Annotated in this window: 44 protein-coding genes; 32 read left to right on the forward strand and 12 right to left on the reverse strand. The window is 53.4% G+C overall.

Features of this window, described 5'->3' with window-relative positions:
• Positions 1-140: 140 nt before the first annotated feature.
• From AC16KF_RS17495 to AC16KF_RS17510, 4 genes are all read left to right on the forward strand, one after another.
• Complete coding sequence (locus tag AC16KF_RS17495; RefSeq protein WP_484038645.1) at positions 141-785, forward strand: transposase; 645 nt, start codon at positions 141-143, stop codon at positions 783-785.
• Positions 786-849: 64 nt separating this feature from the next.
• Positions 850-1782: a 2-phospho-L-lactate transferase gene (gene cofD / locus AC16KF_RS17500; protein WP_484038646.1), complete on the forward strand. Its 933-nt coding sequence runs from the start codon at positions 850-852 to the stop codon at positions 1780-1782.
• Positions 1779-2390 carry a 2-phospho-L-lactate guanylyltransferase gene (gene cofC, locus AC16KF_RS17505; protein WP_484038647.1) on the forward strand — a complete coding sequence of 204 codons (612 nt, stop codon included), beginning with the start codon at positions 1779-1781 and terminating at the stop codon, positions 2388-2390. The genes cofD and cofC overlap by 4 nt, the downstream gene beginning before the upstream one ends.
• Before the next feature lie 16 nt (positions 2391-2406).
• Complete coding sequence (locus AC16KF_RS17510) at positions 2407-3405, forward strand: LLM class flavin-dependent oxidoreductase (protein ID WP_484038648.1); 999 nt, start codon at positions 2407-2409, stop codon at positions 3403-3405.
• A gap of 18 nt (positions 3406-3423) precedes the next feature.
• Here AC16KF_RS17510 and AC16KF_RS17515 read toward each other — a convergent pair whose 3' ends face one another.
• The gene (locus AC16KF_RS17515) at positions 3424-3909 is read right to left on the reverse strand and encodes a CinA family protein (RefSeq protein WP_484038649.1); all 486 of its coding nucleotides are present in this window, start codon (positions 3907-3909) and stop codon (positions 3424-3426) included.
• 74 nt (positions 3910-3983) lie between these two features.
• On the opposite strand from AC16KF_RS17515, the gene AC16KF_RS17520 reads away from it, so the two are divergent.
• Positions 3984-6068 (forward strand): serine/threonine-protein kinase, encoded by a 2085-nt coding sequence (locus AC16KF_RS17520; protein ID WP_484038650.1) that lies wholly within the window; start codon positions 3984-3986, stop codon positions 6066-6068.
• Positions 6069-6246: 178 nt separating this feature from the next.
• On the opposite strand, the gene AC16KF_RS17525 is transcribed toward AC16KF_RS17520, so the two are convergent.
• On the reverse strand, positions 6247-6549 hold the full coding sequence (locus AC16KF_RS17525) for a DUF4190 domain-containing protein (RefSeq protein WP_484038651.1): 303 nt from the start codon (positions 6547-6549) through the stop codon (positions 6247-6249).
• Positions 6550-6658: 109 nt separating this feature from the next.
• Between AC16KF_RS17525 and uvrC the strand changes: the two genes are divergently transcribed.
• The 7 genes from uvrC (at position 6659) to AC16KF_RS17560 (ending at position 12759) form a co-directional block, all read left to right on the forward strand.
• Positions 6659-8521 carry an excinuclease ABC subunit UvrC gene (gene uvrC, locus AC16KF_RS17530; RefSeq protein ID WP_484038652.1) on the forward strand — a complete coding sequence of 621 codons (1863 nt, stop codon included), beginning with the start codon at positions 6659-6661 and terminating at the stop codon, positions 8519-8521.
• Positions 8518-8913, forward strand: a complete 396-nt coding sequence (locus tag AC16KF_RS17535) for a response regulator (RefSeq protein ID WP_484038653.1) — start codon at positions 8518-8520, stop codon at positions 8911-8913. The genes uvrC and AC16KF_RS17535 overlap by 4 nt, the downstream gene beginning before the upstream one ends.
• Positions 8906-9031 (forward strand): hypothetical protein, encoded by a 126-nt coding sequence (locus tag AC16KF_RS17540; RefSeq protein ID WP_484038654.1) that lies wholly within the window; start codon positions 8906-8908, stop codon positions 9029-9031. Before AC16KF_RS17535 ends, AC16KF_RS17540 begins: the two co-directional genes overlap by 8 nt.
• Positions 9032-9130: 99 nt before the next feature.
• Positions 9131-10207 (forward strand): peptide chain release factor 1, encoded by a 1077-nt coding sequence (prfA, locus tag AC16KF_RS17545; RefSeq protein WP_484038655.1) that lies wholly within the window; start codon positions 9131-9133, stop codon positions 10205-10207.
• A gap of 52 nt (positions 10208-10259) precedes the next feature.
• Positions 10260-11198, forward strand: coding sequence for an agmatinase (gene speB, locus AC16KF_RS17550; RefSeq protein ID WP_484038656.1), 939 nt, complete (start codon positions 10260-10262; stop codon positions 11196-11198).
• Positions 11199-11266: 68 nt separating this feature from the next.
• A complete protein-coding gene (gene prmC / locus AC16KF_RS17555; RefSeq protein ID WP_484038657.1) occupies positions 11267-12136 on the forward strand; it encodes a peptide chain release factor N(5)-glutamine methyltransferase in 870 nt (289 codons plus the stop codon).
• Positions 12133-12759 carry an L-threonylcarbamoyladenylate synthase gene (locus tag AC16KF_RS17560; RefSeq protein ID WP_484038658.1) on the forward strand — a complete coding sequence of 209 codons (627 nt, stop codon included), beginning with the start codon at positions 12133-12135 and terminating at the stop codon, positions 12757-12759. Before prmC ends, AC16KF_RS17560 begins: the two co-directional genes overlap by 4 nt.
• Positions 12760-12916: 157 nt before the next feature.
• On the opposite strand, the gene tsaD is transcribed toward AC16KF_RS17560, so the two are convergent.
• From tsaD to AC16KF_RS17595, 7 genes are all read right to left on the reverse strand, one after another.
• Entirely contained in the window at positions 12917-13945 is a 1029-nt protein-coding gene (tsaD, locus tag AC16KF_RS17565; RefSeq protein WP_484038659.1) for a tRNA (adenosine(37)-N6)-threonylcarbamoyltransferase complex transferase subunit TsaD, read from the reverse strand.
• Positions 13946-14008: 63 nt separating this feature from the next.
• Entirely contained in the window at positions 14009-14815 is an 807-nt protein-coding gene (locus AC16KF_RS17570) for an AAA family ATPase (protein WP_484038660.1), read from the reverse strand.
• A 51-nt stretch (positions 14816-14866) separates the two neighbouring features.
• A complete protein-coding gene (locus AC16KF_RS17575) occupies positions 14867-16117 on the reverse strand; it encodes a M24 family metallopeptidase (RefSeq protein ID WP_484038661.1) in 1251 nt (416 codons plus the stop codon).
• Between the two features lie 78 nt (positions 16118-16195).
• Positions 16196-16771 carry a hypothetical protein gene (locus AC16KF_RS17580; protein ID WP_484038662.1) on the reverse strand — a complete coding sequence of 192 codons (576 nt, stop codon included), beginning with the start codon at positions 16769-16771 and terminating at the stop codon, positions 16196-16198.
• The gene (gene selA / locus AC16KF_RS17585; protein ID WP_484038663.1) at positions 16758-18173 is read right to left on the reverse strand and encodes an L-seryl-tRNA(Sec) selenium transferase; all 1416 of its coding nucleotides are present in this window, start codon (positions 18171-18173) and stop codon (positions 16758-16760) included. Before selA ends, AC16KF_RS17580 begins: the two co-directional genes overlap by 14 nt.
• On the reverse strand, positions 18094-18504 hold the full coding sequence (locus tag AC16KF_RS17590; protein ID WP_484038664.1) for a hypothetical protein: 411 nt from the start codon (positions 18502-18504) through the stop codon (positions 18094-18096). The genes selA and AC16KF_RS17590 overlap by 80 nt, the downstream gene beginning before the upstream one ends.
• 24 nt (positions 18505-18528) lie before the next feature.
• Positions 18529-19308, reverse strand: coding sequence for a hypothetical protein (locus tag AC16KF_RS17595; RefSeq protein WP_484038665.1), 780 nt, complete (start codon positions 19306-19308; stop codon positions 18529-18531).
• 72 nt (positions 19309-19380) lie between these two features.
• On the opposite strand from AC16KF_RS17595, the gene AC16KF_RS17600 reads away from it, so the two are divergent.
• The 16 genes from AC16KF_RS17600 (at position 19381) to AC16KF_RS17675 (ending at position 35315) form a co-directional block, all read left to right on the forward strand.
• A complete protein-coding gene (locus tag AC16KF_RS17600; protein WP_484038666.1) occupies positions 19381-19893 on the forward strand; it encodes a nitroreductase family protein in 513 nt (170 codons plus the stop codon).
• A 31-nt stretch (positions 19894-19924) separates the two neighbouring features.
• Complete coding sequence (locus AC16KF_RS17605; protein WP_484038667.1) at positions 19925-20128, forward strand: type II toxin-antitoxin system HicB family antitoxin; 204 nt, start codon at positions 19925-19927, stop codon at positions 20126-20128.
• Entirely contained in the window at positions 20125-20352 is a 228-nt protein-coding gene (locus AC16KF_RS17610) for a type II toxin-antitoxin system HicA family toxin (protein WP_484038668.1), read from the forward strand. The genes AC16KF_RS17605 and AC16KF_RS17610 overlap by 4 nt, the downstream gene beginning before the upstream one ends.
• 55 nt (positions 20353-20407) lie before the next feature.
• Positions 20408-20620, forward strand: a complete 213-nt coding sequence (locus AC16KF_RS17615) for a dodecin family protein (protein ID WP_484038669.1) — start codon at positions 20408-20410, stop codon at positions 20618-20620.
• 154 nt (positions 20621-20774) lie between these two features.
• Positions 20775-21596 carry a serine hydrolase gene (locus AC16KF_RS17620; protein ID WP_484038670.1) on the forward strand — a complete coding sequence of 274 codons (822 nt, stop codon included), beginning with the start codon at positions 20775-20777 and terminating at the stop codon, positions 21594-21596.
• 71 nt (positions 21597-21667) lie between these two features.
• Positions 21668-22480: an MOSC domain-containing protein gene (locus AC16KF_RS17625; RefSeq protein ID WP_484038671.1), complete on the forward strand. Its 813-nt coding sequence runs from the start codon at positions 21668-21670 to the stop codon at positions 22478-22480.
• A 6-nt stretch (positions 22481-22486) separates the two neighbouring features.
• Positions 22487-24898: a tetratricopeptide repeat protein gene (locus tag AC16KF_RS17630; RefSeq protein WP_484038672.1), complete on the forward strand. Its 2412-nt coding sequence runs from the start codon at positions 22487-22489 to the stop codon at positions 24896-24898.
• Positions 24899-25021: 123 nt separating this feature from the next.
• On the forward strand, positions 25022-26191 hold the full coding sequence (locus tag AC16KF_RS17635) for an acyl-CoA dehydrogenase (protein ID WP_484038673.1): 1170 nt from the start codon (positions 25022-25024) through the stop codon (positions 26189-26191).
• A 136-nt stretch (positions 26192-26327) separates the two neighbouring features.
• A complete protein-coding gene (locus AC16KF_RS17640; RefSeq protein WP_484038674.1) occupies positions 26328-27377 on the forward strand; it encodes a zinc-binding dehydrogenase in 1050 nt (349 codons plus the stop codon).
• Positions 27378-27447: 70 nt separating this feature from the next.
• The gene (locus tag AC16KF_RS17645) at positions 27448-29496 is read left to right on the forward strand and encodes a hypothetical protein (RefSeq protein WP_484038675.1); all 2049 of its coding nucleotides are present in this window, start codon (positions 27448-27450) and stop codon (positions 29494-29496) included.
• A 52-nt stretch (positions 29497-29548) separates the two neighbouring features.
• Positions 29549-29989: a hypothetical protein gene (locus AC16KF_RS17650; RefSeq protein WP_484038676.1), complete on the forward strand. Its 441-nt coding sequence runs from the start codon at positions 29549-29551 to the stop codon at positions 29987-29989.
• Positions 29955-31502 carry an acyl-CoA carboxylase subunit beta gene (locus AC16KF_RS17655; RefSeq protein ID WP_484038677.1) on the forward strand — a complete coding sequence of 516 codons (1548 nt, stop codon included), beginning with the start codon at positions 29955-29957 and terminating at the stop codon, positions 31500-31502. The genes AC16KF_RS17650 and AC16KF_RS17655 overlap by 35 nt, the downstream gene beginning before the upstream one ends.
• Before the next feature lie 66 nt (positions 31503-31568).
• On the forward strand, positions 31569-33077 hold the full coding sequence (gene accC, locus AC16KF_RS17660) for an acetyl-CoA carboxylase biotin carboxylase subunit (RefSeq protein ID WP_484038678.1): 1509 nt from the start codon (positions 31569-31571) through the stop codon (positions 33075-33077).
• A gap of 3 nt (positions 33078-33080) precedes the next feature.
• Complete coding sequence (locus AC16KF_RS17665) at positions 33081-33578, forward strand: acyl-CoA carboxylase biotin carboxyl carrier protein subunit (protein ID WP_484038679.1); 498 nt, start codon at positions 33081-33083, stop codon at positions 33576-33578.
• Between the two features lie 186 nt (positions 33579-33764).
• The gene (locus tag AC16KF_RS17670; RefSeq protein WP_484038680.1) at positions 33765-34904 is read left to right on the forward strand and encodes a M4 family metallopeptidase; all 1140 of its coding nucleotides are present in this window, start codon (positions 33765-33767) and stop codon (positions 34902-34904) included.
• Between the two features lie 90 nt (positions 34905-34994).
• Positions 34995-35315, forward strand: coding sequence for a protealysin inhibitor emfourin (locus AC16KF_RS17675; protein ID WP_484038681.1), 321 nt, complete (start codon positions 34995-34997; stop codon positions 35313-35315).
• On the opposite strand, the gene AC16KF_RS17680 is transcribed toward AC16KF_RS17675, so the two are convergent.
• Complete coding sequence (locus AC16KF_RS17680; protein ID WP_484038682.1) at positions 35312-35434, reverse strand: hypothetical protein; 123 nt, start codon at positions 35432-35434, stop codon at positions 35312-35314. The two genes, AC16KF_RS17675 and AC16KF_RS17680, sit on opposite strands and share 4 nt — an antisense overlap.
• A gap of 348 nt (positions 35435-35782) precedes the next feature.
• On the reverse strand, positions 35783-35995 hold the full coding sequence (locus tag AC16KF_RS17685) for a hypothetical protein (protein ID WP_484038683.1): 213 nt from the start codon (positions 35993-35995) through the stop codon (positions 35783-35785).
• A 278-nt stretch (positions 35996-36273) separates the two neighbouring features.
• Here AC16KF_RS17685 and AC16KF_RS17690 point away from each other — a divergent pair, with 278 nt between their 5' ends.
• The 3 genes from AC16KF_RS17690 to AC16KF_RS17700 all read left to right on the forward strand — a co-directional run bounded on the left by AC16KF_RS17690 (position 36274) and on the right by AC16KF_RS17700 (position 39112).
• A complete protein-coding gene (locus AC16KF_RS17690) occupies positions 36274-37272 on the forward strand; it encodes a hypothetical protein (RefSeq protein ID WP_484038684.1) in 999 nt (332 codons plus the stop codon).
• A 170-nt stretch (positions 37273-37442) separates the two neighbouring features.
• Positions 37443-37859, forward strand: a complete 417-nt coding sequence (locus AC16KF_RS17695) for a VOC family protein (protein ID WP_484038685.1) — start codon at positions 37443-37445, stop codon at positions 37857-37859.
• 188 nt (positions 37860-38047) lie between these two features.
• Positions 38048-39112, forward strand: a complete 1065-nt coding sequence (locus AC16KF_RS17700; protein WP_484038686.1) for a radical SAM/SPASM domain-containing protein — start codon at positions 38048-38050, stop codon at positions 39110-39112.
• Positions 39113-39205: 93 nt separating this feature from the next.
• On the opposite strand, the gene AC16KF_RS17705 is transcribed toward AC16KF_RS17700, so the two are convergent.
• On the reverse strand, positions 39206-39499 hold the full coding sequence (locus tag AC16KF_RS17705; RefSeq protein ID WP_484038687.1) for a hypothetical protein: 294 nt from the start codon (positions 39497-39499) through the stop codon (positions 39206-39208).
• On the opposite strand from AC16KF_RS17705, the gene AC16KF_RS17710 reads away from it, so the two are divergent.
• Positions 39498-40715: a glycosyltransferase family 4 protein gene (locus AC16KF_RS17710; RefSeq protein ID WP_484038688.1), complete on the forward strand. Its 1218-nt coding sequence runs from the start codon at positions 39498-39500 to the stop codon at positions 40713-40715. The two genes, AC16KF_RS17705 and AC16KF_RS17710, sit on opposite strands and share 2 nt — an antisense overlap.
• Positions 40716-40853: the final 138 nt, after the last annotated feature.

Consider the following 40853-nt stretch of genomic DNA (forward strand, 5'->3'; position numbering starts at 1 on the left):
AGCCAGCGGTTCAGACTGGCTCGCTCCGCCTCTGTGATTTGGAGATGATACTTTTTCATGTCCGCCGCCTCCCGTTTCGGCATGCTTAGTATATGTCAGAATAAATTGTTAATGTTCAATATGTCGCCCGTAGGATTTTCATGCCCGACATTCGTTACAAGCGCAACCTGCCGCACATCCATCCCGAAGGCTATCCGTTATTCGTCACAATCCGCCTTGCCGATTCTCTTCCGCTTGAAGTCCTTGCCGAACTCAAAGAACAACGTGAACGCGAATTGAATTCAAGACCAAACATATCTGCATCAGATCGCTACGACATCGAGAAAAGATATTTTGGTCGCTTTGATAAATACCTTGATCGTTGTGAACATGGTCCGCGATGGCTCGAACGGGAAGAAATTGCCAGAATTGTTATGGACAAAATCCTAGACTTGGACAAGAGCCGTTACGATCTTTATACCTGTTCCATCATGCCGAATCATGCACACTTGCTTTTTGATTCTCTCGTAGCGGATCAAAGTAAGCATAAAGGCATGAGCGCAAAATATCCCGTCACTGAAACCCTGCGCTTATTGAAAGGAAGTACTGCAAGATCTTGTAATCTAAGCCTGAAGCGCAATGGTCGGTTTTGGCACCACGAAAGTTACGACCGTTTTGTCAGGGACGAGCAGGAATTGGAACGGATCATCAAGTACATATTGAACAATCCAGTGAAAGCAGGTTTGGTAAAGAAATGGACAGATTGGAAATTTACCTACATCAATCCCGAACTTGGGTCGTGGTAAAACGCGACATAAATGTCGCGTTACGCGTACCGCAACATTTATGTCGCTCGTGCCGAGGGCTGGCATGAAAATCGTTGCTCTCGCGGGCGGAGTCGGTGGCGCGAAATTGGCGCATGGACTCGCCCAGATACTCAAACCTGAAGACCTCACGATCATCGTCAACACAGGCGATGACTTTGAGCATTACGGTTTGTACATTTGTCCCGATTTGGATACGGTCTGCTACACGCTGGCGGGATTGGCAAATCCTGAAACGGGATGGGGGCGCGTGGATGAAACGTGGAATGCGATTGCGAACGCATCCAAACTTGGAGGGTTGGATTGGTTCAAACTTGGCGACCGCGATTTGGGCACGCACCTCGAACGAACGCGGCGATTGAAAGCGGGCGAATCGCTCAGCCAGATCACGCGAGATTTTTGCAAGGCATGGGGTATTGAACACACCGTCCTGCCGATGTGCGACCAGCCAGTGCGGACGATGGTGAACACAGAAGAAGGCGAACTCGCTTTCCAGGAGTACTTCGTTCATCGCAGATGTGAGCCGAAGGTCAAAGGCTTCAGGTTCGAGGGGGCTGACGAGGCTGAACCAGCCGAAAGGGCGAGAGAGGCGGTTGAGTCGGCTGACGCGATCGTTATCTGCCCGTCGAATCCGTGGGTGAGCGTGGATCCGATTCTTGCGACCCTCACCCCGTCCCTCTCCCTAAAAGGGAGAGGGGGCATTGTAGCCGTCTCCCCCATCATCGGAGGGGAAACGGTGAAGGGACCTGCGGCGAAGATGTATCGCGAGTTGGGGATCGAGCCATCGGCGCTGGCGGTGGCAAATCATTACCAAGGAGTGGCAACACATTTCGTCATGGATACCGTCGATTCGCAACTAACAGAAAGCGTAAGGGGTTTGAATATGCGGACTCTTGTAACGAATACGCTGATGAAAAGTCATGAAGATAGAAGGCAATTAGCGCAAGCCATACTCCAGTTTACCGGAAGTGACTCATGACCCTTTGGGCAATCGTCCCTGTAAAGCCTTTACGGCGCGGCAAATCACGTTTAGCGGGCACATTGAATGAAAATGAGCGAACGGAATTAAATCGGGCTTTGTTACAACACTCACTTGAGACGTTGTCCGGTGTTTCCGGCGTGGCTGAGGTGCTGGTGGTCAGCCGCGACCCTAACGCGCTGGCTATTGCCCGCGAACACGGCGCCCGCACGGTGCAGGAAGACGGCGCTCCGCACTTGAACACTGCTTTAAAGAGGGCGACGGTTGTGGCGCAGGTTTATGCCACGCAAGGCGTGCTGATCTTGCCAGCCGACCTGCCGTTAGTGACCCGCGAAGATATCCAGACCTTGCTCGACCGCGCTGTGAAACCCCCGGTGGTGGTGATCGCGCCGGACCGTCACGGCAAGGGAACCAACGCTCTCGTGATTGCTCCGGCGGGACTCATCGAGTATGATTTCGGTGAGAATTCCTTCCAGCGGCATTGCGAACAAGCCAAACAGGCTGGCGCGCGCCTCGAGGTAGTGGAACTTCCTTCGCTGGGGCTCGATCTGGATGAGCCTGAGGATTTTGAACTGGTTAAAAATCTCGAAAGTTCGATCACTTTCTAATTCTGAGGAGACTGCCATGGCTGAACGGGTTGCATTGTATTTGCAGGATTCGCACGATTTGCGCGATGGGTTGGATTACGTCCGCTACGCGGAGGAGAAGGGATTTGAAGCCGTCTGGCAGGCAGAATCCCGGCTGGTGCGCGACGCGATCGTGCCAATGGCGGCGTATGCCGCGGTGACGAACAAACTCAAAGTTGGTTCCGGCGTCATCAACAACTGGACGCGCAACATCGGTCTGCTCGCCGCCACCTTGCTCACCCTTGACGATCTGGCGCCGAACCGGATCATTTGCGGCATCGGCGCGTGGTGGGATCCGTTGGCGAAGAACGTGGGTATCGAGCGCAAGAAACCCCTCCTTGCCATGCGCGAGACCGTGGAGGTGCTCCGCCGCCTGCTCAACATGGAGCGGGTCACCTTTCATGGGGAATTCCATCATGTGGATGGGATCGAGCTGGATGTGGTGCATGGCCGCCGCGAGCCGCGTAACATTCCAATCATGATCGGCGCGACGGGCGATGTAATGATGGAGTTGACCGGCGAAATCGCCGACGGAGCCGTATTGAATTATTGCGTGCCGCCGGAATATAACGATAAAGCAATGGAGCAATTGGAAAAGGGTTTGAAGAAATCGGGGCGAAAAATGGAAGAGTTTGACCGCCCGCAACTTGTCGTTTGCTCGGTGGATGAAGACCACGATAAAGCCATCGATTACACCAAGGAACTACTTTGCCAATATCTCGCCCAACAGCCGCATATCGCAAAGGCGTCGCAAGTTTCGCAGGATGTGATCGCCAATATCCAGTCTATTTTGGGGTGGCCCGCCACCAAGGAACAGATCAACAAAGCCAAGCATCTTGTGCCCGACGAACTTGTGCGCCGCATCACCGCCTCCGGCACGCCGGCGGAGGCAAAAGCCAAGGTGGAGGAATACAAAAAGCGCGGGTGCACCTGCCCGATCCTTTACCCCGTTGGCGGAAATTTCAAATTGTTGATCGATACGTTCGCGCAAGCGTAAGACCAGATCAATCTTGTCCTACATGTTCCCCATCAAATAATCCAGCACAAATTGCAAAGCCGCGTCAGCCGATGCGGCTTTGATTTGTTTTCGGTCTCCAGAAAAACGCCGAGAGCGCGTCCACTCGCCCTGTGGAGCGGCAAGCGCCAGCCACACTGCGCCCACAGGCTTGGATTCTGTCCCACCGCCTGGACCCGCTATCCCTGAGATCGACACGGCGATATCCGCGTCGAGAACCGACCGCGCGCCGCGCGCCATCTCCAGCACTGTTTGTTCGCTGACCGCGCCGAATCGGTTGAGCGTATCCCATGAAACATGCAGGATGGATACCTTCGCTTCGTAGGCATACACAACCACCCCGCCGCGAAAGTACTCCGACGAGCCGGGGATGTTCGTGATGCGGTCGCTGACCAAGCCGCCCGTGCACGATTCTGCGAGAGCGAGAGTTAGCCCGCGTTCACGCAGGAGTATGCCTATTCGATCTTCGGGAAGGGTTTGAATCATAAGACACCGCGCCAAGATGATAAAGTCGTGCCATTATACAGGAGGCGCGCTCGTTCTAGGTTATAATTTTGCGCATGGCTGATTGGGCTGGCAAAACGCTCGGTAGTGTCCATATTGAAAATCTCGTAGCCCGCGGGGGAATGGCGGAAGTATACAAAGGCACGCACAAATCTTATGGGGTGGTAGCCATCAAGGTGATGCGAGGCTTGTTGGAACGAGATTCAGAGCAACTCAGTCGCTTTCAGCGCGAAGCCGAGGTGATTGGGGAATTAAAGCACCCCAATATCGTTCAACTGCTGGATTACAAGGTGGAGGATGAAACCCCGTGCATTGTCATGGAGTATGTGCCGGGCCCGTCTCTCGCCGCGTACATGAAAGCCCTGCATGAACAAAAAAAACGCATCCCCATCGGCATTGTTGCCAAAATCCTGAAGGCGGTCGCTTCGGCTCTCGATTATGCTCACGCAAAAGGAATTATCCATCGCGATATCAAGCCCGCCAACGTCCTGCTCCGTTCGCAAGAAAATTCAGTCGAGCTCAACGACACCCTGCCGATCGACGTGGAACCGGTTCTCACCGATTTCGGACTGGTCCGCCTCCTCGACTCGACCACACACACGACCACCGGCTCCGTTTCAGGCACGCCCGCGTACATGAGCCCGGAGCAATCGCGCGGCGATAAAGTGGACAAGCGCACCGATATCTACTCGCTTGGCGTCATGCTGTATGAAATGCTGGCAGGCGCGGTGCCGTTCCAGTCCGATACCACATTTGGCATGTTGATGAAACACATCAATGAGCCGCCCCCGGTGATCGAGGGTATCTCTTCCGATTTGCAAACTATCCTCGATCGAGCGCTGGCAAAAGACCCATCCATGCGGTATGAAAGCGCGGGCGAATTTGCTCAAGAATTTCTGGCTGTGTTCAACGGGCAAACAATCTCCCCGGGGACGATCCATATGGCGCAAATGGCGCGTCAAATCGCGGCGGAGGCAAAAAAGAAAAAGCAGGCTCCGGCAGAGCGACCGCTCATCCGCTGGCTTCGCATTGGCGCCGAGATCGTCATAGCGGCTGGGTTGGCTTTTGCCCTGTTCCAGTTCATCAATCCACCTACTGTGCCTGCCACCCCCACTCCGGAGCCTGTAGATCTGAATATCCCTGTTGGTCGGATGCGTTTCACCGATTTCAACGGCGTGATGGATCGAGTGACGCTTGTATTTAATAGCGCAGAGCCGCCTGCCGCTGGAACCCGGTACGAGGCATGGCTTAGAAACAACGCGAACGGGAGAGTGCGAAATCTCGGGTCAATCCGTTTTAATACATCAAACATCGGCCAACTCGAATTTACCGATCCCAACAGGCAAAACTTACTGGAGTTGTATGATGAAATATTGGTGACGATCGAGCAGAACAATGGCGTTGCATTAAAACCCTCGACGAACGTTGCGTATTCATCGATATTCCCGGCCGAGGCGCTCGACGCCGCGCGCAACCTGCTGGCTTCCCATTCCAATACCCCCAATCAATACGCCCCCATGCAAGGGCTATATTATTACAGCGGAAGTTATATCACCGGCGCGATCAATGGAGACCCGATCACCCCCGATTTTGTCGGCTTGGTTGAAGCATATCAAAACGGAGACGAAGCAACCGCGCGTTTACGCGCGGAGGATGTGATCAATCTGATCGTGGGCGATGAGAGCGAGCAATATCAGGATTACAACAAGAACGGCATTCTCAACAATAACGATGGCGACGGGTTCGGAAGTTTGCCAAACGGCAACCATCCCGGCTACCTTCAACTTGCCGCGCTGGGGGCGAAAGACGTTGGAGACGCAAGCGATTCCACGCCGAACATGAGGATTTATAGCGATAATATTCAAGTCTGCATCCAAAACATGGAAGGGTGGACCAATCAGTTGCTGCCGCTTGCCCTTCAATTAACAACCACGACGTTCGGACCGGAGATGGAACCCATCATCAACGAAATGTCGTCCTTGGGCAATTATTTATTGCAGGGATTCGATGCCAATCAAAATGGGCTGGTTGAGCCGGTGGAGGGAGAATGCGGCGTAACTCTGGCGTACGAATACGGCTGGAATCTCGTGGAAATGCCGATCTTCATCGGTCCCAATCGCGTTCCCCCAAGCGGAAAGTAAAAAGCCTCCCAAGCGCGGGAGGCTTTTTACTTATTCCTGATGGTGTACGCAGTCGGAGTCAATTCGGCTTTCGTAATGCGATATTTATGTCGCTCTTGCGCAAGAACAGCCTAAACCGCGAGACGCTTGGCAGTCTCACGTTACGACCTTTGCTGTGTAAGGCGAGTTATATCGATCTTTACAGCCCTTGTAAAAGTCGTTTAATTTCGAGAGTATGATTCATTGCGAAGGTGGCGCAGGTAAGCAGGATACTAATGGTCGACAAAGCCATGCCCACGGTCGCCAGATTCTCCTGTGAGGCATCGTTCATAGCCAAATATCCGAGCACAGCGCCTGCAACACACAAAGGCACGCTACAGATCGGTAAAAACCAGCCGCAAAGGCTCATCACGCCAAGAATCAACGACGCGATCGCCAATATGCGCCCGCCACTCCCTCCAGCGGGCGGGAGGAAGATAGGCGCATTCGATTGTTCGTCCATGCGTACTCCACAGAATAAGATTTTGTCGATTATTGCATAGAATTAGCTTGCTTACAACCGCCAAAACTCCCATTCAATGAACCGGCAGTTGATGAAGTAAAATACATCGATGGATATTTCAGAAAAACTACAGGGTATTCTCGATACTCTGCCTGCAAAGCCCGGCTGTTACCTGATGAAAAACGCGGACGGGGCGATTATTTACGTTGGCAAGGCGATCAGTCTCAAGAACCGCGTGCGCTCATACTTTCACGCGGACGCGAGTCATGACGCAAAGACGCGACGGCTGGCGCGCGATATCGTCGACATTGAATGGATTGTCGTCGGATCCGAACTTGAGGCGCTCATCCTCGAGATGAACCTCATCAAGAAACACCGCCCGCGTTACAACATTCGCCTCAAGGACGATAAACGTTACCCGTATATCAAAGTACGCTGGGCGGAGCCATATCCCAAGGTCACTGTGACGCGGCAGATGGTGGAGGATGGTTCGCGCTATTTCGGTCCGTATACCTCGGCGTGGGCTGTGTACCAAACGCTGGATATCCTGCGGAAAATCTTCCCATACCTGACATGCGACCGCGAGATTACCGGGCAGGATAAACGGGCGTGTCTATACTACGACATCAAACTGTGCATCGCCCCGTGTATCGGCGCGGCGTCCCAGGCTTCGTACCGCCAAATGATCTCCGATCTGATGGATTTTCTGAGCGGACACAGCGAGGATATCGTCGCGCGCTTGCAAACAGAAATGGAAAAAGCGGCGACCGAGATGCGCTATGAAAAAGCGGCGGCAATCCGCAACCAACTCAAGGCGATCCAGTCCATCATCGAACGACAGAAGATCGTCTTTGCAACCGATTATAAAGATTCGGATGTGCTCGCCATGGCGCGCAGTGACGGAGAAGCCTGCGTGCAGGTTTTCTTCATCCGCAGCGGCAAGTTGATCGGGCGCGAATACTTTATCCTCGAGGGCACGGAAGATTCCGCCGACGCGCAGATCATGGAGCAATTCGTCACCCAGTTCTATACCGAAGCCGCCAATATCCCACAGCAGGTGATGTTGCCGCAAGAGATCGAAGAGGCGAAGATCATCGGAGAATGGTTGAGGTCAAAACGAGGCGGCGGAAAAGTTGAATTCATCGTCCCGAAAGATGGGCAGCCGAGCGAGCTGGTGAAGATGGCGGCGGAAAACGCCACCGAAACTTTAACCGCCTTGCGCGCGCAATGGCAGGCAGACGCGCACAAACAGGAACAGGCTCTGGCAGAATTACAACAGGCGTTGAATTTGAAAGAGCCGCCCAACCGCATTGAATGCTATGACATTTCCAACACGCAAGGGACGGCGATCATCGGGGCGATGGTTGTATTTACCCAGGGCGTGGCGGACAAAAAGTTGTACCGCAAGTTCAATATCGAGAGTGTCGTCGGCGCGCCGGATGATTTCGCCTCGATGGAGGAAATGTTGACGCGGCGCTTCCGAAGGTGGCGGTCGGCTGAAGAGTCGGCGAGTCAGGTTGGGGCGAAGAAAGACGCGTCGTTTTCCTTCCTGCCGGACCTTGTCATCATCGATGGCGGCAAGGGCCAGCTTGGGCGCGCGGTGGAAGTCCTCGAGAAGTACGAGCTGATGGAGAAAATCCCGATCGTGGGGTTGGCGAAGCAACAAGAGGAAATATTCTTCCCGCACAAATCTGACTCGTTGATGTTGCCGCGTCATTCTCAAGCGTTATATTTGGTGCAACGGATTCGAGACGAGGCGCATCGGTACGGGATCACCGCGCACCGCAAGAAGCGACAAAAAATCGGCATGGCTTCGATCCTGGACGCAATCCCCGAGATTGGACCTGCGCGACGCAAGTCCCTCTTGAAACATTTCGGTTCTGTGGATAAGATTAGAGCCGCCTCGTTGGAGGAACTCTGTAGTATCGTGCCAGAAAGCGCGGCACAATCGATAAAGGCGCATTTGGAATGAGAGAAATATGGGTTGTGGACGACGACGATGAGATGAGTCGCGCGATCGGGCTGATGCTCGAGGTGCTCGATTGCAAGGTGACCGTGTTTAACAACGCGCGCGGCGCGGCGCAGTTGATCGTTTCGGGGAAAAAACCCGACTTGATCATCCTCGATGTGAACATGCCAGAGGTCTCCGGTTTGGACATGCTCGAATTTTTACGACGACGCGCCGATACGGTAAAACTGCCCATCGTGATGCTTTCCTCCGAAGCGGACGACACCGTTGTGGACCACGCGCTTTCGCTTGGTGCTGATGCCTTTGCGTTGAAACCAGTAACTCTCGAAGAACTTGAGAAGGCAATGGCGCGTTCGTTTTATAAAAATCTAGATTTGCGAGTTAATGATGGCTGAAAAGAAACCTAATCGCAGGCAGGAAAAATCGCGCAAGGCGTTGCAAATCGTCTTTGCAGTCTTTACGATCGTTTTGATTCTTTCCATGTTGCTCTCCGCATTTATCGCGCCTCGGTAACATCGTTTTTATGTTGGAAAAGTTCTATGGTCGCGGCAGGATTTGCCGCGAATTATTTTGATTACGGAGCGCGTATGGTTTGCTCCACTCAAGGATGATATGCTCGATAAACTCAAAGGCATCGAAGACCGATACGCGCAAATTGGAAACGAACTGCTCGAAGTCGGCACAAATTATCAACGCGCCGCGGAACTGAACAAAGAGCGCGTGGATTTGGAACCCATCGTCGAAAAGGCGCGCGAGTACCGCCAGGCGGCGAAAAGTTTGGAGGAGGCGAAGGCGATCCTCGAGTCTGAAAAAGACGCGGAGTTGGTCGCGTTGGCAGAGTCTGACATTGCGGAGTTAACTCCGAAAATCGAAATCCTTGAAAAAGAGATCAAGGCGATGCTCGTGCCGAAAGATCCGCGCGACGACAAGAACGTGATCGTCGAAATTCGCGCGGGCGCGGGCGGCGATGAAGCCGCCATCTTCGCGGCAGACTTGTTCCGCATGTACACGCGCTATGCGGACGGCAAACGTTGGAAGAACGAGATCATGTCGGAGAACGCGATCGGCGTGGGCGGATTCAAAGAGGTGATCTTCGAGATCAAGGGCAAGGGCGCGTACTCGAAATTGAAATATGAGTCGGGTGTGCATCGCGTACAGCGCGTGCCAGCGACCGAGGCACAGGGACGCATCCACACATCCACTGCGACCGTCGCGGTGATGGCGGAAGTGGACGAAGTTGAAATTGAGATTCCCGAATCGGATATCGAAATCGAAGTGTATCGTTCCTCGGGCGCGGGCGGACAAAACGTACAGAAGAACTCAACCGCTGTGCGCTTGACACACAAACCGACGGGAATCGTCGTTACGTGTCAGGACGAACGCTCGCAGTTGCAAAATAAATTACGCGCGTTGAGCATCCTTCGCGCGCGGTTGTACGAACTGGCAGAAGAGAAACGCCGCGCCGAAATTGAGTCAGATCGCCGCTCGCAGGTGGGAAGCGGTGACCGCTCGGAGAAAATCCGCACGTACAATTATCCGCAGAACCGCGTCACGGATCATCGCATTGGATTCTCGAACTACAACTTGCCCGCCGTGATGGATGGCGCGATTGATCAGTTCATCGAGGAGTTGTCCACGCGGGATGAAGCGGATCGGTTGGCGGCTTCGGGCGTGGATGAGGATGAATAATTTTCTTACCACGAAGGACACGAAGTACACGAAGGAAAGTGGAAAGTAGATCATGAACAATAACCCCGCGTTCGGCGCAGGCTTGCAACCCTTCATGGGCATTCCATCTTTTATGCGCCTGCCTGTGACGCGCGAGTTGAAAGATGTGGATGTGGCGGTGATGGGCGTGCCGTTCGACAGCGGGACTTCGTATCGCACAGGGACACGATTCGGTCCGCGCAAAATCCGCGAGGCATCGTTGATGATCTGGGGGCATAACTCGACTCTCAATGTCAGTCCGTTGAAAAAATTAAACGTGGTGGATTATGGCGATGTGTCAGTCGTGCCGACTTCCATCGAACACACCATGACCGCCATCACGAACACCGCCAGCGACATCATCAACACAGGCACAACGCTCATCACGCTCGGCGGCGACCATTCGATCGCGCTCCCCCTCTTGCGCGCTCACGCGAAGAAACACGGTCCCGTCTCGCTCGTCCACATCGACGCGCACATTGACACATGGGAATCCGAATTCGAAGAAGTGAAATACAGTCACGGCACGCCGTTTCGCTACGCGCTTCAAGAGGGATTGATCCGCGCAGGCGAATATATGCAGATCGGGATTCGCGGCCCGCTCAGCGGCGAGAACGATTATGCCGACGCGAAGAAACTCGGCGCGCGCACGGTCACGATCCACGAGGTGATGGAAAAAGGCATCCCTGAAATCCTCAAAGAAGTTCACCAGCGGATGAAGGGACCGGTCTACGTCACCGTGGATATTGATTCGGCTGACCCAGCCTTCGCCCCCGGGACAGGGACTCCCGAAGTCGGCGGGCTGACCAGTTATCAACTCCTCCAACTCGTGCGCGGACTGCACGGCTTGAACCTCATTGGCTTCGACCTGGTTGAAGTCTCGCCGCCGTTCGATCACGGCGACATCACGGCGATACTCGCGTCGAATGTTGTGTTTGAGTATTTGTCGTTGATGGCGATAAAGAGCAGGTGATACAACTTTCTTTCTTCTTTCATCTTTCCTCGTTTGAATGAAAGAAGAAAGAGGAAAGATTTCACGGCATGATGGATTCCCCTTCGCTTCTCTCCGACATTTCAGCCCGTCTCGCCTCACTCAGCGACACGCCCACCCTCGACGCGTCTGTTCTGCTGGCTCGCATCGTCGAGCATCCGCGCTCGTGGATTTTGGCTCATCCTGAATTGACTCTCACAAACGAACAACAAAAAGGACTTGATACTTCGCTCTCGCGATTGCAAAATGGCGAACCTTTTCCGTACGTGTTAGGTCGCTGGGAATTTCTTGGATTGGAGTTTGACGTCACGCCTGATGTTTTGATTCCACGACCAGAGACCGAACTGCTCGTTGAGGAAGCCATCGCGTGGTTGCAAAAGAATCCAACAAAACCAAAGGTTGCCGATGTCGGCACAGGCTCAGGCGCGATCGCGGTTTCGATTGCGGTGAATGTTCCAAAGGCAAACATCCTTGCAACCGATATTTCAGCGAACGCATTGCTGGTTGCAAAACGGAACGCGGAAAAACACGGGGTGAACGGGAGGATTGAGTTTGCGGAGTGCGATCTACTTCCCGAGTCGAAAGTCGAAAGTCGAAAGTCCGACCTGCGACCTTTGACCTTTGACTTGATCTGCTCCAATCTGCCTTACATTCCGACAAACACGCTCAAGCATCTTCCTGTTTATCAGCGCGAACCGACTCTCGCGCTGGATGGCGGCGAAGATGGACTTGATAGTTTTCGCAAACTGCTGAACATCGTCCCTGATTGGCTCACGCCGAACGCGTTGATGTTGCTGGAGATCGAGTCCACGCTTGGCGAGCAAACGACGCAACTCGCTCGCCAATATTTTCCAAACGCGCACATCAAACTTCATCAAGACCTCACAGGTCGTGATCGTCTGCTCGAAATTCAATTATGAAAACGAAAATCGTCTCAGCGAATTCACCCGATGCAATTAATCTGGCGCTCGATATTTTGAAGGACGGCGGCTTGGTCGCCTTCCCCACCGACACGGTCTACGGCGTTGGCGCACTCGTCTTTGATGGAAAAGCAATTGAGTCAATTTATACGGCGAAGAATCGTCCCATTGAAAAAGCGATTCCCGTTTTGATCGCGGACGCAGACGACATGGACAAAGTTGGAATGGACATTCCTGACATCGCGCGACGAATTGCCGCCCGCTTCTTCCCCGGACCTTTGACCTGCATCATCCCCAAACAGCCGACTCTCCCCTCAGCCGTCTCTGCCACCGCCACCGTCGGCGTGCGCGCGCCAGACCATGAAGTGGCGCGGTCATTGCTCCGCGCGGCGGGACCGATGGCGGTGACTTCGGCAAATATTTCGGGACAACCGAGTCCCTCCACAGCGGAGGAAGTGTTCGCGCAACTCAACGGACGGATTCCATTGATCATTGATGGGGGAAAAACCCCGGGCGGAGTTCCGTCCACTGTTGTAGATTGCGCAAGCGATGAAATTAAAATTTTACGCGAGGGACCGATTTCTCTCGAAGAGATCAAATCAAAACTCTCATCCTCCATTTAATTCATGTTCAGGTTACGTTAAACTCGCGGACTATAATGATGATTGCATTCTCCTTAACAAACCGTCCGCGGCTCGGGCAAGCCAAGGGCGGTTTGGGTTTAACCCCCACCCTACCCTCCCCCAAATTCAAAGAGCATGAATTTGGGGGAGGAATTATTTATGACAGCGTCCACGTCGGCTGGACGTCCATGTCCATCTCCGAAACCTGACCAGACGCATAACGATAATATCCCGCGGCGGCGATCATGGCGGCGTTATCGGTGCATAACGAAAAGGCGGGGATGTTCACTTTGAATTCAGTTTGTGATTGAAAGGCGGTCCGCAATGCTTTGTTGGCAGAGACTCCGCCCGCGACCAAAATTTCTTTTGCCTTGAAATCGCGCGCGGCTTGCATGGTCTTGTTGAAGAGAATATCAACGGCGGTCGCTTGGAAGGACGCGGCAAGATCAGCGACGGGAAGTTCTTCATTCGTTTTCTTCAACTCGTTGACTTGATACAACACAGCAGTTTTGAGTCCGCTGAACGAGAAGGCGTAGGGATTGTCTAGTTTCGGGTGTGTGAATTTGAAGCGCGTTGGGTCGCCATTCTCCGCGGCTTTCTGAATGGCGGGTCCGCCGGGGAACGGGATGCCCAAGAGGCGACCCACTTTATCGAAAGCCTCACCAGCCGCATCGTCGAGGGTTGAACCGAGGCGTTTGTACGTCAAATGATCGGTCATCAGATTCAGTTCGGTATGTCCGCCTGAGACGAGAAGCGCCATCAATGGGAATTGCGGCTCGGGAGGAATCGATTCGCCAGCGGGATGAATCCACGCCGAGTACACGTGCCCTTCAAGATGATTGACGCCGACGAGCGGAAGACCGAGCGCGAGGGCAAGCCCTTTTGCCATGTTCATGCCGACGACTAGCGAACCGGCAAGACCGGGTCCGCGCGTGACCGCGATGGCGTCCATGTCGTTGAGCGAGAGATTCGATTTGGCGAGCGCCTGCTGAACAACGGGGATGATGCTCAGCACATGCTGGCGCGAGGCGACCTCGGGGAACACGCCGCCATATCGCGCGTGGATGTCCATTTGCGAGGCGACAGTGGAGGCGAGAAGCGCGCGTCCGTTTTCGATGACGGCGCAGGCGGTTTCATCGCACGAGGATTCGATGGCGAGGATTAGGGTGGAAGAGAGGATAGTCATCAGTGATCAGTGAGGAGTTATCAGTTATCAGTGGGTAGTAATTGGTAATTGGTAATTGGTAATTTATAGGTGACGTAAAAACGAATCGGGGTTGTTCAGGAAATCTTTTGTGAGTTGCACGTGTTCGAGTTCGTTGTATTGTACTCTGCGAATCACGCCGTTGGAAAATTGGAGGATCTGCGCATCGGGGAACGCAAGCAGGATCGGCGAATGGGTGGCGATGATGAACTGCGAATTTTCCCGCATCATCTGTTTGAGCGCGGCGATGAACGTCAACTGGCGCATGGGCGAGAGCGCGGCTTCGGGTTCGTCGAGCAGATATAACCCGTCGGGGACGAAGCGGGATTGGAAGAGGGTCAGGAACGATTCGCCATGCGAGCGCGAATCGAGTCCATCGCCATATCTGCGCTGCATCTCCGCCAGTTGACCTTGATAGGGCATGCTCGCCAACACTTCGGCGTATTTTGATCGTCCCTTGTATTCCTCTTTGACGTTTTGCAATTCCTGCTGAAATTCTTCCTTCGTCTGCCGCATGGACTTGGCGTACCCGAAGAAATCCTCCGCGCGCAGGAAGAATCCTTTGCGTGTGCGCTTCGTCCACGCGAGGCGGAAGTATTGAGCAAGTTTGCGAAGCGGCGCGAGGGATTTATCGGTCCGCACGCTCTCGCTCCCGACTGTGATCGACTCCGCCGCGCAAGCGATCGTTTCAAGGACGGTTGATTTCCCCGATCCGTTCTCGCCGACGAAGAACGTGACAGCCGAAGTAAACTGAATCTCGCGCAGAGATTTGACGATTTCCAACGTGAACGGAAATGAGTCTGTATCGCGCGAACCGAACTCGCGCACGGAAATTGACTTCAGGTGCGGCATGACACACACAATATGGGTTTCATCCGCAGTTAAACTGCGGATGAAACGATGTTACTTCTTCCACTTCTTCATCGGCAAAACGAAATCATACGGATACTCCGCCAATTTCTCGATCTGCCCGTCAGGGCGGACCCACAACGTATCCTCAATACGGACGCCCATGCCCTTTTCGGGATAATACAGCCCGGGCTCGGAAGTAATGACCACCCCGGGCGCAAGCCGTTCGTCATCGCCGGAGGTCAAACCGCTGAAAGGTCGTTCGTGGATATTGAGACCCACGCCATGCCCAAGGCTGTGAACATATCCTTCGATCGGAGATTTTGTGTTGAGCGGGGTTTTATGTCCCTTCGATTCGTAATATTCACACGTCATACGATGGTATTCTTTGAACGGCGCATTCAAGTCAAAATTATCTGCCAATTTGTTGAAGATCTCAAACACTTGATCGTATAACTCCTGCGCTTCGGGCGTGGCATAGCCGAGACTCCATGTGCGCGTGAAGTCGTAATAATAACCGCCGCCTCTTTCCGCAGGATAGATATCGAACACGATGGTTTGACCCAGGCGCATCAAATCTTCCGGGGTTCCCCCGGAGTGAGGCACGCCTGCGTCGCGTCCGATGGCAAAAATAAACCCGGAGGGCAACTCTCCGCCCTTTTCCGCCACCCACAAACGAATCTTCGCATGGATATCGCCAACCGTGAGCGGCGACCCATCCTCTTTCAACAATACCTCATCGTCTCGCACCTCGCAAGCCGTGAGATAGTCGCGCGTTTGGGCAACCACTTCGGTGGTCAATTTCCCCATCTTGCGGATGCGATTCACCTCGGCATCGTCTTTGGTTTCCATGGCGCGGACGATGAGGGAATTCCCAGTCGCTTCGCCCACAATTTCGATGGTCGGCAGCAATTTTTGAAGGTGGGCTAGCACTCCATACGACCAACCCAGGTCATAGGTTCCATACACGCCGACACGCCCGGCAGTCACACCCAATTCACGAAGCATTAACTCGCAGCGCATGGCGGTCGCCAACAACGTATCTTTTCCCGCCTTTTCGAACAAAACATCATAGTCGTATTTGCTGAACGGAACACATTTCAATCCGCTTTTGGCGGCTTCATCGCGCTCCATATCGCCGTGGAACAGAACGGGTTCTGCGCCGCGCTTTTTGATCAGCGTAGCGTGCATGATGTGCCCGCCGCCAGTGAAATAATACATTGGCGGGTTGTGTTCACCATGCCCAAAGATGATGAGGGCATCGAGGTTGCGGGCTTGCATGAGGGTGTCGAGGTCTGATTTCATGGGGCTCCTGGGGTGTAATTGGTAATTGGTAAATGATTATTAGAGAATTGGAGAATTGGAGAATTGGGAGATTGGAGATTAGAGATTGAGCTGTTTGAATTCTTTTCCAATATCATCATTCTCAAAAGTTAACTTCAATGATTTTTTCTTGTCTGTAAATCTTGCCGAGAGACCGATCACATTTTCCGAGTCGTTGAAGAAACTGAGGATGGTCAGCGGGCGTTTCAGGAGCAGTTGCCCATACACTGGAGCAAGTAATAATTTCAAAACGAATTCAACAACCGTTCCGCCGATGGCGCCGACCACCATACCGACGAGTCCGCCGAAGACAAACGGGAAACCAAGAGTTTGCTGCGACGTCCCTTCGGGGGCGATCAACATCGCGGGGATGAATGCGATCACGCCCACGATGAGACCCGCAATTAAAAACGGCACGAGCGTGATATACGTTATGCGTTGCTCTCTTTTCTCGCACTCGGTGCACAACGGCACGGGAAAATCCATCAGCACGCCTTGCCCGCGTTTTTCAACTCCCATGTTCAACTGCAACGGCATCACCGTGTGCTTCGGCTTCCCACAATTCACACAACGATCGGGAAAATTTATCTTCGGCGGATTCTTCGCGTCTTTGATCGGAATTTCAACGGTATGCACGCAACGCCTCCCTCAACACGCGCAACAACGCCTCGTCGTCCAACACCGTTCGCGGATCGAGCAACACGTTGTCGTTTTCCGTCCGCGCGATGACGGGCGGATTCCCCTCGCGCAACTTCGCTAAAAATTTGTCGGGGCTTTTCACTTTCAACGACAAAACAAACGTCGGCATGGATTCTTCTGGCAGACTCCCGCCGCCCACTGTGGATTCGGATTGAATCACCTCCCCCACTCCCAATACACCTCGCCACGCCTCAGCGCGGACTTCGACCTGCTCCGCCGTAAGCGACATCATCCGCACGACGGGGATTTCGCGCTCCGCTTCGTCTTTGAGGTAATGCAACAGAGTCGCGGTGATGCCAGCCAACGAAATTTTGTCTGCCCGCACCGCGCGCGCCAGCGGATGTTTTTTGATCCGGTCAATCAACTCTTTCTTGCCGACGATAATTCCCGCTTGCGGACCGCCGAGCAATTTGTCACCTGAGAAACAAATAATATCAACTCCAGCCGCGAGGGACTCTTGCACGGTCGGTTCGTGGGCGAGACCGTATTTCGCGGTGTCAATTAATGCGCCTGAGCCGAGGTCGTCAATCACTGGCACGCCTGCTTTGTGAGCAGTATCAACAATCTTGGCGAGTTCGGGTTCTTCGGTGAAGCCGACGATCTTGAAGTTACTGCGATGCGCGCGCATGACCAGCGCGGTCGGTTCTTCGAGCGCGTCTTTGTAATCGGCGATGCGGACTTTGTTCGTTGTGCCGATCTCAACCAATTTCGCGCCCGATTGTTTCATCACATCTGGCACGCGGAAGCCTCCGCCGATTTCCACGAGTTGCGAGCGCGGAATGACCACGCGCTTCTTATTCGCCAATGCAGACAGCACAAGCAAAACCGCAGAGGCATTGTTATTGACCACCAACGCAGATTCAACGCCAAGTAATTTTTGCAAAACCGATTCGGCGTGGATGAGACGCGAGCCGCGCTTGCCTGTGTCCATATCAAACTCGAGGTTGGAATAATTCGCGGCGACGGCGTTCATCGCTTGAATAGTGGATGCGGATAACGGCGCGCGTCCGAGATTGGTGTGGAGGATGACTCCCGTCGCGTTGATGACGGGCGCAAGCGAGGGAGTTGTCCATGCGGCGAGGTGGGAGGCGGCTGAGGCGAGAATCGAGTCGAAGGAAGGCGAGGCAGATTCCCCGTCGAGTTTGAGGCGCGCGCGGGTTTCGTCGAGAGTCAAACGAAGCGCGTCCAGAGTCAAGGGGCGGCCAAACCTGATGAGGAGGTCATCCGCATGATGAAGAAGTTGGTCGACCGAGGGGAGGTTACGAAGGCTGGTCATCGTCGATGACGGGCGGACTCCAGCGGGCGCGTTCGCGCAGGCGGAGGAAATATTCAATGGCATACAATCCGCCGGCGAGACCGAGGATCACATATACCGTGACAAGGCGCCCAAGTTGCAACCACGCCAGGGTTGCGCCGTACACGCCAAACCATGCCGCTTGACGAACGATCACATTCGATTCGGCAGGAGGGTTGGCGGGAAAGCGCCGATGAAAAAAATAGACGATGGGCAGGAGCGTGCCGGTGAGCGCAACGATGATGAGCGCGAAGAATAAAAAGCGAAACCCTACGAGCGGTAAGGAATAGTGCACCAGCGCGAACAAGCCACCCCACCCAACCAGCATGAGGATGAGCGCAGAAATTGCGTGCGAGCGAAAATTCTGTGAAGACACGAATCTGTATTTCCTACACGTACGTTAAAATCTGACGCAGGCAGGAACGATGTATGGAGGCGAGAATACACAACCAAACCGAAACCCGTTTTTGAATTTGACAATGAGGAACGGTTCTTGCGCGCCATACTCTACCATGGGGCGTTGCACGGGGAGAACGTCGGGGTTCGAGCCGATCTCGTACGCGTAATCGCCTTTCGCGTTTTGGAGAAATCCTTCCACTTTTTGCAGGGGCGCTGGCAATTCATCGCGCGAGGTTGCTTGCGCGCTCTCGCGCATGAGTTTCTCCATGCGCGTTAGGGAAAGGCGCGTCTCTTCGCCATGGAGCGCAAATAAACCAAGTCCGGAAACGACCGCGAAGCCCATCAAGACCGAAGCCCAGCGCCAAACCGGGGCGGCGGCTCGATGGGGATGCGGGCTGAGACGATCCATCAACCAGCGCACCAGCCAGCCATACGGGATGTAAAAGAACATGCGCGGCAGAAAAACCAGCGCAAGCAGGGCGAACACGCCGCCCAGGTTCGAGGTGGCGGTCATAAAAATCCAGATGGATGTCAGGAATGAGCCCGCCACACCGGTGAGCAGGATGCCGGGGATCGATTCGTCTGGCCATGCGGCGAGCAAACCCAAAAAGCCGAATACGGCTGTTGTCAGGACGATCACGCCCAAACGACCGGGCCAGGGCGTGAACAAGGGGATGCCCGGCATCACCCATTCATTGACGTAGTTTGATGTGACCGCATACCCCAGACCAAAGATCAATCCAATCATTAGCCCGAGCATGCGCTGTGACGATACCTGCATGAGTTCTCCTGTTGTCGGCAAATTATATCAGGGCATCGGGAAGGTATAATCCGAAAGCGCATGGAGGTTCCTATGAATGTGTTAGACGCAATCCGTTTGAAGCGAGCGGTACGAAAATTCCAAGAGACTCCCTTACCGGTAGATGTGATCGACGCGATTCTCAACGCGGGACGGAGATCGCAATCGTCGAAGAACGAGCAGGGCTGGCAGTTCATTGTGATCCGCAACAAGGCGACATTGAAAGCATTATCCGAGTGCGGCGAGTGGGCGAAACATCTCGCGGGCGCGGCGATCGGCGTGGCGATCCTCACCGCCGAACCGACCGCGAAATTTCAGACGATGTTCGACGCCGGTCAAGCCGCCGCGTATATGCAACTCGCCGCATGGGAGTTGGGAGTCGGCTCCGTGCCCGCTTCGATCTACAACGCCGAGTTGGCTCGCCAAATTTTGGGTTTTCCGCCTGAGTGGCATTTGCGCATCGCGCTGTCGTTTGGGTATCCGTTGGAGGAGGCGAAACTCACGTCCGCGCCGAAGAAGGGCGGGCGGAGGTCGTTGGAGGAAATCGTTCATTGGGAGAAGTGGTGAGTGTATAATTGCTTTAGCGAAGGAGCATCGTATGCGATTCAAAATTATCCTCGAAGAAAGCGATGAAGGCGGCTACACGGCTTATGTGCCTTCACTGCCGGGATGTATCAGCGAGGGAAATACACAGGAAGAGGCTTTGAAAAATATTCAAGAAGCCATTGAGTTGTATTTGGAGCCAGTTGAAGATGATTGGATTCTGGACGAAAAGGATCTGGTGCAGGAAATTGAAGTATGAGTAAAGTCCCCAGCCTGTCGTATACGGAAATCATCAGGGCATTACAACGCGATGGCTGGACAGTGATTCGCCAGCGGGGAAGTCATATTCGATTACAAAAAAGAACCGGAGATGAACTACTCAAAATTACCGTTCCTGCTCATCGCCCTGTCAAACGCTCAACCCTTTCACATATCTTGAAGCAGGCGCGCTTGGATGTAGACAGATTCCTTGAATTGGTTTGAACCTGTTTCCATGATGTACAGGTAGATTTCATTCTTGCACCAAAAGGAGCATCCCATGTCAGACAGCGTATACAAGATCATCGAGTTGGTCGGCACGAGTTCGGAATCGTGGGAGAAAGCGGCGTCTGTGGCTGTGGAGCGCGCGGCGAAATCCCTGCGCGACTTACGCATCGCCGAAGTCAGCCAGTTGGATATGGTGCTGGAGGACGGCAAGATCACCGCGTACCGCGCCAAAGTCAAGGTTTCGTTCAAGTACGAAGGCGGATAGAAAATATCTCTCACCACAAAGGCTTGCGCTGAGCTTGTCGAAGTGACACGAAGGACACAAAGTTTTAAAACCTTAGTGCACTTTGTGTCCTTCGTGGTAAAAAAGATTGGGGAAATTAAATTCTGACAGACGCAATGAAGTACAATTGCGGCTTATGTTTCCTGTTGAACAATACATAGCGCAATTCAGCGGCAAGGATATTTCCCTGTCTGTTCATGATCTAGAATCTGGTAGGGAGATCAACCTCCGCGCGGACGAGTCGTATCACCCTGCCAGCACGGTCAAGACACATCTGATGATGGAAGCCTTCAGGCAGGCGCATGCGGGACAACTTTCGCTGGACGATCCGCTCACCATTTTCAACTCCTTCCCCAGCATCGCGGATGGAAGTCCGTATTCATTGAACGCAACGGACGATTCCGAAACCACGTTGTACGAGCGGATCGGTGAGACCGAATCCATCCGAGAACTGACGCGGCTGATGATCGTGCGGAGCAGTAACCTCGCCACGAATATCCTGTTTCAAAGGATCGGCGCAAAACGGATCAACGAGTTCATTGCGGAACTTGGGATTCAAGGCGTCTCTTTCATCCGCGGGATGTACGATCTACCCGCGCTCAAAAATGGAATGAACAACCGCGGCACTGCACGCGGACTCACGCAAACGATGCGGTTGATCGCGGAGGGCAAAATTATTTCTAAAGAAGTGTCGGATGAAATGATCGAAATCCTGCTTGGGCAGGAATTCATTGAAAGCATCCCGCACCTGCTTCCAACAGGAACACGTGTTGCCCACAAAACAGGCTGGAGCGACGATTTTTATCACGACACAGGCATCGTCTTCCCTGCGAATCGAAAGCCGTATGCGATCTCGATCATGACGCGCGGTTTCCCGGAAGACAACGGAGACAAAGCGCACGATTGCATGGCGAACATTTCAAAACTGGTTTATGAACAAATAACAGGAGCAATTTAATTTTGCCACAGAGAGATTTTGAGTTTTTCTCAATGGGCTCAGTGTTCTCTGTGGCTTAATCGCCAAACACTATGATCACACTCTCCTCCCTCATCTACTACCCTGTCAAAGCCTGCCGCGGACATGAAGTGGAAGCATGGAACGTCGAACGCATGGGGCTTGCCTTAGACCGTCGCTTGATGGTCGTCACACCCGAAGGTGAATTTCTCACGCAACGACAGATCGCCAAACTGGCATTGATCACACCGGTGCGGAAAGACGGCGTCCTCACCCTCTCCGCGCCAAACATGGATTCGATCCAAATCGGAATCCGCACATCGGGACATTCATGGCCCGTCAATATTTGGAAGAGCCAAGGAGTCCAAGCCATTGACCAAGGCGAAGAAGCGGTGGAATGGTTATCTGATTTTCTTGGTATCTCCGTGCGGCTGGTTCACATCGCCGATGGCTTCAAAAGATTGGTCAGCCAGGAATACGCGGTCAACGAAGACGACCACACTGGCTTTGCAGATGGGTATCCGATCCTGATCATCTCCGAAGAATCACTGCAAGACCTAAACACAAGGCTCGACACTCCGCTCCCCATGAATCGCTTTCGCCCAAACATTGTCGTCAGGGGATGCGAACCATTCGCCGAAGATACGTGGAACCAAATCCAGATCGGCGACGTTAAGTTTGCCATCGTCAAGCCGTGCGCGCGGTGTGAAGTGACGACAATAGACAAAGAAACGCTCGAACGGAAGAAAGAGCCGCTCAAGACTCTTGGAAAGTATCGCAAGCACGCGCTCGGCGCGATTTTTGGGCAGAACGTCATTCCCCTCAACGAAGGCAGGCTCGAATTGGGAATGAGCGTGGAGATCGTCGCCACCTCTACCAACCAATAAACATTCATGAAATCCAGATTGAGAATCGTTTTTCTCTGCGCCATCGTCTTCACGCTGGCATGTCAAATATCGACCACCCCCATCATCGTAGCCACAGAGACACCCACCATCACGCCCGGTGGTCCAACGCTCACGCCCAGCCCAACGATCACATCAACGTCCTACCCCACGCCCGTCCCCGTTGTGCGGATCGACGCCGGCGACAAAGCCCTTTTTTACGGAGATTTTGACGCGGCGCGACAACATTACCTCAGCGCGTATAACGATACATCCGACAAAGATATCAAAGCCGCCGCGCTGTGGGGGCTGGGTCGCGTCGAACTCACCGACGGACGCTTTGAACCCGCCATCGAAAAACTCACAACGCTGACCACCGAATACCCCGAATCGACCTATTCCGCCCGGGCATATTTTCTGATGGGACAAGCCTACTACGGACTTGGACGATTTCAGGAATCTGCCAACGCCTACAACATGTATTCGACGCGCGTCCCCGGCGTGCTGGATGCGTACGCGCAGGAATACCGCGGCGACGCGCTCATCGAAATCAAGGATTACACCGGCGCCATCAACGCGTACACCTCCGCGCTAAACGCTTCGCGCCTCGATGGAGGCTTGACTCTCCAACTCAAAATTGCGCAAGCCCGCGCAGACTTCGGCGATTACGCCGGCGCCCTCGCCTTATACGACCAGATCGCCAATTCGACCACAAACGATTTTGTCAAAGCCCAAATCGATCATCTGGCTGGCAACGCCCACCTCGCCCTCGGTCAAACCGACGCGGCATACACTCGCTATCTCCACACGGTTGAAAATTACCCCCTCTCGATCTACTCATACCTGTCGCTGGTCAAACTTGTAGACGCAAACGTCCCCGTAAACGATCTCGATCGCGGCTTGGTGGACTATTTCGCCGGGGCATACGATGTGGCGCTGGTCGCCTTCGACCGGTATATCAAAGCCAACCCAACTCACGACGGCACCGCCTCCTATTACCGCGCCCTCACCTTGCGAGACCTGCAACGGAACCAGGAAGCCATCGACGCGCTGGACGCGTTCATCAAATCCTACCCATCGCACCCTCGCTGGACCGAAGCCTGGGAAGATAAATCCTTTTTGGAATGGGCGGCGCAAGGAGACTATCAGGCTGGCGCAAAAACCCTGCTCGACTTTGTCGCCGCAGTTCCCAATTCCAGTCAATCGCCCTCCTTCCTCATGACCGCGGCGCGCGTGACCGAACGCGATAACCGGCTGGATGAAGCGGCGCAAATCTGGGAACGGGTTGCAAACGAATATTCCGCCAGCGAGCACGTGTCAGACGCGTTGCATTTTGCCGGCATCACCCGTTATCGCCTCGGAGACTTGCCCGGCGCGCTGATCGTGTTTCAACGCGGACTGTTGCTCGCCACCCTGCCAGAAGACCGCGCCCGCGCGCTTCTCTGGGTTGGCAAAACGCAACAACAACTTGGCGACGACACGGCGGCGCGAGAGGCGTGGCAACAGGCGCAAGCGATCGATTCGACCGGTTATTACAGCATCCGCGCGAGCGACCTAATCTTGGGAGACTCTCCGTTTAGCAAATCGGTCACGATCATTGAACCTGATCTTGCAGTGGAGCGAAAGAATGCCGAAGCCTGGATGCGCATCACCTTCAACCTGCCTGCCGAAACGGATTTCGCCGGTCCCGACGCCCTCGCCAACGATCCGCGCTTCGTGCGCGGCACAGAATTATGGGAACTCGGCATGTACGACGAAGCGCGGCTGGAATTTGAGGCATTGCGCGAATCGGTCAGCAATAACGCGGTGGATAGCTTCCGCCTCGCCAATCATCTCCTTGAGATCGGGTTATATCGTTCCGCTATCTTTGCGGCGCGCCAGGTGCTGTCGCTGGCTGGGCTGGAGAGCCAATCCGCTTCATTAGCCGCGCCGCCGTATTTCAACCGCATCCGCTATGGGTTCTATTACCGCGACCTGGTGATGACAGAATCGCAAAACTTCGGGTTCGACCCTGTGTTCATCTACAGCGTGATTCGGCAGGAAAGTCTGTTTGAAGGGTTCGTCAAGTCCAATGCGGGCGCGCACGGCCTAATGCAGATCGTCGCCCCAACCGGCGCTCAGATCGCCGGCGAACTTGCGTGGCCCCCCAACTATGACGAACAGGATTTATACCGCCCGAATGTCAGCGTCCGCTATGGGGTGTATTATCTCGAAAAAAATAAAGGGTTGCTAGGCGGCAATTATTACGCCGCGCTCGCCGCTTACAACGGCGGACCCGGCAACGCCCTCGCCTGGAAGCAACTTGCCGGTGACGATCCAGACCTTTTCCTCGAGGTGACGCGCTTTGAAGAGACGAGAAATTACATCCGTTTGATTTACGAGATCTACAACGCCTATCGATTCTTGTACAGCCCGAAGTAACGCCGGCGCGCAGATTCGATTCTGGCAAAGATACGCGGACGACGCCGCCTTTCACCATTCAGAGCAATAAGCAATGCAAGTCCAGCGGGTATAATCAAGGCAATAATCTCTACTGGAGGCTCCATGACCGACCTTGCCATGTTCTCGCTCAGCGACGAGCATAAGATGATTCAAAACGCGGCGCGCGATTTCGCCCAAAAAGAGATACTCCCTGTTGCGGCGGAGTTCGACGAGAGCGGCGAATTCCCGCGCGAGACCATCAAAAAAATGGGCGCATTGGGATTCATGGGCTTGGAAATTCCAGAAGCCTACGGCGGCGCAGGCATGGACACGCTCGCCTATGTGCTTGCCCTCGAAGAGATCTGCAAAGCGGATGCCTCGCACGGCGTGATCATGTCGGTCAACAACTCATTGTATTGTCACGGCATCATGAAGTTCGGCACGGAGGAACAGAAGAAAAAATTTGTGACTCCCATCGCTTCGGGAAAATCCATCGGCGGGTATTCGCTCACCGAACCTCAAAGCGGATCGGACGCGGGAACGATGAAATCGCGCGCGGTCCGCGACGGCGACCACTACATCTTGAACGGCCGCAAGTCGTGGGTCACGAGCGGACCGGTGGCAGATTATTTTGTCGTCTTTATGATGACCGACCCTACGAAGAAACAAAAAGGCGTGAGCGCATTTCTAGTGGAAGGCAATACGCCCGGACTGATACGCGGAAAGAAAGAACCGAAACTCGGCATCCGCGCCTCCGCGACGAGCGAATTGATCTTTGAAGATTGCCGCGTCCCTGCCGAGAATTTGTTGGGCAAAGAAGGCGAGGGATTCAAGATCGCCATGACCGTGCTGGACGCGGGTCGCATTGGGATCGCGACGCAAGCGCTTGGGATCGCCGAAGCGGCTTACGAAGCGGCGAGACAGTACGCCGTCACGCGCGAAGCGTTCGGTCAGCCGATCGGTCAATTCCAGGGGACGGGATTTAAAATTGCGGACATGAAGACGCGCATCGAAGCGTCTCGCCTGCTCATTTACAATGCGGCGATGGCAAAAGAAAAATCTAAAAAAGACGGCGGTCGATATTCGCTGGAAGCCTCGATGGCAAAATTATTCGCAAGCGAAACCGCGATGTACGTGACGCATCAAGCCGTGCAAATTCACGGCGGCATGGGTTACAGCAAAGAGTTGCCGGTCGAGCGTTATTTCCGCGACGCGAAGATCACAGAAATTTACGAAGGCACGAGCGAGATCCAGCGGCTCGTCATTTCGCGCAGTGAACTGGGATTGAAGTAGAGCGCGATGAAAGATTTGATCGTTAGGACCAAAATAATATGGACGCAGATAAACGCTGACTCCGCTGATTCAAAAAGAAAAATCTGCGCAATCAGCGTGTATCAGCGTCCTAATTTTAAGAGCGCAAGGTAGCCTGATGAAAGCAGCGCTTTTTCGTCAGCATGGGGGACCGGAAGTTTTGGAATATGCCGATTTTCCCACGCCCGAACCGAAGCCCGGCGAAGCGTTGATCCGTCTGCGCGCCGCGTCGCTCAACCGCATGGATGTGATGGTGCGCAATGGCTGGGCTGGTTTGAAATTGGAGTTGCCTCACATCAACGGCGCGGATGGTGCGGGGGAAGTGCAAGAGATTAGAGAAGTAGAGAATAGAGGAATAGAGAATAGAGAACTGGAGATTGGAGATTCAGTCGTCATCAACGCGAACCTCGGATGCGGGCAATGCGAATTTTGTTTGGCGGGCAAAGACAACATGTGCTTGCGCTGGCATCTGCTCGGCGAGACCGTGCGCGGCACGTACGCGGAATTTATCTCCATTCCCATCAAACAGTTATACAAACTCCCGAAGGGATTCAATTTTCATCAAGCCGCTGCGTCCGCGTTGGTCTATCAAACCGCGTGGCATTCACTAGGTACTCGCGGGAAGATTCAAAACGGCGAAACAATCCTCATCGTCGGCGCGGGAGGCGGGGTGAATACGGCGAGCATCCAGATTGCAAAATATCTCGGCGCGAAGGTGATTGTCGTTGGCTCTAATTCAAAGAAACTTGAGATGGCAGAATCCATCGGCGCGGATGTTTTGATTGACCGCTCAAAAGAAGAGGATTGGTCGAAAGCGGTTTACCTCGCCACGAATAAACGCGGCGTGGATGCCGTTGTAGACAACGTCGGCGCGACCTTCATGATGAGTCTGCGCGCGCTCCGCAAAGGCGGACGATTGCTCACCGTCGGCAACAGCGGCTCGCCAAAATTTGAAATTGACAATCGCTACCTGTTCGCCAAACACCTCAGCATCCTCGGTTCGACGATGAGCACGATTGCCGAGTTCAACGAAGTGATGGATCTGATCGTCGCGGGCAAACTCAAACCCGTGATGGACAAAACCTTCCCGCTCAAAGAAGCCGCCCTCGCGCAAGAACGATTATGGAAAAACGAAAACTTCGGCAAGATCACGTTGGACATCCCATGACTTTCCTTGTTAATTCCTTTGTGTCCTTTGTGCCCTTCGTGTTTAAAAGATTTCCCCGCGAATTCATAAAATGATTAAACGCCTCCCAGTATTTGAAATCCTCCTCATCATCGTCGTCATGTCCATCAGCGTCTATGCCGCGCTCTCCGACGCGCAGAATTTTTCACTGCGTTGGTTCACGCGCGACGACGCCTATTACTACTTCAAAGTGGCGCAAAACATCAGCGAGGGACACGGCTCCACGTTTGACGGCATCAACAAGACGAATGGCTATCATCCGTTGTGGATGTTAATTTGTATTCCAATTTTTTCATTGGCAAGGTTCGATCTTGTCCTCCCCCTCCGCGTCCTCCTGCTTGTGATGAGCGCGTTGCAAGTTTCGACCGCGATCCTTTTCTATCGCTTGCTAGGCAAAGTCTTCGCGCCAGCCGTCGGCGCGTTTGCCGCGTTGTTTTGGGTGTTCAGTTTCGACGTCCTCACCAACATCTATCAACAAGGACTCGAATCAGGCATCGCGGCATTCTTCGTCGCCCTTTTGCTATACAAACTTTATGAATTTGAAACTAATCTTCGAGATCAACAAGGAACAACAAAACAAATTGTCACACTTGGGCTGATCGGCGCGTTGACAATTTTCAGCAGGCTCGATCTGGTTTTCTTCGTCGCGCTCGCCGGGCTTTGGGTCGCCTTTCGCGCTCATCCGCTCCGCTATTTTCTTCCGCTCGACATCACAGCCGCCGCCGCGTCCGTGTTCCTCGCCTTCCTCCTCCGATTGAGTCTGCCCGAATATTACGACTACTCGAACGCCGCAGTCGTCATGGCGGCGCTTGCGTTGATGATCAAAATTCCGCTGACGTTTTTCTTCGGCTTGTGCGACAAACACACTCTGGCAGATGTTCGCAAGTGGACGCTTCGCCTCTTTCTCTCGACTGCGGCTGGGTCCGCCCTCGTCGGCATTCTCATGCTTGCGGTTCCCTCCGCCAGCGGATTCCCCCGCTCCGTCATCCTGCTCGACTTTGGATTCACGATCCTCTTCTTCGGCATTCCGCGACTCGCGTACACACTTCTCCGCGCGAAAAATGAAACAAGCAACGATACAGTGAATCCGCTTTCTGAACTCAAACAAAATTGGCAAGCATGGATGAAAGACGGCTTTGCATATTTCGGCGTTGTCTTCGGCTTGCTCGGCGTTTACATGCTCTGGAACAAACTCGCCGTCGGATCATTCTCCCCTGTCAGCGGACAGATCAAACGCTGGTGGGGATCGTTCCCCGCGCGCGTGTACGGCGGCGCGACGCGCAGTCCCTTCGATTTCTTCGGCATCAACTTTCAGGGCGACGGACTCGCGTGGACTCCGCTCACGAACACCCTCGGAAATTTCGTCCAGCGATTCTCAAATCGCACCGCCGAGATCGAAATCTATTATTGGTATGCGCTGGTCGCCGCTTTCATCGTCTTTTTCCTGTTTCTGTTTCTCAACAAAGAAAAAAGCAGAACGGCGTTGATTCACCTGAGTTTTATTCCCATCGCCTGCGGCTCGGTATTGCAGACTCTCTACTATCACTCCAGCGGCTACTCCGCTTTCAAAGAATGGTATTGGATCACGCAACGCATCGGCGCGGTTCTGGTCATCGGTCTTGCTTTGGGCATGTTACTCGCGCTTGTGAGAAGGATCAAACATATTCACCGTACCGCATGGGTCATCACGTTGCTCTTCGGCTACTTTATGGGACAAATCTATTGGGCGGGAATCAAACTCACGATGCAATACAACCGCTGGTCAGCAGATGTGCCGATGATGGAGATCGCCACGCTCCTCGAAGCGAATACCGAGCCGGGCAGTCTCATCGGCTTCACGGGCGGCGGCAATGTCGGCTACTTCATTCAAGACCGCGCCATCCTCAACATGGACGGGTTGATCAACAGCCCCGAATACTTCGAGCATTTGCAAAACGGCACAGCGGGCGAATATCTCGCCAGCCTCGGCTTGGATTATGTGCTGGCAAACCCCGGCATCCTCGACCGCCAACCCTATGAGGGGCAATTCAACGAATATTTGCATCCCACCAGCGTTTCCTACGGCGGAAAACAATTGCTACAATACGAGCGACCAAAATGACAAAAACGCGTCTTGCCGCCATTCTGCCTGATCCACTTTTCCTCAGCGACTCATGCCTGCCAATCGTCCCTTCGGTGTAACCCTGCTCCTATGGCTGGTGTTAATTCCATCAGCATGGGGCGCTTCGCGCGCCGCCGCCGCCCTACGCTGGTGGGATGTGTTGGTGGAGTTCGACGCAAGCCTCAGCCCCGCCTATCTCGCCTTGACCGGCGTCATCTGGGCGATCGTAGGAATCGCGCTATGTTGGAGTATCATTCGCCGGGACGCGTCGGCGCGGATGAGGGTGGCGTCCGCCGCTGGCGTGTGGCAGGCGCACTTGTGGGTCGAACATGTTTTTTTTCAGTCGGCGCGGGCGAACTTGCCGGTCGCGCTTCTTACATCGGCGGTCATCCTGTTGATCGTGGCTGTCATCCTGTTTCACACAAGCACGATCCGATATTTTTCAAAAAGCGAGGAACATGAACAAGCAGACCAATCTTCAAAAACTGTATGACCTCAAGGCAAAATCCCGTTTGGGCGGCGGCGAAGAGCGCATCAAGGCGCAACACTCAAAAGGGCGGCTCACCGCGCGCGAACGCATCGAACTTTTGGTGGACAAAGGCTCGTTCCGCGAAATGGACTCGTTCGTCCAACACCGCACCCACGATTTCGGGTTAGACAAACAAAAGTTCATTAGCGATTCGGTGATCACCGGTTGGGGCACCATCGAAGGCAGGTTGGTGTATGTTTTTTCGCAGGATTTCACCGTGTTCGGGGGAAGCCTCGGAGAAGTGCACGCGGAAAAAATTTGCAAGATCATGGATATGGCGATGAAGTCTGGCGCGCCTGTGATCGGGTTGAACGATTCGGGCGGCGCGCGTATTCAAGAAGGCGTGGTTGCGCTGGCGGGCTATGCCGATATTTTTTTACGGAACACCATGGCATCGGGGGTCGTCCCGCAAATTTCCGCCATCATGGGGCCGTGCGCCGGCGGCGCGGTGTATTCTCCCGCTCTCACCGATTTCATCTTCATGACGCGCAACACCTCGTACATGTTCGTGACGGGACCCGATGTGGTCAAAGCCGTTACCCACGAGGAAGTGACGCAGGAGGAACTGGGCGGCGCGAGCGTGCATTCGGAAAAGTCCGGCGTGTGCCATGTGGCGGCAGACAGCGAAGCCGATACGTTGTTCCTGATCCGCAAAATGCTCGGCTACCTGCCGCAGAACAACATGGAAGATCCGCCGTTCCTCGTCACCGACGATCCACTGCGTATGGACGAGACCCTCGACGGCATCATCCCCGATGATGCGAACAAGCCGTACGATATCAAAGACGTGATCCGCCCGATCATGGATGGCGGGCAGTTTTTCGAGATCCATGAAAATTACGCGCAAAACATCGTGGTTGGGTTTGCGCGTCTGGGCGGTCATTCGGTGGGGATCGTGGCAAATCAACCCGCCGTGCTGGCTGGAGTGCTTGATATCGACGCCAGTGAAAAAGGCGCGCGCTTCGTTCGCTTCTGCGACTCGTTCAACATTCCCATCATCACATTCGAAGATGTGCCAGGCTTTTTACCGGGCACCAACCAGGAACACCATGGCATCATCCGCTCTGGCGCCAAGTTGTTATACGCCTATTGCGAAGCCACCGTGCCGAAGTTGACGGTGGTCACCCGCAAGGCGTACGGCGGCGCGTATTGCGTGATGTCGTCCAAACACATCCGCAGTGATATAAACCTTGCGTGGCCCTCTGCCGAGATCGCCGTGATGGGACCCGATGGCGCGGTCAACATCATCTTCCGCAAAGAATTAGAAAAAGCAAAGGACCCCGTAGCAAGGAAAGCGGAATTGGTGGCGGATTACCGCGAGAAATTCGCCAGCCCCTACGTGGCGGCAGAACGCGGCTACATCGACGATGTGATCGAGCCGAAGGAAACTCGCCCGCGCTTGATCAACGCGCTGGAAATGTTGAGCAACAAGCGCGATACCAACCCGGCGAAGAAACACGGGAATATCCCACTCTAGGTTTCAGGTTTCAGGTTTCAGGTTTCAGGTAGTTGGAATGTGAAACTTGAACCATGCGGAGCATCCATGTTCAATAAAGTATTAGTAGCAAATCGAGGCGAGATCGCGGTGCGCATCATCCGCGCATGCAGGGAGCTGGGCATCGACACCGTGGCAGTCTACTCTGAAGCCGACCGACGCGGGCTACACGTCCGCTTTGCGGATGAGGCATACCTGCTCGGTCCCGCGCCTTCGCGCGAATCCTATTTACGCGCGGACAAGATCATGGACATCGCCCGCAAAGCCAATGTGGACGCGATCCATCCGGGCTACGGCTTCCTTGCCGAGCGCGAATCGTTCTCAGCCATGTGCGAAGAAGCGGGCATCGCATTTATCGGACCGAAACCCTCCTCCATTGCGGCGATGGGAGATAAAGCCGAAGCCCGCGCCACCGTCATCAAAGCCGGTGTGCCGGTGGTGCCGGGCACCGAAGATGTGGGCAACATGACCGACGACGAATTGCTTGCTAAAGCGACAGAGATCGGCTTCCCCTTATTGATCAAAGCCACAGCCGGCGGCGGAGGCAAAGGGATGCGCGAAGTGACCAACCTGGAAGAAATGCCGACCCTGCTCGCCTCTGCCCGACGGGAGGCTGAATCGGCATTTGGGGACGGCAACGTCTACCTCGAAAAATTGATCATCGACGCGCGGCATATCGAAATTCAAATCCTCGCAGATAAGCATGGCAACGTGATCCACCTCGGGGAACGCGAATGCTCCCTACAGCGGCGTCACCAGAAATTGTTGGAAGAAGCGCTCTCCTCCGCGTTGGACGACGATCTCCGCGCGAAGATGGGTGCGCTGGCTGTGAAAGCCGCCAAATCGGTGGACTACGTCAACGCGGGGACGATCGAATTCCTGCTCGACAAGAACAAAAACTTCTACTTCCTCGAAATGAACACGCGCTTGCAAGTGGAGCATCCTGTGACCGAAATGGTGACCGGCATCGACATCGTCAAGGAACAACTTCGCATCGCGCGCGGTCGCCCTTTGAGCTACGCACAAGACGAGGTGCAATTCAACGGTCACGCTATTGAGTGCCGCGTCAACGCCGAGGACCCCTACAACAACTTCATGCCGTCCACCGGGCGCATCACGCACAGCCTGCTCCCCACCGGTCCCGGCGTGCGCGTGGATACGGGGGTGTATCCTGGCTTCGAAATTACGCCATTCTACGACCCGATGATCGCCAAGTTGATCGTGTGGGGCGAGACGCGCGCGCAAGCCATCTTGCGCATGCGCCGCGCGCTCGAAGAGTATCGCATCGTCGGCGTGCGGACGAACATCCCCTTCCACCAGACGATGATGGATTCGCATCGCTTCATGGGCGGGCAATACGACACGCGTTTTGTGGAGGAACGCTTCTCGATGGAAGATGCGGAGGAAAATCGCCAGGATTTTTCCGAAGTCGCGGCGATCCTCGCCACGCTGGTTGAACACCACGAAACCGAAGTGTCATCGCAATTCGTGCAACGCAACAAACGAGATGCCAGCAACTGGAGGTGGGTCAGTCGCTGGGAAAGGATGCACAGGTAAGCCATGAAATACGTTGCCACAGTGGAAGGCAAGGACTTTCTTGTCGATATCATCGACGAAAAACACGTCAGCGTGAACGGCAAGACGTACGAGATCGACTTCGTCACCGTGAGCGGACAGCCGGTCTACTCGCTGATCGCAGACGGTATGTCGCACGAGTCGTACATCGCGCGCGGCGATGAGAATTGGCAAGTGCTCCTGCGCGGGCGGTTATATCCCGTGGTTGTGGAAGACGAGCGCGAGAAGCGCTTGCGCGCCGCGGCAGGCGGGGGCGTCGCCGAAAGCGGCGAGTTCAACCTCAAAGCGCCGATGCCCGGGTTGGTGGTGGCAGTGCCGGTGGAAGACGGGCAGGAAATCAAAAAAGGACAGGTGCTTCTCATCCTCGAATCGATGAAGATGCAAAACGAGTTGAAATCACCGCGCGATGGGAAGGTCAGCCGCATCAGGGTCAAGCCTGGCGAAAGCGTGGAGCAAAAACAGGCGCTGTTGAGCGTGGTTTGATTTGATAGAGAGTGAATGGCAGTGTCTACCAAAACGTTTTTAACCACAGAGCACGCAGAGAACCTTGAGATTTTTTCTCTGTGGCGAAGAGGATTTTTACACACTTGTTTCGCCACTTCCGTAATTTGTAATATGCCCTAAAACGCCGTATACTGAAACCAGGCAAACTCTGAAAGGACAAACCTCATGCATAACCACCGTCATTCGCTTGAATGTATCCTCCCGGAACACATGCTGGAGCAGATCGCCACCAAAGGTTCCGACGCGCAGAAACAAATGGCAATGGACAACATCAGCGTTGTCTATCAATTACGGGCAGAACGCGCCATGCGCGCCAGCCTGGCTGATTTGTTCGCCCCCACCATGCCACGCGCCGCGGAGGGCGGCAAGGAACGCATCGTCTACGATGTGAAGCGCGGCACATCCCTGCCCGGCACAGCTGTGCGCCGCGAAGGCGACCCTGCCAGCGCGGACGCGGCGGTGAATGAAGCGTACGATGGGAGCGGCGTCACCTACGATCTGTACAAAGATGTGTACGGGCGCAACTCGATCAACAACAACGCCATGCGGCTCGACTCGAGCGTGCATTACCGCACCGGCTACGATAACGCCTTCTGGGACGGCAAACAAATGGTGTACGGCGACGGCGATGAAAACCTGCCCGCGGAGGATCGTCTGTTCAACCGCTTCACCATCGCCATCGATATCATCGGACACGAGCTTACGCACGGCGTCACGCAGTTCGAAGCCAAGCTCGTCTACTCGCAACAGCCGGGCGCGTTGAACGAGCACATGTCGGATGTGTTCGGCTCACTGGTGAAACAGTATCAATCGCGCCAGACCGCCGCCGAAGCGGATTGGATCATCGGCGCGGGTTTGTTCACCTCCAACGTGAACGGCTTCGGCATCCGCACGATGAAAGCGCCCGGCACGGCGTACGACGATCCCGTGCTCGGCAAAGACCCGCAACCCGCGCACATGAAAGAGTATGTGAACACGGCGAGCGATAACGGCGGCGTGCACATCAATTCCGGTATCCCGAACCACGCCTTCTACCGCGCCGCGATGGAGATCGGCGGATACGCGTGGGAAAAAACGGGGATGATCTGGTATGTGACCCTGCGCGACAAACTTGGCGAAAATTCTAACTTTCAGCAATGCGCGGACCTCACGCATCAGGCGGCGGGAGAGTTGTTCGGCAGTGGGAGCCTTGAGCAACAAGCCGTCAAAAACGGCTGGGCGGGAGTCGGCATCGCCATCGGCGGCGAAACGCCCGAGCCAAAAGGCTGTCTCGAAGCGACACTGCGCTTCCTCGGCGCGGCGTAAGTAAGCGCATGCCATTCTTCGGACGCTGTCGCGCGGGAGACCTTTCGGAACGCGAGGCATCCCTCAGGATGAAATAGCAAGGAGTTTCAAATGGACGTGGAACGAATCAAATTCGAACGCACCGGAGGGTTTGCAGGCATCCGCCTCGCGGCAGACTTCGACGTGAGCGACCTGCCCGACGATCTCTCGCAGACCTTGAGGGAGTTGCTCGACGCCCTCGATTTCCCCGAACTTCCCGCGAAACTTACAAGCGGCGAATCCGTGCCCGATGCATTCACGTACGTCATCACGGTGGAAGCGGGGAAATGGCATCACACGGTCATCACCGGTGACGCGCCCGAGGATGAGAAAATGCAGGAACTGTTGGAGCTACTCAATCGACTGGCGAGGAAGAAAATCAAAAAGCATTAAGAACAAGCCCCCGATAATATCGGGGGCTTGTTCTTCCGCGCCGCCACTCCCTGCGCCACGAATCCCGTCCCCCAGATGATGGCGACGAGGAAGAGGAGGAGGTCTGCTTTGAGACGCATGAGGTGGAAGGTCTTATAATTTGTTGTTGGATTGTGAGGAGAGATTTATAATGCTGTACATAGGCAATTATACAGCCTGTAGGCTGGTTAAGACAAAGTTGGCAAGAACCTTCGGTAAAAACCTAAATACGTTTTCCAAAATTAAGTTTCGTCTTCAATTAGCGTTTGCGTTTTCAAAATTAAGTTTCGGGTTTTTAGCAAAATTTCTGTTTCAATAAAGCCAAGTCTTTTAGCAGTGGCGTTTTCCAAATCTTTCGTGTTTTCAAATTGTGTCGGGGCTTCTAAATCAGCTTATGTTCTTCGGTCAAGGTTTCGGTTTGTAAAAGTTTTGATTGGTAAAAATTCATTCTATGGCAAAGTCATTTTTTGGCTTTGCATGGTTTTCAAAATGGGCTTCAAGGTTTTTCGTCGTGGCTTTGGTTTGCAAAAGTTCGTTTTATCAACAATGTCACTTTTTGGCTTTGCATGGTTTCCAAAATTGACTTCAAGTTTTTCAATTAAGGTTTTGGTAAATTGGGTTCGGGCTTTTTTTGTCAGGTTCAGCAAATCAGGTTTTGGCATTTTCAAAATTCGGTCATTGTTTTTTGGGCAAAATCATTGTCAAAAAGTTTGTCGGGTGTAAAATCTAGTCAAGTTGGTTGTGGTTCTGGTTTATCGGCAAAGAGTCTGGCATTCGTCGGTTCTTGCCAACAAAGCGTGCAGCGGATTTTTGGGAGTCTGCGGCTTCGAGAAGCATTTTTCTCGCTTCAAGTTTTTTCTACATCTCAAGCCTTTTCCCAGCCCGCCCAAAATCCGCTAACGCAAACCGTTGGGTGCTTGCCATTTGAATAGTAATCGGTATGGAAAACATAAATTATCCTTTCGTGATTTGGGCAGGTTTTGGGGTAATTGGTTGGTTTATTCTTGGAAGAAATCAATCAAAATTCCTTTTTGATGATTTGGCTGTTACAACTATCGTAACAGTCTTGATGGCATTTTTGCTTCCCATTTGGGGCGGTCCAATTTTTTTGCTCATAGTCTTATTGACACCCAATAAAAAAGTATGCGTTCATTGCAAACGAGTAGTTCCTGAGAAAGATGATATTTGCCGTTACTGCCAAGAAAGTTTTGATGTTTTACCATCTGAATTAGAAACCATAGCAAAAAATGACGAGAAAAGAAATCAAGAGATGGTAGAGTTGTCAACAAAATATGGCAAGTGGGATATTTATGCTTTGGCGTTGTTCTTTATCTCTGTCCCAGTAGTAGGTTATATATCTTGGTTGGCATTGGTAAAAATTAGCGATTTTCGATATTCTTTACTACCTCAATCAAATTACATGTTCTTGCCATTGCCTATATCATGGGGAATCATCGCTATATTTGTTGGTATTATCGGTTCAACCATACTTATGTACTTAATCATTCGTCTTTTGTTGGGAGATAAGTATTCAGAATATCAAAAATTTAACACGATGAAATCATCAGGAAACACAAATAAAACCTTTTATATTTTCTTTGGCGCATTCACATTACTCTGCATCATTGCATCAACTTTAATGCTTGATTACTACACAGTGGCATATCCAGATAAATTGGTTATCAATGAACTCTGGAATATAGGAGAAAAACAATATTACACTGACGTTGCTTCTATTCTTAGTTCAAAGCAGAAAAAGGAAGGAAGTAATCGCTTGGTATACATTGTCAAATTTACGAATGGATATAGATTGTCAACAAGTTGGGAAACAAATGATAGAGACCCTGAACAAATAAACAGTTTCATGGAGTATGTATCAGAACTAAGCGGTATTAAAATTAAAAATGTGCCAGCATTTACGGATGATGAGTTGCCATAATACAGTTTTCAGCAAACCCGCTCCCAACATTGCGCGCACCGGGCAAGTGCGGGCTTTGCCCTCACTTGAAGAGATTCAGCGCCTTCGGTATTTTCTATTTTTGGCTTTTATCTGCCAATTCCCGCACTTGCCAGTAACGCTTGCCGTTAAACTTTTTCAAAGAAATACAATTGAACCAATCCATTCTCCACATCGCCCTCGTTGTCCGTGACTACGACGAAGCCATTGCGTTTTACACTGAGAAACTTCACTTCACGCTCGTCGAAGATACCTACCAGCCCGAGCAGGACAAACGCTGGGTGGTGGTCGCTCCGCCCAACTCAACAGGGACAACCATTCTCCTTGCGAAAGCGTCCACGCCAGAGCAGGAATCCTTTATCGGGAATCAAGCAGGCGGCAGGGTATTTCTCTTCCTCAACACCGACGATTTCTGGCGCGATTACAACGAGATGGTATCGAAGGGAATCAAGTTCGTCCGCGAGCCGAAAGAGCAGCCGTATGGGATGGTCGCTATGTTCGAGGATCTGTATGGAAATTTGTGGGACTTGTTGCAGGTCAATAAGACGCATCCGTTGTTTGGACGGTGACGTGCGAGTGTTACAATTGATCGAGGAATTGACCCCCTTCCCGTCCTTCCCCCAAATCAAAATCGGATTTGGGGGAAGGGGAACAGATATTGCTAATGCAAACAATAAAAACCTCCGAACATGTGCTTACCCCTCCCCCATTTCCGTTCTTTGAAATGGGGGAGGCAGGGTGGGGGTCGGGGCTCTAAATGTACAACCTCCCCAAAATTGCCGAAGAAAAAGATGACGTGCGCGAAGCCGTCCTTCATGCGCGCGCGTACAAACCTATTTACGTCAAGATCAAAGTCAACTACGGATGCAACCTCAAATGCGAGATGTGCAAGCACTGGCGCGAGACGCGCGAGCCGCCCATCTCGATGAATCGCTTCCGCGAGATCATCTCCGAACTTGCAGAACTCGGTTGCAAGAAAATCCACTTCTCTGGTGGCGAGCCGATGCTTCGTCCGCAATTGCCTGACTTGGTGGAGCACGCGACTCAACTCGGGATGCGCGTCACACTCACGACGAACGGCACGCTGATTGATAAGGTCAAAGCCAAGCGACTCGTCGAAGCGGGTCTGCGCGGCGTGAACGTTTCGATTGACTCGCCGCTCCGCAAGATGCACGAAAAGATTCGCGGTGTCGAAGGCTCGTTCAAGCAGACGACGAAGGCGGTCTCGTTATTCAACAAATATTCACACAAAGGGAAATTGACCGTCCGCATCAACACAGTTGTCGGGCGATCCAATTATCAAACGCTCGCCACGCTCCCCAATCTCGCGCACGAACTCGGCGCGGACGGGATCAACTTAATCCCTGTTGACGATCACTGCGGCGAGCATTTGTCCATGCGGAAGAAAGACATCGCGCTGTACAACTCCGAGATCGCGCCGATCATCGAACAACGCGCCCAGGAACTGGGAGTCAATATCGCAGACGAGGATGCGTTCCCGTTTGGGAGAGGCGACTCCGAGGTCCGCTTGGGACGCGCTGGGCGATACGCATTCGGCTACTACAATAAATTTCCCTGCTACGCGCCGTGGACGCACAGTCTCATTGATTTCAACGGTCTCGTCTATGTGTGTTGCATGACGCGCGAACAAATCAAACCGCTGGGCGATGTGCGAAAACAATCCTTCACCGAAATATGGGAAGGCGCGGCGTATCGACAGATCCGCTTGAACATGCACCCGCCCGCGCTCAAGCCCTGTCAACGCTGCGATGATTTTGTTGTGGAGAATAAAAAGATTTGGGAAACGATTGGTCCGTATTAATTCTTTAAACACAAAGGACACGAAGTGCACAAAGTTCTTAAGCGTTAAGGCTTTTATTCCTTCGTGGCCTTAGTGTCCTTCGTGGTAAAAAACTTAACTCAAATCAGAAAACATATCCGCGCGGTCATCATCATCCCACGCGCTCGCTTGATTGAACGTATGCAGGTCGGCGGCGGTGAACGTCGCGGCAGCAATCGGCAACGCAACGGGCATATCTAGTCCCTGCTGACACGCCAAACATACTCGTCCCTCGCGCGTATTGTTCGTATGCTCATCGCAAAATCCGCGCCCGCATTTGATACACTTCCCCAACGACGGGTTGTCGCAACGATGCGGCACCAGATAACCGATCACCATTTCACATTGCACTGCGGATGTGTCTGCCATGAAAATTGCTCTCCTCACTGAAAAGTATACACCCGACATCGGCGGACTGGCAATCTCGTCTGAGCGACTCGCGCGCCTGTTAGCTTCTGCTGGATATGAAGTCCGCGTCTTTTCTCCGACGGGCAGTCTGCCCCCCTCCGAACAGCGGACTCTCCCTTCAAGCGGAGTCGTCGTCACGCGCTTCGGCTCACACAAACGCGCAGACGATACGCTCGTTGACTGGTTCGACCTCATCGTCGAAGAACACGCCCGCGAACCCTTCGACGTGCTTCACGCCTACTTCCTCACGCAAGCAGGATTCATCGCAACTCTTGCTGGACGATACTTGAACATCCCAAGCGTCGTCTCGATTCGCGGCAACGACGTAGACCGCGCCGCATTCGACCCTGCGAGATTCTCGCACACGATGTTCGCGTTGCAACATGCGAACGTAGTTACTGCCAACGCGCAAGAGTCGATTCGCAAAGCCAGAGCATTTTTTGATAGAGAAATCATTTTGATTCCAAACGGCGTGGATGCGAATCATTTCAAGCCGATAGATAAGAATCTCGCCTTAGTTGAGTCTCTCGGACTCTCCAGCCATGTCACCCTGAGCGATAGCGAAGGGTCTCCACGTCCAAACGAAAAGACTCTTCGGTCGCTAACGCTCCCTCAGAGGGACATGAATCCTGTAATCGGCTTCGTCGGTGAATTGCGCGAGAAAAAAGGGATGAAGACTCTCCTCTCTGCCTACGCGCAGGTCAACGCGAGACGCCGCTGCACCCTGCTGACGGTGGGAGAAATTCGCCACGGTGAAGACAGCCAAACCTTCGAACAGATGCGGGCGTCCATCCCCGAATCAAATATCGTAGTCACAGGCTACGTCTCGCCCAACGACCTGCCCGCGTATTATTCGTTGATTGACGTCTTCGTTCATCCGTCTCTGCACGATGGGATGCCGAACGCAATTCTCGAAGGGATGGCGTGTGAACGAGCCGTGATCGCAACGCCTGCTGGCGGGACAAAAGATATTGTGGAGGATGGAAAGAATGGTATGCTTGTCAACGTCAATGACGCAGACGCGCTGGCAGAAAAAATTCTTGCGTTGTTAGACGACCGTGAGAAACGCGAATCACTCGGTAAAAGCGCGAGAGAATTTGTGATGAACAATTTCAAACCAGAAAAAGAATTGAAAGCAAATTTGGAAGTATATCGAAAACTTGGGTTGAAAGTGTAAACCACCTGTTGCCATGTCATTCTGAATACTATGAAGCCGTCAAGGTTTTTTGAAAAACCAGGGGATTGACAGCAACATAGTTGGGAAGGTAGGGTTGTTGCGAGCGGACGACAGCACAAGCAATCTTGAGGATCTTGT

The organism is Candidatus Defluviilinea gracilis (assembly GCF_057138825.1).

What these genes read in the sequence shown, in the direction of transcription:
- AC16KF_RS17495 (WP_484038645.1), top strand. Translation starts at nt 141, where the DNA reads ATGCCCGACATTCGTTACAAGCGCAACCTGCCGCACATCCATCCCGAA.
- cofD (WP_484038646.1), top strand. Translation starts at nt 850, where the DNA reads ATGAAAATCGTTGCTCTCGCGGGCGGAGTCGGTGGCGCGAAATTGGCG.
- cofC (WP_484038647.1), top strand. Translation starts at nt 1,779, where the DNA reads ATGACCCTTTGGGCAATCGTCCCTGTAAAGCCTTTACGGCGCGGCAAA.
- AC16KF_RS17510 (WP_484038648.1), top strand. Translation starts at nt 2,407, where the DNA reads ATGGCTGAACGGGTTGCATTGTATTTGCAGGATTCGCACGATTTGCGC.
- AC16KF_RS17515 (WP_484038649.1), bottom strand. Translation starts at nt 3,909, where the DNA reads ATGATTCAAACCCTTCCCGAAGATCGAATAGGCATACTCCTGCGTGAA.
- AC16KF_RS17520 (WP_484038650.1), top strand. Translation starts at nt 3,984, where the DNA reads ATGGCTGATTGGGCTGGCAAAACGCTCGGTAGTGTCCATATTGAAAAT.
- AC16KF_RS17525 (WP_484038651.1), bottom strand. Translation starts at nt 6,549, where the DNA reads ATGGACGAACAATCGAATGCGCCTATCTTCCTCCCGCCCGCTGGAGGG.
- uvrC (WP_484038652.1), top strand. Translation starts at nt 6,659, where the DNA reads ATGGATATTTCAGAAAAACTACAGGGTATTCTCGATACTCTGCCTGCA.
- AC16KF_RS17535 (WP_484038653.1), top strand. Translation starts at nt 8,518, where the DNA reads ATGAGAGAAATATGGGTTGTGGACGACGACGATGAGATGAGTCGCGCG.
- AC16KF_RS17540 (WP_484038654.1), top strand. Translation starts at nt 8,906, where the DNA reads ATGGCTGAAAAGAAACCTAATCGCAGGCAGGAAAAATCGCGCAAGGCG.
- prfA (WP_484038655.1), top strand. Translation starts at nt 9,131, where the DNA reads ATGCTCGATAAACTCAAAGGCATCGAAGACCGATACGCGCAAATTGGA.
- speB (WP_484038656.1), top strand. Translation starts at nt 10,260, where the DNA reads ATGAACAATAACCCCGCGTTCGGCGCAGGCTTGCAACCCTTCATGGGC.
- prmC (WP_484038657.1), top strand. Translation starts at nt 11,267, where the DNA reads ATGATGGATTCCCCTTCGCTTCTCTCCGACATTTCAGCCCGTCTCGCC.
- AC16KF_RS17560 (WP_484038658.1), top strand. Translation starts at nt 12,133, where the DNA reads ATGAAAACGAAAATCGTCTCAGCGAATTCACCCGATGCAATTAATCTG.
- tsaD (WP_484038659.1), bottom strand. Translation starts at nt 13,945, where the DNA reads ATGACTATCCTCTCTTCCACCCTAATCCTCGCCATCGAATCCTCGTGC.
- AC16KF_RS17570 (WP_484038660.1), bottom strand. Translation starts at nt 14,815, where the DNA reads ATGCCGCACCTGAAGTCAATTTCCGTGCGCGAGTTCGGTTCGCGCGAT.
- AC16KF_RS17575 (WP_484038661.1), bottom strand. Translation starts at nt 16,117, where the DNA reads ATGAAATCAGACCTCGACACCCTCATGCAAGCCCGCAACCTCGATGCC.
- selA (WP_484038663.1), bottom strand. Translation starts at nt 18,173, where the DNA reads ATGCCATTGAATATTTCCTCCGCCTGCGCGAACGCGCCCGCTGGAGTC.
- AC16KF_RS17595 (WP_484038665.1), bottom strand. Translation starts at nt 19,308, where the DNA reads ATGCAGGTATCGTCACAGCGCATGCTCGGGCTAATGATTGGATTGATC.
- AC16KF_RS17600 (WP_484038666.1), top strand. Translation starts at nt 19,381, where the DNA reads ATGAATGTGTTAGACGCAATCCGTTTGAAGCGAGCGGTACGAAAATTC.
- AC16KF_RS17605 (WP_484038667.1), top strand. Translation starts at nt 19,925, where the DNA reads ATGCGATTCAAAATTATCCTCGAAGAAAGCGATGAAGGCGGCTACACG.
- AC16KF_RS17610 (WP_484038668.1), top strand. Translation starts at nt 20,125, where the DNA reads ATGAGTAAAGTCCCCAGCCTGTCGTATACGGAAATCATCAGGGCATTA.
- AC16KF_RS17615 (WP_484038669.1), top strand. Translation starts at nt 20,408, where the DNA reads ATGTCAGACAGCGTATACAAGATCATCGAGTTGGTCGGCACGAGTTCG.
- AC16KF_RS17620 (WP_484038670.1), top strand. Translation starts at nt 20,775, where the DNA reads ATGTTTCCTGTTGAACAATACATAGCGCAATTCAGCGGCAAGGATATT.
- AC16KF_RS17625 (WP_484038671.1), top strand. Translation starts at nt 21,668, where the DNA reads ATGATCACACTCTCCTCCCTCATCTACTACCCTGTCAAAGCCTGCCGC.
- AC16KF_RS17630 (WP_484038672.1), top strand. Translation starts at nt 22,487, where the DNA reads ATGAAATCCAGATTGAGAATCGTTTTTCTCTGCGCCATCGTCTTCACG.
- AC16KF_RS17635 (WP_484038673.1), top strand. Translation starts at nt 25,022, where the DNA reads ATGACCGACCTTGCCATGTTCTCGCTCAGCGACGAGCATAAGATGATT.
- AC16KF_RS17640 (WP_484038674.1), top strand. Translation starts at nt 26,328, where the DNA reads ATGAAAGCAGCGCTTTTTCGTCAGCATGGGGGACCGGAAGTTTTGGAA.
- AC16KF_RS17645 (WP_484038675.1), top strand. Translation starts at nt 27,448, where the DNA reads ATGATTAAACGCCTCCCAGTATTTGAAATCCTCCTCATCATCGTCGTC.
- AC16KF_RS17650 (WP_484038676.1), top strand. Translation starts at nt 29,549, where the DNA reads ATGCCTGCCAATCGTCCCTTCGGTGTAACCCTGCTCCTATGGCTGGTG.
- AC16KF_RS17655 (WP_484038677.1), top strand. Translation starts at nt 29,955, where the DNA reads ATGAACAAGCAGACCAATCTTCAAAAACTGTATGACCTCAAGGCAAAA.
- accC (WP_484038678.1), top strand. Translation starts at nt 31,569, where the DNA reads ATGTTCAATAAAGTATTAGTAGCAAATCGAGGCGAGATCGCGGTGCGC.
- AC16KF_RS17665 (WP_484038679.1), top strand. Translation starts at nt 33,081, where the DNA reads ATGAAATACGTTGCCACAGTGGAAGGCAAGGACTTTCTTGTCGATATC.
- AC16KF_RS17670 (WP_484038680.1), top strand. Translation starts at nt 33,765, where the DNA reads ATGCATAACCACCGTCATTCGCTTGAATGTATCCTCCCGGAACACATG.
- AC16KF_RS17675 (WP_484038681.1), top strand. Translation starts at nt 34,995, where the DNA reads ATGGACGTGGAACGAATCAAATTCGAACGCACCGGAGGGTTTGCAGGC.
- AC16KF_RS17680 (WP_484038682.1), bottom strand. Translation starts at nt 35,434, where the DNA reads ATGCGTCTCAAAGCAGACCTCCTCCTCTTCCTCGTCGCCATCATCTGG.
- AC16KF_RS17685 (WP_484038683.1), bottom strand. Translation starts at nt 35,995, where the DNA reads ATGCCAAAACCTGATTTGCTGAACCTGACAAAAAAAGCCCGAACCCAA.
- AC16KF_RS17690 (WP_484038684.1), top strand. Translation starts at nt 36,274, where the DNA reads ATGGAAAACATAAATTATCCTTTCGTGATTTGGGCAGGTTTTGGGGTA.
- AC16KF_RS17700 (WP_484038686.1), top strand. Translation starts at nt 38,048, where the DNA reads ATGTACAACCTCCCCAAAATTGCCGAAGAAAAAGATGACGTGCGCGAA.
- AC16KF_RS17710 (WP_484038688.1), top strand. Translation starts at nt 39,498, where the DNA reads ATGAAAATTGCTCTCCTCACTGAAAAGTATACACCCGACATCGGCGGA.
- AC16KF_RS17705 (WP_484038687.1), bottom strand. Translation starts at nt 39,499, where the DNA reads ATGGCAGACACATCCGCAGTGCAATGTGAAATGGTGATCGGTTATCTG.